Consider the following 57,671-nt stretch of genomic DNA (forward strand, 5'->3'; position numbering starts at 1 on the left):
CCCCTGGGGTGCCGCTGCCGAGCCGCCCTGCTGGTTCATCGACGCCTGACCGGCGCGCAGCAGCTTTTCAAGTAGATCACTGGTGTTCATAGTGTCGCCCTCCTAAGGCATCAGGTTCCAGACAAGCAACAATAGCCTGTCTGGGCGATAACGTCGTGACCGCCCGGCAGGGTTGATGCGCCCCCTGGCGTATCGTCCATCCTCTGGCCGCCTTATCATGGTAGCGCCACACTCAGTCGCAGTACCAACGAGGAAGGACGCACGTGAACCGCACCGAGCATATTAGCCTGATGGCGACCTATAACCAGTGGATGAATCTGAAGATTTATGAAGCCGCCCGCGAGCTGAGCGACGAAGCGCTGCTGGCCGACCGGGGGGCCTTTTTCGGCTCGATCATCGGCACCCTGAACCACCTCACCCTGGGTGACAGGGTCTGGCTCAAACGTTTTGCCCAGCACCCGGCCGGGTATGCCGCCTTGACGCCGCTAAGCACACTGGACACACCACAAAGGCTGGATCGACTGGCGTTTGCCAATATCCGCGAACTCCAGGCCCATCGCGCCTGGCTGGACCAGGTCATCCTCGACTGGGCGCAAGCCATCAGCGAGCCCCACCTGGACCAACGCCTGCGGTACCACAACATGCAGGGCGTTGCCGCAGAGAAGAACTTCTACAGCCTGGTCACGCACTTCTTCAATCACCAGACCCACCACCGGGGCCAGGTAACGACGCTGTTGACGCAAGCAGGTCGTGACGTCGGTGATACCGACCTGATCGGCCTCGTCGAGTGATTCAGGTAGTGGGCACATTTCAGTGCTAACGTTCAGGCCGCACATTTGCAGCGCTGATCGCGGTTCGGCTCATGCCGTTGGCGAACGGCGGTAGGCCGCCAACAGCACACCCATCGTCATCAATAAGCCACCGGCGCCCCGATTGAAGTGTTGCAAGTGCACGGGCTGCAAGCGGCGAAGCAGGCGCGCCCCGCACACAGCGTAGAACATCATGGTGCTCACGTTCAGCACGCACAGTACCAGCAACAGGCACGCGTACTGCGGCAACTGCGGCTGGGCACTGTCGACGAATTGCGGCAGGAACGCCGACATGAACAACAAGGCCTTGGGGTTGGAAATAGCCACCAGGAAACTACGGGTAAAAATACCGGCCAAGTGCGCACCCGGTTCTTCACCCTCGCCCACCGTCGGCAACGCCATTTGCGGTGAGCGCAACATCTGCCAGCCCAGCCATATCAGATACGCCGACCCGATCCATTTCAGGCCCTGAAACAACCCCTCGCTAGCCGCCAGTAATAATCCCAAGCCACAAGCCACCGCTATCACCAACAAGGCATCGGCCAACACGGCCCCCGCCATGCCCCACAGCGCCGCCTTCAAGCCGTGCCGCGAGCCATTATGTAGCGCAAGCAACACCGTCGGGCCGGGAATAGCGATAATCGCCGCACTCATCATGACGAACAAAAACAAGGTTGCCTGGGTCACGCAGAGCTCCTGTCAACCCAGCCTGATCCAGGCCAGTGGTCGAGGAATGATCCATTAAAAGCAACCCCGCCGACAAAAAAGCCCCGGACTCGCCGCAATGCTGTTCAGTTAAGGTTTTTGGTAGGAGCGAGCTTGCTCGCGAAGAACTCATAGGCGACGCGTTTATCCAGGAGGCACACGTAATCGTTGAGGTTTTTCGCGAGCAAGCTCGCTCCTACAGGGGTCGATAGGCATCACACGCTCGCCGATGCTTTCGGGGGTGTTGAAGACCACTCAATCGCCGTTCGAGACGGCGCGTGTACGAGGCCGATAGCTCGGCAGCACCGCGGCATACGCCAAGGCCTCCTCACGGGAACCAAAGGAGGCCAACCGGTCGTTCCGGGTGCATACCCGCCAGGGACCATTGTTGACCTGCACGATTTCATAGCCATTGAGGTGCATCTTGTCCAGCATTGGAACGCTCATAACCACCTCTCTATATCCAGAGATAATCCAAGAGTTACCTGACCCACCATACACCCGGGCATGGGACTGTGGCCTACCGAACGTCGCACCAAACGTGCCTTCAATTGAGACACCATCGCCATTCCCATGCTGGGCATATCTTGCAAGCTGGCGCATCCAAGCGATGTAGATCACTGATCTGTCTAGCTTTTTTATTCGAATATTTATCGACCAAAGACCGTGTTCGAACTTGCGCCAATGAGGTTGGATCTATATATTCCCTAGCCTGTTGCAACACTCAAGGCCCGCTCTTACGAGCAAGGCTCCCTGGGTCGCTTCACCGCGCTACCGCCCGAATGGCGAAACTGGTAGACGCATGGGACTTAAAATCCCCCGCTCGTAAGGGCGTCCCGGTTCGATTCCGGGTTCGGGCACCATCTATATCAAGGGCTTGCCAGGGAAACCTGATGCAGGCCCTTATTGTTTTTGTTCCGCCATTTTAAAGCTTGCCCCGCAACACCCCTACCCCGGCGTCCTGCCGACCGAACACAAAACCCTACTTACAAGCCACTGACCACAACTGATCAAGCCTTGTCGTATAGCTCTGTCTCATCATCTCGCGCGCATTCTCCAGTCACGCTTGGCCGGGTCGGTGATGTTCACCACTCCGCCGGTCTGGACCCGCAGTCGCTTCGCGGTATGGTTGGCCTGAGTCTTTGTGGTGGTAATGACTATGCCGACAGGCATGCCCACGCCGCGCAGCACCCGATGTAAGAGTAAGTTTGCTGCCTATGGACATTCTTGGGCCTCTGCCTAGAAGGCCATAGGCAGATCACCTTACGTCCATGGAGGCCAGTATTTCTTTTGGTAAATGTTTTTTTGTCCATAGATGCGGGCGGCAAAAATTTTCTGCATGAACAATATATAGGTACTAACCTGACAACCTAGTCTTGTTGTATGCCGCACTCTAACGCAATGGACATTCCAGACAGTCTGCACTTCTTTGGAGAAAGATATGGATATCAGATTCAACGAGCCTCTTGAGTTATCAAGCTTTCAGCCCCCTGGTTTGCTTCAACATTTTCTAATCCAAGTACATAAATTTCCAGATAAAATAGCTGTCACAACGCCCGAAAAAAATATTACTTATTACGCACTGGCTGAGCAGGCAACAGTCCTCGCTCAAGCTTTACGAGAAAAAGGCGTCACCCGGGAAACCCCCGTTGGAATCCTTCTACCACCCGGAATTGAACAGATTATCAGCCAGATCGGAATTCTGATGGCAAAGGGGACTTGTGTCCCTTTGGATCTTGATATGCCTGAAAATCGACTTAACGACATGCTGGACGATCTACAAACGCAATGGACAATTTCAATCTTGCCGATGAAACATAACGCCCTGCGCACCACACTACTTGATTTTCAGCATTTGCTAGAAAAGCGACAAGAGATTGAGGCCGTCGACGCCATAGACATATCTATGGAGCATAGGACACATATACTTTTCACGTCGGGCACCACAGGCAAACCAAAAGCCGTCCAAATCGAAGCCAAGGGTATTTTACGATTGGTTTTAAACACAAACTACGTGAACTTTACCAGCAATGACCGTCTCGCTTGCATTGCCAATCCGACCTTTGACGCATCACTGTTTGAGATCTGGGGTGCGCTGCTCAATGGGGCAAGCACGGTCATCATCCCGAAAAAAGTACTTCTGAATATACATGACTTCCAAGAGGAACTGGCTCATCGAAAGATAACCATCATGTTCATAACCGCAACATTATTCAATTTAATTGCGACGACATTCCCTGGAGCGTTCCGATCATTCCGCTATCTGTTAGTTGGGGGCGAAGCGCTCAATCCTCATACTCTAAAACTTGTGCTGGACATGGGCCCTCCCGAACACCTCCTTAATGGCTATGGGCCGACGGAATGTACTACATTTGCGATGACGCACGATATTAAAATGGCGGATCTAAGTGGGAGCAGCGTTCCCATTGGCCGCCCTATTAATCACACTATCGCTTTAATCCTTGATGATCGATTGTTACCCGTCGCACAAGGAGACATTGGCGACCTATACATCGGTGGCGATGGGCTTGCACGCGGCTACTGGAATCGAGACGAACTAAATAAAGAAAGATTTGTTAGTGTCACGTTGCCCGGCCACTTGCAGCCTTCGAAACTGTACAAAACTGGCGACCTCAGTTCGCAGCGCTCCGATGGTATATTTATGTATTACGGGCGCATGGATAACCAGATCAAGATTCGCGGGCATCGCATTGAGCTAGAGGAAATTGAAGTACAGATTTTAAGGAGAGGAGACGTAAGGGCCGCAACGGTAGTCTTGGTGCAGAACGAATATACTGATCCTTTTTTAACAGCCTTTGTCGTCCCCCTCAATCCAGACACATTCAAGACTAAACTCCTTCATGACGAACTGCTTCAACACCTTCCTAATTACATGCTTCCGCGCTTGCTCGTAATTGATGACATACCTTTAACATCGACAGGAAAAACCGACAGACACAAACTACTATCACAACTAGCAACGAGTACCGTAAAAATTGCACGACCTGAGTCTTTCAATGACATTGAGTACTCATTACTACTGATATGGCAAAAATCCTGAACACTTCCGACTTAGGCTTGGAGGATAACTTTTTCCAACTGGGTGGTAGTTCGTTGCAGGCAGCAAGTTTGATAATCGAGTTAAGGCGGCAATTCAAGCGAAGCTGCTCTATACAAACACTCTATGAGGCCCCTACGCTGCGCGAGTTGGCCAACGTGATTTCACAAAACAAAACCATTCAACCTCAGGTCGACGTAGCGCAGTGGTTACAAGATGCTCAGTTGCCAGACGACATCCAACCATTATTTGGAGCCCCCATAAACTGGAACGCTTCGAACACTACGACAGCACTGTTGACCGGCGCCACCGGTTTTCTTGGTGCATTTCTTCTGCGAGATCTGCTGACGCTTCCCAACGTTAAAAATGTTATATGTTTGATTCGAGCCTCGGATGAGGCAAGCGCCCGTCAACGCATCCAACATAATCTCTCGCAGTATGGCTTATGGTCGCTGGATTTCAGTGAGCGTATCACCACTATCACTGGTGACTTATCCTTGCCCAAGCTCGGGTTAAGCCACCAGCGATATGATGAATTGGCTGAGGAGGTTGATGTAATTTTTCACCTAGGTGCACACGTCAATTATATTCAACCCTATCTGACGCACCGCGCGGGCAATATTGAAGGTACGCTGAACATCTTGCGCCTGGCAACACAGGGCCGATCTAAACCACTGCATTATGTGTCTACTATCGCCGCTTACGGGCCCGCTGGATTACTTAATAAAATTGATAAAATTTTTGAAAAAGATGATCTTCGACCTTATTTGGCAGGCATGACATACGACTCTGGGTATTCACAAAGCCAATGGGTTGTTGAACAGTTTATTTGGGAAGCTGAAAAAAGGGGGATTCCGCTGTCGGTGTATAGACCTGGGTTTATTATGGGCGACAGCATTAACGGTACTGGAAACCCTAAAGACTTCGTATCCCGGCTCATCATAGGGTGTATTGCGATCGGTGCCTACCCGAGACTCCCCCGGCAACGCAAAGAGTTTATCTCAGTTGACTATGTGAGCTCCGCGCTATTAACCATTGCGAAGGATAACAAAAATCTTGGACAGGCTTATCATCTGGTACCTCCAGACCATACTCAATCCATTGATCTAGATAAATTTTTCGAACTGTTATGCGGCAGTGGTTATTCGCTGCAAAAACTGCCATACCTCGAATGGGTCAAAAGACTGGATGCCGATCCCGACTTGCAAGATAACCCCCTAATGCCGCTACTGCCCATGCTATCAGAAAGAGTTTATCAAAATCTAACGCGCTGGGAGGTGTATGAAAACATGCCAGCTTATGATGCCAGCAATGTAAAATCCGCTCTTGCGGCAGCAAACAGTGATCTACGACCAGCGCCAATGGATAGCAATCAGCTATCCCTGCATCTGAACTTCCTGAAAAAAAATGGCTACTTGCCTAACCATTTCCCGAGCCTATCCTAGGGAAGATCTGAAGTACCAACCGTTTTTGGACTCCAACCAGTTGGAGTTCAAAAAACGGTGGCCTGCCAAAAGCCAGGTACCGCTTGAGCGGTACAACGCGGCACCGACCACCCAAGTCGCTCTACTCCACCTCCAGGGGAAATGCTGCGCGCTGACTTGGAGTTGTGGAGATGGCAGCCACACTGGACCATGGACCGAACCGATCAATGCTCGCGTTGAGAAGGTGGCCCACGGTCCATTCTTCCAGGCAATCTGGCCACACCGGGCAATCACTTCCGTGGACAACTGGTTGAATGAGTGGATGAAGAGTAAGCGCTCCATAAACCCCACCTACTTCAGGTTGGGTGGCACGCTCAGCTTATAACGCGTTGGGCGCGCAGGCTGGAGTCGAACGTTTGGGCTGTTGGGCGCACGCAAGGCGCAAGTTTGTTGAGGCGCAAAAAGTGCAGCCGAAAGGCAAGACGGGAAGCGCTGATATCGCACTGAACTTGATCAACAAGCTTTATGGCGTCGAGCGTGATCTGAAGGATGCGGGCGACGACGATCGTAAAACCGGCCGTCATGATCGGAGCCTGCCTGTACTGGCTCAGTTAAAAAATCGGATGGAAAAGACGATCTTTCGGGACAACAGGGCAAGAATGCCCTCAGCCTGGCGTTGCTGACTCCGTACGTCGCACTCTCTGGCTATCGGCGTCCAGCGTTTCCCGAGGGCTGTCCTGGCCACAGGTAAATTCCAGACGTAAAAAACCCGCACTTGGCGGGGTGGCCTGCATCGCAGATACAGGAGTTTTGAAGGGGTGCCGGGATACTCCCCCGGCCTGCCCCATGGGGGCGTTTGAACAAGCCTGCCATAGACAGGCTTTGTTGGGACTCAGTTAGCTATTGGTGCAACCGTTGCCCATGACGCTGTATTGCATGACATGTTCTTGCCCTTGATGATCCATATAGGTCATCTGGACAGGGACCACGGCACAGATATTATCGGGGATCGCTTCCATGTGAATCACTTTGGCGATGTCCAGGTGCGAGCCGTAGGTATATTGCTCAACTGCAGGTTGATCAGCAAAAGCCATTTGGCTGCCAATCATTACAAACGAAGCAGCAATAAAAGTTGTAAACATTTTCATTTTCGGCGTCCCAACGATGCAAACCGTTAACGCCTTCAGGCGGAGTGAATAAGGCCAAAGGTTCTACGAAACGTTGGAGGGCGGTTTGCTTGGACCCTGCTGAGTTGGCGCTTCGTGGCTTCACTTGGAAGTTGAGTCCATTATTATGCCAATGCTATTTTTGATAAATCCCAAATACTGGAATTCATTATTGCTTTATTTGTAACAACCTACGGTCGCTTCAGGCTAAGATTCAATCAATAAAAACTCGGTGCCTGGCCAAGTAATGAGGCAATCCATGTTGATCTCAGTTATATCCAATGGTCAGTCACTGACACCTGATCAACCAGAGATAGTCCCGTGGTGGAGCTTTACCAAAACGGTCATAGCCGCGACCGCTCTTACGCTGGTGCGTGATGGCCTGGTGAGATTGGATGCCCCGGTTCTTGACCAACCTTTCACAGTGCGCCAACTACTGAGGCATGAAGCGGGACTCGCCGATTACGGCGAGCTTGCGCAGTATCATGCCGCTGTTGCCAACCAAGAGGCGGCCTGGCCGGAGGACGATATGTTGCGGCGCCTTGATGCCACCCGGCTTCGATATAGTCCTGGAGCCTCTTGGCGCTATTCAAACGTTGGCTACCTGTATATTGCCAAGTTGATTGAACGAGTGACCGACCTGACGCTTGAAGAGGCCGTTAGTCGACGCACATTGATACCCTTGGGCCTATCGAGCATGCGCTTCGCAACAACGCACGCCGATTTGCAGGAGTCTTTCCCTGGGAATGCGTCGAACTATGACCCTGCCTGGGTCTATCACGGCTTGCTGATCGGTCCCATTTCGCAAGCGGCGCTTTTCCTGGATCGACTGTTCACCGGGCACCTCCTCCCGACGAGATTGCTACAGGATATGCAGGCCGTACGAATATTGGGCGGTCCCATTTCAGGACGCCCCTGGGTTACACCGGGATATGGTCTTGGTGTGATGCAGGGCCCGATTGAGGGTGGCTTAATTCTGTCCGGGCACACTGGTTGTGGGCCTGGAAGTGTCATCGCGGTGTATCGCTGCTCCGACGGAGAGGCATCAGCGTGTTGCGCTACTTTTGAGGCTGGCGCCACTGAAGGCGCCGTCGAAGCGCAAGTTGCTCGTCAATTGGTAAAAATCTTGCGCAATAGCGCTTGAAAGACGGCGACGAAAAAAACACAGCGGCAGTGGCTTTCTACCTGTATTCGAGGGCTACAAAACTCATGACCATCAGGGCGGTCCATAGAGCGCGGCATGGATTAGTTCCCGCTTGCAGCACAGCCAGTGTGGCTTTGTTTCCCGTGAGTCCAAACAGACGTGAAGTTGAAAGTCTCTCCCGACATGGTATCGGTACAGGGCGAACGGACGATGAGCAACGTGAACGCTTTATCTGCGTCTTTACCGGTGTATTTAACCTTATCGCTCGAAACAACCCGCTCTGCTTTGAGTTGTTTGCCTTGTGAGTTTTCAGGCGTTATCCAGGTCAATGCCGACCCATTGGCTCTAATTGTCCAGAACGGCTCATTGCCTCTAGCAACGAACTGTCGGGCAGCCTCGCCTGGCTCAGCCCCTTCCCCCGAAGACGCCTTGGATGGTTGAGCTATAACTGCATTATCAGCAGGCTTCGATTGGCTGCAGGCCGTCAATGCCAGCGTTAAAAAAACAACGCCAAGGAACGAAAAAGCATTCTGATTCACGACGTTTTCCTTATCTGAAATAGTGATTCAACATAATAAAGCACCTACTCGTTAACCGGCTCATGTTGCGTCTCCTCTAGCGTCAACCTCAGTCAATGTTTCAGAGCCGCTTCGATCACCGCGATGTCGATCTTTGTCATGTTCATCATGGCATCGAATGCCCGCTTGGCCGACGCAGGGTCAGGATGGGTGATTGCGGCTGTCAGGGCGCGCGGTGTGATCTGCCATGACAGCCCCCACTTGTCCTTGCACCAACCGCAAGCGCTCTCCTGGCCACCATTACCCACAATCGCGTTCCACAAGCGATCCGTTTCGGCCTGATCATCGGTTGCCACCTGAAACGAGAAAGCTTCGTTGTGCTTGAACGCCGGCCCGCCGTTCAACCCGAGGCAAGGGATGCCCATCACCATGAACTCGACCGTCAACACATCACCCTGCTTACCCGCAGGATAGTCACCTGGGGCGTGATGAACCGTTGTCACAGTGCTGTCGGGGAACGTCTGGGCATAGAAGGTCGCCGCCTCCAACGCGCTGCCGTCGTACCAGAGACAAATAGTGTTCTTACTGATCATTCAAATTCTCCGAGTGCTATTTGGGAAAACGAAAATGCCGCCAGTGTCCCGCCCATCTCTTAGCCCACGCCGATCAGAGCGTTTTCAGAATAGCCAAGCCTGACACGCTTCGCCTTCAACCTCGCCGCCGTGACCAAGATTATTCTCCAGCCCGGACACTGATGGGCAACTATCAGAATCAGGTCGCGCCCCGTCGACGAGCCGTTACCTGAGCATCTGATACGCTTTTTTCTTCTTCACCTGCCTCTGTATCACAGCCCATAAGACAGCCACAATAAACCTGCTCCCCACACACCCGAGGAGCACGGCGAAAGCGTTCCCGCCACCCCTTCTTTCCGGAGGCCTTATGGCTAAGATGGCATATTTTCTGTTTGGATTTTTAGCGCTGACCGTCGCGATTGGTTTACTCGCGACCATTTCACCGGTCTAGGCCAGATGCAAAAAGCCCAGCGCGGGGCTAGGCTGAAATTGTCAGCTCTCGTTGCGAAACTTCTGTCCCAATCTGGCCAGGTATCGCATCAGCTTTTCTTCCCGCGCCTTGGCATGCCCATCTGGATGAAGGTCTGCAAGAAGGCAATAGATAACTTGGCCGGCCGCATATAATCGACAACCAGTAAAATTGCTTCATAGACAGCTACTTGCACCCAATCCGACCAGGTAATTGCCCCTGCTTTGACTTCAGTGCGGCCTGTACCTGTTGCGGTAAATCGCTCCAAAAAGTGAGCCCTGAGCGCTCTTCAATTTGAGCAACGGTCACTTGATAATCGCAGAAGCTAGCGCTTCGCGGCGTTTCTTGATTCATCACGAATGATGCGTAGACGCCACTTGCAGGTGAGTTGCCCACAAAGATAATTTTCCAGTATCCACTCGGAATAGTGTGGACCTTGTTCGTGCCTGGGAGTGAGCCTACAAAGTGCTCATAGAGTGGCCCCGTAGCGACGTACACCTGATTGATTGTCGGGTCTTTACTGAGAGTTCGTTCCTGATCCTCGAGACGCGCCCACGGCCCTTGATTGAGTTCGGATTTCTGAGGGGTGATGTTCGATAGGTAATTGAGTGTTTGCCAGTCCGGAACCCCGCCCAACGAAGCGAGGTTCGCTTGGTGGCCACGATCAACGTTGAGCGCAACATTTGCTCCGTTGTAATCGACCGGGTCGAGCGTCTCTCCGGCGGGGATATCCGGGTCTGTCCTCCAATTGCGCGGGCGCCCGCTGGCAAGTGTCTGCTTGGTGATTTTGTATGACACCCAGTTCGCAAACTTCGTCGAACCATTGTTGTTCAGCGTGTACGCTTGCCGATTCAACGTCAAAGGACTGCCGCCAGCAGGACACCCCACCGAGCAGTTATCGAACTGCTGCGCTTGTACTGCTTGCTCTTCTACGGCCCCCAACTCGTGCGGTCTTTGCGTTGTCGAACAGGCCGCTATTAGCGGGATCAGTAGTAACGCCGCGTGTTTCAACTTAAGACTTCCTTGCATGATATAGCTCCCCTCTGGGGTATTACATCGATTGATGACAGCTCTGTTTCCCAGGCTCCATCGAGGGCTGCCCCTCGATAGAACTAAAGGAACGCTTCAGAATGAAGTCCGTGAATGCCGCAGATCGAGTAAGGAGGGAGATTGCGAGGTGATGGAAAGATCTAGGAATCGAGAGATGTGATCAGCGAGCCAGGGCTTTGCGTTAGTAGCCCATTGGAGGGTGATGCCCCGGATGCGCCTGCACTTTCCCAAGCCCAATAAAAAACCCCGTAGACGTTAATCTACGGGGTTTTCAAGAGTGGAGGCCGAGGTCGGAATCGAACCGGCGTAGGCGGATTTGCAATCCGCTGCATAACCATTTTGCTACTCGGCCTCAAGCGATCAATGCCCTGGATACTGGCACTCACCGCATACAAACTTGAGAAGGCCATGTAAAACATGCCTCTACTCTATCCTACTGAAAACATTGAAGTTTTTTCAACTCCAGTGCGTTCGATGGGCGCAATTATGCATTCATTTGCCAGTGCTTGCAACCCCTTGATTTCAAGAAATATTCTCTGGCAAGTGTGGATTGTACCCACTTCGCCCGCGGTATCGTGGCCGCTGCCGCAGTGCTCGCAAGCGCCGGCAGCCTTGACCGGGGCCTTCCAGACTCTTTGGGCAGAGCCTGGAAGGTGTGCGGATGGTTTCGTCTTAATAGCCCAGGGACAGCCCGGTATTGCGTCGTGGATCGTTAGCCCCATAGAAACGGTTCTTGCCCACAGGCTTGCCACCCAGGGACGGCGCGCCCACCAGGATCGCCGCCAGGTGGTTGGCATCCTGGGGACCGGCGAATGTATGGCCCCAGCTTTGCAGGATTTTCTGGGTGTCCGGGCTCAAGGTAAAAGCCTCGATATTGGTGGCCTCCGGCATCCACTGTTGGTGGAAGCGCGGCGCATTCACCGCCTCCTGGATATTCATCTTGTAGTCGATGACATTGAGGATGGTCAGCAACGTGGCGGTGATAATGCGGCTCCCTCCGGGTGTGCCGACGACCATGACCGCCTTGCCATCTTTGGTAATGATGGTCGGGCTCATGGACGACAGCGGCGCCTTGCCCGGTGCGATGGCGTTGGCTTCGCCCTGGATCAATCCGTACATGTTGGGCACGCCGACTTTGACGGTGAAATCGTCCATCTCGTCATTGAGGATAACCCCGGTCTTGCTGGCCATGACACCGGCACCAAACCAGTCATTGAGGGTATAGGTCACCGATACCGCATTGCCCCACTTGTCGACAATGGAGTAATGGGTCGTGTTGTTGCCTTCATGGGGCGACACGCCCGGCTTGATTGCCTGGGAGTCTCCGGCTTTCTGCGGCTCAATCGCGGCGCGCAGTTTGGCCGCGTAGTCTTTGTCCAGTAGGTGGGCCACCGGGTTTTCCACGAAGTCCGGGTCGCCCAGGTAGCTGTTGCGGTCGACATAGGCGTGGCGCATGGCTTCGATCTGATAGTGCACGCCCTGGGCGGAGCCGTAGCCCAGTTCGGCCATCGGGTAGCCTTCAAGGATGTTCATGATTTGGCAGATCACCACACCGCCAGAGCTGGGTGGTGGCGCCGAGACCACATGGTAGCCACGGTAGTCACACTCGATGGGGGCCAGTTCCCGGGTCTTGTATTTGTCCAGGTCAGCCTGGGCAATGATGCCCTTGCCTGCCTGGCTGGAATCAACAATTGCCTTGGCCACCCAACCTTTATAGAAGCCATCGGTGCCTTTCGCGGAGATTTCCCGCAAGGTTTTCGCCAGTTCCTTTTGCACCAGTTTCTGGCCCAGCTGCAACGGTTCGCCGTTGTGCAGGAAGATACCGCGCATATCCTGGTCTTTTTTGAATTCGTCGGTGGCGCTGTGCAGCATGTCGATATCGCCCTGATCCAGCTCAAAGCCGTTTTCTGCCAACTTGATGGCTGGAGCGATCACCTGGGCGCGCTTGAGGGTCCCGTATTTGCTCAGCGCCAGCTCCATGCCAGAGACCGTGCCCGGCACGCCCACCGCCAGATGCCCCTTGGCACTCAGCCCAGGGACCACATTGCCCTCCTTGTCCAGGTACATATCCGCAGTGGCTGCCAGCGGGGCTTTTTCGCGAAAGTCGAGGAAGGTCTTGCGCCCGTCCGCCAGCTGCACGGTCATGAACCCGCCGCCGCCCAGGTTGCCGGCGGCCGGATAAACCACGGCCAACGCATACCCCACCGCCACCGCTGCATCCACGGCGTTGCCGCCGGCCTTGAGCACATCGACGCCGACATGGGTCGCCAGGTGCTGGGCCGTGACCACCATGCCATTTTCACCCCCTACCGGAGCCTCGGAGGCGGCCTGCACACCACTGAACGTCAGCACTAACGCCGTGGCTATCAATGTTCGGGTAAAGGGTTGGTAGTTCATCCGTGGATACTCTAATTATTTGGAAACGTAAACTTAGCCCTTCCAGGATCCGATACCCAAGCACCATGGCGTTTTTATAACAGAGCCTGTCGGTGGCAGAACGGACGAGACCAGGCCCATGCTATATTCGCGGCCTTTACACCACCCAGGACACCTCCCCGATGGTGATCAAGAAGACCGGCATCCGCGCCCAGCAAGCCGACCAAACCCGTGCACGAATTCTCCAGGCGGCGATCAAGGTCTTCACCCGTGACGGCTACTCCGGCGGCCGGGTGGACAGCATCTCCCGGGAAGCCGACTCCAATGACCGCATGCTCTATTACTACTTCGGCAGCAAGGAACAGCTGTTTGTCTGCGTGCTGGAGCACACTTACGAGCGGTTCAACAAAGCCGAAAGCACACTCAAGCTCGACTTGAACGCACCAGTCCAGGCCCTGCAGGATCTGGTGGCATTTATCTGGAACTACTACGTCAAGCATCCAGAATTTGTTGCCATCCTCAGTATCGAGAACCTGCACAAGGGCAAGCATGCCAAGCAGTCCAGCGAATTGCGCCGATTGTCCGGGGAAGCGGTCGGGGTACTGCGACCGATAATCGAAGCGGGACAGGCCCAGGGGCTGTTTCGTGAAGACATCGACATCAAGCACGTGTACTTGATGATTGCCTCGCTGTGCTACTTCTACAACTCCAACCAGCATACCCTCAGCTCGTTTCTCGGCGAGGAACTGGCAGACAAGGCGCAACAGCGAGGCTGGCTTGGTTTTATCAGTGACCTTGTGCTACGGGGAGTGTGTAAGGCGCCACCGACCCAACAGTAGACACCGGATCAAAATTCGGGGTTGGCGCAACGGCCCCAATGGCGGTCCTGCGGACACGCATCGCAGCCTCGTGCCTCGCCAGCGGCTACACGGCATCGTGAATAAGCCCATCAGTGAGTACCAGGATTGGCCCTCAGGTGCGCCACCTTCTGCTCCAGCCCTTCCCATCCCGGCGCATTCGGTGCAAACCTGCCGCGCAGATACGCCGCCAATTCAGCGACCTGGGTGTTGGACAGGCTGTCCTTGAACCCCGGCATGTACCCCAGGTCTTTGGTCGCCGGGGTGCTGATGCCCTGCAGGATCACCTTGATCAGGTTGTCCGGCTGGTCGCTGTGCACATTGGTATTGGTCGCCAGTGATGGACTGACACCAAACAACTTCGGCCCCAGCCCGTCGGCATGACACGCCTTGCATGAACCTTCGAATACCCGTCGCCCATTGGCATTGGGGGCTGTCGTGGCAGCTACTATCTGCGCTTCGGCGCTGGCATCACCCTTGAGAGACGCCAGGTAAACGGCCATCGCCCGGATATCGACCTTGGGCAATTTGGCCAGCTCGGACACTACCGGCCCCATCGGCCCTGCCGCAACGCCGTGAGCATCGGAATAGCCGGTGCTCAAGTAGGTAAACAATTGCTCCTCGGTCCACGGCGTCGGGGCCTTGGACAGGCCATTCAATGCGGGCGCCTCCCAACCATCCACCGTCCCACCCGCCAGGAATGCCTTGCCGCCCTTCTCTGCCCCCATTATGTTGCGCGGCGAATGACAGGCCGCGCAATGCCCCAACCCATTGACCAGATAAGCGCCGCGATTCCACTGCTCGCCACGCTCAGGCTGCACGGTGATTTCCCCTCGGCGCAAAAACAGCGCATTCCACCCCGCCATCAACGGCCGCAGATTGAACGGAAACCCCATGGCATTGGGCGTCGGGGCCTGGCTCACCGGCGCCTGGGACATCAAGTAGGCATAGAGCGCCTGCATGTCCGCCTCGTCGATATTGCGAAACGCCGTATAGGGAAACGCCGGATACAGGTTGCGCCCATCGCGGCCAATGCCGTCGCGCATCGCCCGCTCAAACGCCGGGTACGACCATCCACCGATCCCGGTCTTCACGTCCGGGGTAATATTGCTGCTGAACAAGGTACCGAACGGCGTCTGCATCGCCAGGCCGCCGGCATTGGGCGCCCCGCCAGGCGCTGTGTGGCACACCGCACAATCCCCGACGGCCGCCAGCAAGCGCCCGCGCTCCAGGGTCGCCTTGGACCAGGTTCCCGCGCCGGGGGGCGCAATCGGTGCGATCTCAGAGTGAAACGGCCAAGCGGTGGCGGCCATGCCCAGCACTGCGCCAAAGGCGGCGAACAGCGAACCGAACAACCACTTCTTGCGTTTCCCCGGGGATTTCGCCGACTCGCCCAGGGTGCCCGCATTCAGCGCCGCCAATACCCGCTCCGGAGTAATCGGCAACTCACGGAAACGAATGCCGGTGGCATCATAAATCGCATTGGCAATCGCCGCCGCGCTGGGCACCGAGGCCGACTCGCCGGCACCCATCGGTGGTTGGTCCTGGCGGGGCATCATCAGCACATCGATCTTCGGCACTTCGGGGAAGGTCAGGATCGGGTACCCGCCCCACTCCTTGCTCGCCACCGTCGACTCCTCAAACGTCACCCGTTCCTTGAGCACACGACTGGTGGACTGGATCACATTGCCATGGATCTGATGCTGCACCCCCGCCGGGTTGATCATCATGCCCGAGTCATGGCCGATCACCACCCGGGTCACCGAAACATCGCCGGTCTGTTTGTCGATGGCCACATCCGCCACCCACGCCGCCCAGGCCGCACCGAAGCCAGGGAACTTGCTATGGATATAACGCGCGTAGGCAAAGCCCCGCCCCCGAAGCAGATGATCTTCGTTGGCGGTTTGCATCGGTGCGGTGCGTGGCACCCAGTTGGCGCGCTCAGCAGTGGACTTCACCAACTCGATGGCGCGTTCGTCCTTCAGGTAACGCAAGCGGTATTCCACCGGGTCGACACCGGCGGCGAATGCCAGCTCATCGATATAGGATTCATGGGCGAAGGTATTGGGCAGCGCCGACACCCCGCGCATCCACGAGGCGCGGACAATCGGAGCCATGTCGTTGATAGTCACCCGCATGTGCTCAATGTCATAGGGCGGGATCGAGGTGCGGTCGCCCATCTCGAACATCGCCGCCACTGGCTCCACGCGCCCGGTCAGCAGCAAGGCCAGGGTCGGCGCGCCGTTGGATGGGTAGCTGGTTTCAAAATCATAGGCGGCGATGCTACCGTCGGCATTCAGGCCGCCGTCGACATCCATCAACTGCGCCGTACCCTTGGGTTCCCACAAGTGTTCCTGCTCACGGGTCAGTTGTACCCGCACCGGCTTGCCCACTGCCCGGGACAGCAGCAAGGCATCGGCACACACATCGTCGGCACAGTTGCGACCGTAGCAACCAGAGGCCTCCATGCGGATCACCTCGACCGACTCTTCCGGGCATTCCAGCAACCAGGCAAGGTCGGCTCGCAACAGGTGCGGGTTCTGGCTGCCGGACCAGACCCGGCTTCCCGCCACCTGATAATCCGCCACGCCGCACGAGGGGCCGATGGATCCGTGCATCTGATACGGCCACAGGTAAGTCCGTGGCATGCGCTGGCTGGCGCCGGCCAGCGCTTCGTCGACCTGCCCCTGGTCGAGTACCGTTCGCCGCACCCGGGGGTTGTCGCGAATGGCCTGTTCGACATCGCTCATATCCGGCAGCGCGTTGTTCCAGGGTTTCCAGTGCACCTGTAATGCCTGGGCGGCCTTGATCGCCTGCTCTTCGCGCAACGCCACCACGCCGACAAAATCGCCAATCACCACCACTGCGACAATCCCAGGAATATGCGCGATGGACGACTCATCCACATTCAACAGGCTGTTGCCCACAAAGTCACCGCAATCCAGCCCGGCATAGGGCGGACGAACGACCCTGCCATGGAGCATGTCCGGCACGCGCATATCGTGGACATAAGTCAGCTCACCAGTGGCCTTGCCGGGAATATCCACCCGCGCGGCGCCCTTGCCCACCAGCCGGTAGTCACCGACGGGCTTGAGGGGCGCATCGCCGCCAATACGCAGCTCGTCATGTTCACCCTGCACCAGTTCGCCATAGGTGGTGCTGCGCCCGTCCCCGGCATAAATCACCCCAGCCTCGACCTTCAAGCTGCCTGGTGCAACATCCCAGCGCCGCGCCGCTCGCGCCAACAGGAAACGCCGGGCTTCAGCGGCAGCGTTACGCAACGGTATTGCGGAAATCTGCAAGGTCGCACTGGCGATGGTCGCGCCCTGGTTCGGTGCCCGCTCGGTGTCACCGAGCACCATGCGTACCTGCTCCATGGTCAGGTCCAACTCTTCGGCGACAATTTGCGCCAATGAAGTGCGAATGCCAGTGCCCAGGTCCACATGGCCGTTGAACGCGTACACCAGGCCGTCATCGTTCACCGCGATAAACAACCCCAGCTCCTTGGGCTTGACCGTGGGTGTCCCACCTTTGGCCACAGGCCCCGAAGGCGGCAGCACGTCATCGACGATCAGCAGGACGCCGGCCTTGGCCAGCCATTGGTCGCGAGAAAAAATTGTGTCAGTCATGGTCATCGATCCACGTTCAAGGCATTTGGCGAGCGGCGCGCAGCACCGCCCGGAGGATTTCGATATGGGTGCCGCAGCGGCAGAGATTGGCCGATAGTTCCTGGCGGATCTCGGTTTCGCTGGGGTGTGGGTTACGGTCGAGCAAGGCCTTGGCGGTCATGATCATGCCGTTGAGACAGTAGCCACACTGGGCAGCCTGCTCATCGATAAAAGCCTGTTGCACCGGATGCGGTGCCTCGCGATTGCCCAAGCCTTCCAGGGTGACAATCGCCCGCCCCACGGCCCCCGACAACGGAAATACGCAGGCCCTTGCTGCCACGCCGTCGATGATCACCGTGCAGGCGCCACACTCCCCCAGGCCACAGCCGTACTTGGGGCCGTTGAGTTGCAGGTCATTGCGCAAGATGAGCAACAACGGCGTATCCGCCATTGCGCTGACTTCTGTGGTGTGGCCGTTAACTTCAAGCGCTACCGTGATGTGCTGGCTGATCATTCGCTTCGCCCATGGCAATTGATGAAGTACTCACTACATGAAAAAGTCGTGAAAAATGTCGCGTACCTGGGGTCTCGCGACACACTTGACTGATGAAGTGGTTACTACATAAATAGAGAGCAAAAACGATGCCAGCCCGGACTACGGCATCACGCTTGTAGCCGCTGTCGAGGCACGAGGCTGCGATAAGGGCCGCAGGACCTTCAGCAATCTCAAGGCCCCAAACGACTGCTGCGCAGCCGATCGCAGGCTGCGCCAGCGGCTACAGGGTTTTCCGGTCGCAGACGGCAGGATCAGTCTTGGGGATCGTCGATCATCTTGCGTAGCAAAAACATCACCGCCACCCGCTCGGCCGGGTTGAGATTGCTCATGGTCAGTTCGCTGATCCGCCCGGCGCAGGGCACGGTTTGCTGCACCAATGCAGCACCGGCCGGGGACAGGTCCACCACCACCTTGCGCCGATCCTGAGGGTCCGGCTCCAGGGTAATCAGCTCTCGGGCCTTGAGGCGTTCGACGATTCCGCGAATGGTCGCCTGGTCGACAGCGGTGGCCTTGACCAACTCCGTCAGGGAACTTGCACCATGATCGCGCAGGGCGCACAGGGTGACGAACTGCACCGCCGTCAGTTGGGAGTCGCCGACATTCTGCTGAAAAATCGCCAGGTGGCGCTGATAGGCCTTGCGCAGCAAGTGGCCAACTTGATCAGAGAAAACGTAGGAATCAGACACGGCAGGCTCGACAGGCGACGAATAATGGGAAGGCATGATGGCGGGGATGCTCTATGGACTCAAGGCTCTCATTGTCGGAGTCGGTTCAAAATGTGGGCGTGTAGCCGCTGCCGAGGCACGAGGCTGCGATGCGTGCCCGAAGGACCGCCGCCGAGGGGCGCTTCACACCCCATCACAGCCTCACTCTTCGACAGCAGCTACAAGCGTGCCAAAGAGGCCGGTGGCGCAACTACATCTCCACCCATCACCACCGCCTCATCATCCAGGTACACATCACAATTTCGCAGCGGGATGTCCATATGGCACGGCGTCTTGCGCGTGCCGCCAACTTCAGTGTTCGGGCCAGTGGAGAACAGGAAGTTGCCATAGAATGCCCGGGCGTCCATGCACATGCCGTCGTTCTTGTCGTGCAAGCCCATGGCCGTCCACTGCGCCCGTGGCTGCAAACCCCAGCCGATATGCGAGATACCGTACACCTCGGGATCATTGAAATACTTCATGTAATCGCGCAGGTATTCGGCCTCAAAACCACCATGGATCCTGGTAATGAACCCCTTCTCGATCTCCAGGGTGATCTTCTCCCGGGTGTAGGTCTTGAACGGCAGCAAAATATCGCCGATGTCTAGCACCAGCACACCTTCGGCGGTTTCTTCATTGGGCCAGGAGAACAGGAAACCGCTGGGCCAGTGATCCCAGCGTCCCGGCTCATCGGCAAAACCATACTCGGTCACCGACGGATACTGCCCCAATGCCGCCCGGAAATCGCTGCCGGCGCGGGACTTGACGTGAATCGAGCGCGCCCTCTTCAACACCTGCTCGGCCGCCAGCACCCGCACCTTGTCCTCCTGGGTGGGCAGCATCCGCGCCAGCACTTCCGGCGGTTCCACCGCCAGCAGGATCCGCGTGCCCGTCTTGAGGATCTGCTCCTGCTCCGGTGAGTGCAGCAGCATCATCGTGTCGACGATCAGGTCGGCTGCTTCCAGTGCGCGCTGCGCCGCGATATTGCCGGTCAGCGCAGTGTCGCCGCAGTAGGCGGTCATGTCGTTGCCCATGGCCTTGGGGTGATTGAACGAGGGCAGTTCCACGGCATACACCTTGGCTCCCAGGCGCTGCGCCGCATCCATCGCGGCGCGCACAGTACGCGGGTCGGAGTAATGGCTCTTGAGCACCGCAACGCTCTGGGTCGCATCGACCTTCGACAACGTCAATACATGCTCAAACATCTGGGTCAGTTCGCAATCGCTTACCGGCATTTCCTGTCTCCTCATCTGCCGCACCAAGTTCAAGCACAGCGCTTCACATCAGTGCATTTTTATAGCGTATACGCCACTTAAATACGATAAGACCTGAATTTCCGCCTGACTGCAAGAGCCAGAAATAAACGTTACCAATCCACACAACACCAATAAAACATGGATTAATTCGGTTACACACGACAAGTACAGCTAATAAATATTTTTTCGAACGAAAGCTTTTCATTTCAAAAAATGAGCGTATACACTTTAAAAACCTTGCGGACAGACACCGCCGGAATCATTCGAACAAAAGGACCATGCCCCATGCCAAGTACACAAAAAATCGCAATCGTCGGCGCCGGCCTGGGCGGTGCCGCCGCCGCCACCCTGCTGCAACAAGCAGGATTCGACGTGGACATCTACGAGCAGGCGCCGGAGTTTTCCCGCCTGGGCGCCGGGATCCACATGGGGCCCAACATCATGAAAATCTTCCGGCGCATGGGCATTGAAAAACAGCTGGACCTGATGGGTTCGCACCCCGACTTCTGGTTCAGCCGCGACGGCCAGACCGGCGACTACCTGTCACGTATCCCACTCAAGGATTACGGCGCCTCCTACATCACCGTGCACCGAGGCGACCTGCACGCCCTGCAGATGTCCACCATCAAGCCCGGTACCGTGCACTTCAACAAACGCCTGGAAACCCTGGAAGAAACCGATACCCAGGTACGCCTGACCTTCGCCGACGGCGAGGTGACCTATGCCGATATCGTGATCGGCGCCGACGGCATCAATTCGCGCATCCGTGAAGAACTGCTCGGCGCGGAAAAACCGCTGTACAGCGGCTGGGTCGCCCACCGTGCGCTGATCCGTGGTGATCAACTCGCCAAGTACGACCTGAACTTTGAAGACTGCATCAAGTGGTGGACCGAAGACCGCCACATGATGGTCTACTACACCACCGGCAAGCGCGATGAGTACTACTACGTCACCGGCGTGCCACATCCGGAATGGGACTTCCAGGGCGCCTTTGTCGATAGCAGTCGCGAAGAGATGTTCGAAGCGTTCCAGGGTTACCACCCCACCGTGCAAGCACTTATCGAGTCCACCGAAAGCGTGACCAAGTGGCCCCTGCGCAACCGTAACCCGCTGCCGCTGTGGAGCCGTGGCCGCCTGGTGTTGCTGGGCGATGCATGCCACCCGATGAAGCCGCATATGGCCCAGGGCGCCGGCATGGCTATCGAAGACGCCGCAATGCTGACCCGCTGCTTGCAGGAAGTCGGCCTGAGCGACTACCACACGGCTTTTCAGCTTTATGAAGCCAACCGCAAGGAGCGTGCCTCCCGGGTCCAGGCAGTGTCCAACGCCAACACTTGGCTGCGAACCCAGGAAGACCCGGCTTGGGTCTATGGCTATGACCTCTACGCCCAGGAACTGAAATCGGGGGTGGCGGCGTGAGCACCTTTCTCTACGGCGGCAACGTCCAGGCCAACGGCATTCGCCAGCACTACCTGCGCTACGGCGGCGAAGGCCCGGCACTGATCCTGATTCCCGGCATCACCAGCCCGGCGATCACCTGGGGGTTCGTCGCCGAGCGCCTGGGTGCGCATTTCGACACCTATGTGCTCGACGTGCGTGGTCGCGGCCTGTCCTCCACCGGCCCGGAGCTGGACTACAGCGCGGACACGTGCGCCGATGACATTGGCGCCTTCGCCGACGCCTTGAAGCTCGACAACTATCATCTGGTCGGCCACTCCATGGGCGCGCGATTTGCCGTGCGCAGTGCGGTGCGTCATTCCCAAGGCGTCAACCGCGTGGTGCTGATCGACCCACCGGTGTCCGGCCCTGGCCGTCGTGAATACCCAAGCAAGTTGCCCTGGTATGTCGACTCGATCCGCCAGTCCCTGGTGGGCATGGATGCCGAGGCGATGCGCGCCTTCTGCGCCACCTGGACCCATGAGCAACTGCAACTGCGGGCCGAGTGGCTGCACACCTGCTATGAACCCGCCATCGTGCGGGCATTCACTGACTTTCACGACGTCGATTTCCACCAGGACCTTCCCCATCTGAAGGCCCCTGCCCTGTTGATCGTGGCCGGGCGCGGCGGAGTGATTGAGCCCCGGGACATTGACGAAATCCAGGTGCTGCAACCGGCCATCAAGGTGGCCCATGTCGCCAACGCTGGCCACATGATCCCCTGGGACGACCTGGAAGGTTTCTTCCACGCCCTCGACGACTTTCTTGGCCCACGCCTGAACTGAATAACGGAGACCACCATGCTCAAGCCTTACCGCATCGGCCAGATCGTGCCGAGCTCCAATACCACCATGGAGACCGAGATTCCGGCGATGCTCACTGCGCGCCAGTTGATCCGTCCGGAACGTTTCACCTTTCACTCCAGCCGCATGCGCATGAAGCAAGTGCGCAAGGAAGAACTGGCGGCCATGGACGGCGAGTCCGACCGTTGCGCCGTCGAATTGTCGGACGCCAAGGTCGACGTGCTGGGCTACGCCTGCCTGGTGGCGATCATGGCCATGGGGCTGGGCTATCACCGCAACTCCGAACAACGCCTGCGCAAGGCCACCGCCGATAACGACGGCAACGCTCCGGTCATCACCAGTGCCGGGGCCTTGATCGAAGGTTTGAAAGTGATGGGTGCCAAGCGCATCGCCATTGTTGCGCCATATATGAAACCACTGACCGAACTAGTGGTGGATTACATCCGCGAAGAAGGCTTTGAAGTGGTGGATTGGCGCGCCCTGGAGATTCCCGACAACCTCGACGTAGCCCGTCACGACCCCGCCAACCTGCCGGCCATCGTCGCCGGGATGAACCTGGAAGGCGTCGACGTTATCGTCCTGTCAGCCTGCGTGCAGATGCAATCGCTGCCGGTGGTGGCCAAGGTCGAAGCGCAAACCGGCCTGCCTGTACTCACCGCCGCCATCGCCACCACCTACGCCATGCTCAAGGCCCTGGACCTGGAGCCCATCGTTCCCGGCGCCGGCGCCTTGCTGTCTGGCGCTTACTGAGGAGCCGCATAATGAGCGAACAATCCGCCGACGCCAACTACCAGGGCGTTTGGGGCAATCGCATCGGCTTCGGCAAAAAAGCCGCGTTGCTGATGATCGATTTCATGCAGGGTTACACCACCGAAGGCGCACCGCTGTTTGCCCCGGGCGTGGTCAGTGCCGTGGCTGAAAGCGTCGAGTTACTGGACTGTGCACGGCGTCACGGGATTGCGGTGGTGCACACCAATATCCGTTACCATCCCGGCCACTTCGCCGACGGTGGTGTCTGGGTGAAAAAGGCCCCGGTGATGAAAGACATGGTCGAGGGCAATCCCCTGGCCGCGTTTTGCCCCCAGGTGCTGCCCCGCAACGATGAAGTTGTGATCAGCAAACAGTACGCCAGCGCATTTTTCGGCAGCAGCCTGGCCTCGATGCTGCACGCCCAGGGAATCGACACCGTGGTGCTGGCCGGCTGTTCCACCAGCGGCTGCATTCGCGCTACCGCAGTGGATGCGGTGCAACACGGTTTTCGCACCATCGTCGTGCGCGAATGCGTCGGCGACCGGCACCCGGGGCCCCATGAAGCGAACTTGTTTGATATCGACAGCAAGTATGGCGACGTGGTGAGCAAGCAGGAGGCGATGAGCACGTTCAGGGAGCAGTAAGGCTTCACGAGGAACCGCGCCATAGAGCGCGGTCTGGAAAAACTGAGGAGTGAAATCCTTGTAGGAGCGAGCTTGCTCGCGAAAGTATTCCAGGCCCATTGCGGCGTCGGATATACCCTTTTCGCGAGCAAGCTCGCTCCTACAGGCTAATGCCTCAGTCTTCTGTCACTGCCTTTGGACGTCGCTTGTACAGCACTCCGAAGTGCTGAAAAAAGCGGCTGTATAAAAATCATAAGTCACCGCCAGGAGACACCCGATGCCCATTGCGAATGCAGCACCGGCGACCACCGTCGCCGACCCGATCAACACGCTTTACCACAAGATCACCTGGAAACTGATTCCCTTCCTGTGCTTCTGCTACCTGGCCGCCTATCTGGACCGGATCAATATCGGCTTCGCCAAACTGCAGATGCTCGACCAGTTGCAGTTCAGCGAAACCGCCTTCGGCCTCGGTGCCGGCCTGTTCTTCGTCGGCTACATCATCTTCGAGGTGCCGAGCAACCTGGTGCTGGAAAAGGTCGGGGCAAAAATCTGGATCGCCCGGATCATGATCACCTGGGGCCTGCTGTCGGCCTGCACCATGCTGGTCACCTCTACCACCCAGTTCTACATCCTGCGCTTCCTGCTCGGGGCCGCCGAGGCCGGGTTTCTGCCGGGCGTGCTGTATTACCTGACCACCTGGTTTCCCACCTATCGGCGGGGCAGGATCATTGCCCTGTTCATGATCGGCCTGCCACTGTCCAGCGTGATTGGCGGTCCGCTGTCCGGCTGGATCATGGGCCACTTCGACAATATGGGTGGCCTGCGCGGCTGGCAATGGCTGTTCCTGATCGAGGCCGTGCCCAGCGTACTGCTCGGTGTGCTGACCTTCTGGGCATTGCCCAACACCTACCAACAAGCAAAATGGTTGTCGCCCGAGGAAAAGACCCTGCTGGAAAGCGAACTGCGCAAGGACGACGCCGACGGTGCCGACAGCAAACACAGCTTCCGCGATGGTTTCTTTAACCTGAAAGTGTGGATGCTCGGCGGCATCGACTTCTCGATCCTGCTCAGCGCCTACGCCATGGGTTTCTGGATGCCGACCTTTATCCGCAACGCGGGGATCACCGACACCTTCCACATCGGGATGCTGACTGCATTACCCAGCGTCGCTGCGCTGCTGGGCATGCTGCTGATCGGCGCCAGCTCCGATAAACATCGCGAACGCCGCTGGCACATCATCGTGCCGTTCCTGGTGGGCGCCGCGGCCATGGCCGGCAGCACCTTCTTTACCCATAACGTGGTTGCCACCGTAGCCCTGTTTGCGATTGCCTCGGCGGCGATCATTGGCGCCGTGCCGGTATTTTTCAGCCTGCCTGCTACCTTTCTCAAAGGTACCGCTGCCGCAACCGGCTTTGCCCTCGCCTGCTCAGTGGCGAACATCGCCGGGTTGGTAAGCAACTCGCTGATGGGCGTCGCGATCGACGTCACGGGCAGCAGTAGCGGGGCCCTGTGGTTTTTCGCCGGCTGCCTGATTCTCAGTTGCTTCCTGGTGATCGCCCTCCCGGCCAAACTGGTGAACCGCTAGACCGTGCAGGGATAAAAACGGCGAGCCTGGCAACGGCCTGGAAAGGCAATCTTGGCCAGTGAGATTCCTCTGGCGTGCGGGCTGAGGCAATCAACGCTGGCATGTAACCGTGATGGCGCTAGAATCAGCGCCATTCCTTGCCAGCCTCTGACACGAGCCTCCTATGAGCTTTGATTTCGACAAAATCCACTCCCGCCTCGGCACCGGCAGTACCAAGTGGAGCCGCTACCCGCAAGACGTGCTGCCAATGTGGATTGCCGACATGGACATCGCCGCGCCGCCGACGGTCCTTGAGGCGCTGCATGCACGCCTGGACCAGCAAATCCTCGGTTACAGCGTCGCTGGCGACAACGTGCGCGAGGCCATCGTGGCTGATTTGTGGGCCAAGTACGCCTGGCGTGTGCAGCCTGACGAATTGCTGTTCCTGCCGGGTGTGGAGCCGGGCTTCAATATGGCGCTGCATGCCTTTGTGCATCCGGGGCAACCTGTGGTGTTGCAAACCCCTAACTATCTCCCGCTGCGCCTGGCACCGGGCAACTGGAACCTGCCGAAGATCGAGGTGCCATTCCAACTCAACGCCGAAGGTGAATACCTCACGCCTCTGCCCGCCTTGCATCAGGCTCTCAAGGGGGCAGGCGCGTTCCTGCTGAGCAACCCCCACAACCCGATAGGCAAGGTGTTTCCCCGGGAAGAGCTGCTGGCAGTCGCCACGGCCTGCCTGGACCAGGGCGCGCTGATCATCTCCGATGAAATTCATGCCGAACTGTGCTTCGACGACCGTCGGCATATCCCCACGGCGAGCCTGAGCCCCGAGATCGCCCAGCGCACCATCACGCTGATGTCGGCGAGCAAGGCGTATAACGTCGCCGGGCTGAAAACCTGTTTTGCGGTGATCCAGAATCCAGTTATCCGCGAACGTTTCAACAATGCTCGCTGCGGCATGGTCGACAGCGTCAGCCCCCTGGGCCTGGAAGCCACGCGTGCAGCTTATAGCCAATGCGGGCCGTGGCTGGAAGCGCTGGTGAAGTACCTGCAAGCCAACCGCGATTATTTGCTGGATGCCGTACAAACCCGCCTGCCGGGCATCGTGATGCACGCACCCCAAGGTACTTACCTGGCTTGGCTCGATTGCAGCGCCCTGGGCCTGGAAGACCCTCAGCGGTTCTTCCTGGAGCAGGCCAAGGTCGGCTTGAGCGCCGGGATTGAATTTGGCGATGACAGCCAGCAATTCGTGCGATTGAACTTCGGTTGCCCAAGGTCGATGCTCGAAGAGGGCTTGCAGCGTATGGAGCGTAGCTTACAAAGCCGCTGAAACGACTGGAGCCATAGAAGGCGCTTTCGACACACACGCTGCGGTTGCAATACATTAGCCTCTGGTAGCCTGGCAGAGGTAGTGCAACCGCACTGGCGTTATGACTTAAGCTTCTTCGGGCTTCTCTGTCTCCACTTTCAGGCTGCTCACCTGTGGGACACGGATGCCGGCCTTGCGCGGGGCACTGATAGTCATCAACACGCCGTCGTTGGTGATGAACGTTGGCAACGCGCTATCGTCGTCCTTTGCGTCTTTGGGAAAGGCATTTTTAATGACAAGGGTTCTTTTTTCCTGAAGGGACTCGCCTTGCAGGGTGACGGTCAAATCCCCCTCGAACGAAGCCTCCCAACCCGAGACCTGCGCCGCAGAGTAGTCCAGTTTCACAACACTGCTGGCGGGGTCATTGATGGTCACTCTCCTATAGTCCTGATTGACCATATAGGTGTTGGGCCCGCCCTCTCCCGTGACATCGGCACCGCCATTAATAATAATAACGTTCGAGCCTTTACCGGTGAATGCCACATCGTTATTGCCATTGAGGGTGAGCAGATTGTTGTCGTCATTGCCCTGGATAAAGCTTTCACCGCGCTCAACCGTAGTCGCATTGGAAAACGACTGGAAGTGCGCGATTTTCTTCAGGCCTTCTGTATTGGAGGCTTCAGTTTTTACCGAGACCGTATTGGTTTTGAAGTTAATGACATGCCCTGCATATTGGACGTGTTTATCCTCTCCATCTTCCTTGTAGGATGTCCTTAAAGTCCCGGAAAATGCCAGCGTATTACGGCCCCCACCGCCATCCAGCGAGGTCTGTCGCGGACTGAAACCATCCTTTTCGCTGGTCGAGACTTGCTCCGCCTGTTCCAGTGTCTGGCGTGCATCGGCGTTGATGACAACCGTATCGTCAGCATCGCCCCCATTGACCCCTTTTTTACCTCCCCCCAATACAAAATAATTAGGTTTTTCCTTAACTCCCGTCGCCCAATCATCACCGTCCCCCAGTTCCCAGAACGTAGCCTTGCCTTCTCCCTGAACGCCTTCTACGGTTTTGACCTCCTTACCATTCCATGACTTGTAGGGGTCGGCAATATGGTCGTTACCGCCTTTTGATTCAACGGCTGGAACCTCGCCAGGAACTTTGATCAGGCTCAGCGGCCAAGTAATAGGTGAATACCAGAGCGGGGAAACAAGACTAACTTTTCCCGGAACCATTTTGGCTTCCACATCCGTCGACCCGAACACCACTCGCTCAAACAAAGGTTTGCCGGGCCCCTCCAGGAACTCCTTATAGCGTGCCCTGCTGTCTTCCTCGTACGCCTTGCCATACTTGGCCTCCAGATAGGGTTTCATCACATCGAACCCTGGTTCGAAACCCAGAAACGCCCTGAGGCCAGTATCGAATTTTTGCATACCTGTCAGCGGCACGTGCTCATTGATATCTTCCACGGTTCGCACAGCGCTGTAGATCTGCTGCCCGACCATCAACACTACCGCTACCGCAAGCCCTGCCGGTCCGGCGGCACTCGCCCCGGCCATAAACGCTGCGGTCAGGGCGAGTGAAGTTGTGGCGCTAGCCACTGCAATCGCGCCGTTTACGTAGTGGTCCTGGGCCTCTTTGCCTTTGCTGTTGGCGGCTTTTTTAAACGAGTCGACAGCATTGTAGATATCGAAGGGAACGCTGATTGCTGCGCCAGCAACACCGCCGGCTTTTCCAATGAGCTTGCCGATGCTGGAGTTTTTGAATGCAAACATGCTTGGGGCTTTGCTGCTGATGGTTTTCTGTGCCGCTTTATTGAGGCCTGCCTCAACCCCCATCCCAACATAGTCAGACGCCGTAGCACCCAGAGCTATGACTCCCGCCGTTGTATCGCCTTTCTGGAAACTCTCTATGGAACTACGCAGCCCCTGGAATGTGCTGAAGGCTTGAAACCCAAGCCCTGCTTTTTTTGTCGCGCCCCCCTTGCCAGGTGTTTGCGGGGAGAAAAAATCTGCAGGTAACGGCTTTTTGCTGCTTTCCAGTGCCTTTGCCGCAGCATAGTGCTGGGGTAGTTCACGCAGATTCTTTTGCAGCGACTCAGCGATCGGCGAGCCGTCGCCCCTGTGGATCAGCGGTGCAGAAGCGGGGTCGCGGAGCGAGGCGATCTCACCGAGCACATTGGCTACACGATCACCAACGTCACCCGGCTGCGATTTGAGATAAGCCGCAAAGCGGGTGTAGTCGATCTGCAGCTTGCCGACCAGCTTGCGACCCTCCGTATCACTTGCCAGCGCGTCTTCAATCGGCTTGCCATCGAGACTGCCACCCATTTTGTAGAGTTCGACACGGCTGACGTCCATCTCGCCGATCCGTATAGGAGGGCGGGTTTCATCCAGTTTTTGCAGGCGCCGCACTTGCGCTTCGTCAATCCGTGCCACTTCAATTGTCGGTGGCGTCACCGCAACAGTGGCCGGGGCATCTCCCGCAGAAGAGAAAATTCTTTTTAATGAGGCATCGGTTTGACTGTCGAGTTTTCCATCGTAGAGACGCGCGGTGAAGGCTTCCTCCACAAAATCACGGGAGCTTCTGGATGCGCGTTGGCTGAGTTTATTACCGACGTCGCGAAACGGTTCACTGTTATTAGCCGCCGTCAGGAATTCTTTGGGTTTATCCTTGTAGTAACCCGCCATCCCCAGCTTGCCGGCGATCAACGCGGCTTGCTTTTGGGCTGTGGGGTCACCGCCATTGGCCTGCGCCTGGGAGCCAACTCGATCAGCGACAGTGTTGTCACTCGCGGAGGGAGGAGCGAAAAAATCGTCACCTATTACCAGGGTAGGAGGTTTGCCTAAACGCAGCTGCGATTCCGGTTGATCGCCAGGGTTGGCGATAATCACCTTGAGCTTCTTGCCCACCGCCTCTGCGGTGGCCGGGTCACTCTGTGAGAGTTTGCGCAGCACTTCGTTGACGGCATCGGCCACAAGCACGGATCTTTTCGGGTCGTTTTTGCCATTACTTTTTATATCAACTGTCGTCCCATGCATGACCTGGGACTTGAAGTCTGTCGGTAAACCGACTTTTCTCTCGGCCTGCCTTACACTCTCCTGCTCCATACGCTCGAAGGCATAGGGATAATTAACGGGAGCCTTGGCCTCATTGATCGCACCCGTCAACTTTTGCTCAAGTGCCTTCATGGCCGACATAGAGGGGGCATTTGGATGGTTTGCCATGAAGTTTCTGACTGAGGCCAATGCGGCCACCGTTTCGTGAAACTGCGGCATTCCTTTGGATGCATGCAGTTTTTTCAGCCCCTCAGACACCTGATCATAATCCGCTACTTGCGCCTTTTCGGGGGGTGTGGTCTGACGACGAAACTCATCTGACGTCGGCAGTCGGGAAGCATCAATCACCTTGACGGTATCGAGCCCACTCAAGGGGGCGTCATACATGAACTTTACGTCGTTGGAGTCGCCAGAAACTTCAGGAATGAGGTTTTTATTAAACACACTGATTATGTATTTAGGCTCGCCAGAGCCATCCACAATAGGATTAGTCAGATACTTCAGTTCGGGACTGGTAAATATTTTTTTCAATCCTTGCTCGAAGGCTTTGGCAGAAGAAAACTCAACAAGACCGATGTTCGGGTCGCTGTAGTAATACGTTCGTTTACCCTCAGGGCCGACGATCACACCTGCTGAAAGGCGATGCCCCTCACTGCTGATCAACAGTGTTTTGCTCGTAGGTGAGTTAATGAGTTCTGGCGCGATGGTGGTAAAGGCGGCAGTCCTCTTGGTGGCAGGGTCATGTGCGACGTTACGGTCTTTGACATGGCCATGAACCTGGGCAAGTTTTTGAAAAAACGCCTGGGACTCCGGAGATTCTGGATCGACAGCCGCCAGGTAGATGTTACCCATGAACGTTTGCTGCTTACCCTCGGCAGTGGCCAACGACAGGAGGTGTGAGACCCCTGCGCATTCTCCTCCGAACGTTTGGTTGATCAAGGAAAGATAGAAACTTTGGGCCATTGGCGTCACCTTCACGCCGTTACCCGATATCACTTTCGTGAATAAACTCACACTGTTTTGAGTTCCCTTGATAACACGCTGCTCCATCAACCGCTGCAACGCACCCAACTGATCTGGACTAAGGCTGCGATCCAACGCAAGCCTCATGAGTTCCAAGTTGCTCATAGATGTAGAATAACCAGGCAGTTGTACAGAGGATGGTGTGTTATAGCCTTTCAAGTAAGTGCTGCCTTCTGACCCATGTTTGGCCTGAATCACTTTGTGTTGAAAATTATCGGGAACTTCGTCATCCGGTATAACGACGAGAGGAGGATCACCGTCATGAACCTGTGCCACCTGTGTATCCCTGCGTGTACGGCCAGGCGTTGATGCATTTTGTTGTTCCTGGGACGAGGTGAGCGTGTCACGGGCAGGCACATTGGAAGGGGGGAAAAGCAACGCTGCGGTCGAAGAAGTAGTGAGATTCATGAATACACCCGCCATACAAGATTTCAGTCTCCACATCCCTGATCAGTAAGTTCCTTAGGCGGTGAACGTATCAACGAAGCGAAAAGATAAACTATCAGACTTATCTGCCAGCGCCCGTAATGTTCATTATTAGACTATTCCAGGCCGTTGTTGAGGTTTGGGTCCTAGAACAGGCTGGCGATCAAAGTGACGTCGACAAGCAAAGCCCCACTTGCCCACCGGCCCCAGATGCGCCCCAGGCTCTTCTTGGTCAGTTTGCGTCTTAGAGCATTGCGGATTTTTTCTTCAACAAATCGATAAACAACCCCAGTTCGCGGCTCACCGGCTCACCTTTGCGCAGCAGCATCCCAAATGGAGCCAGTTGAACGTCCAATTGCACCGGCAGTGCTATCACCAGCCCCATCTTCAGGTAGTCACGCAGAGCGCTTTCCGACAGGACCATGATGGCGTCGGTCAGTTGAATCAGTTGTTGCATGGAGTACACCGAACTGCATTCGATGATGTCTGCCGGTGGTGGCAAGGCCAAGTGTTGCAAGGCCTGATCGAAGCCGATGCGCGCCGGGCTGGTTTCCGGCTGCAAAATCCACGGCCAGTCGCTGACCAGCTCAGCCAGTGGCAGGTCATGACGCTGGGCCAGGGGATGCCCGGCATGCACCACCACCAGCAAACGCTCATTGCCCAGAGGGTCGAAGGTGTAATGCTCGCTGTCGGTGGCGGCGTTGCGACGGGCGATGGCCAGGTCGATTCGGCCCTGCTCCAGCAGTTGGATCACCTGATCGCTGGTGTCGCCCATGATGCGAATCCGCAGTTGTGGGTTGAGTGCCTTGATCTGGGCGATGGAGTCCATCACCAGATCCGGTGCCGCGCCCATGATGGTCCCGATCGACAAATAGCCATAACCGCCCTGCTGTCGCGCCATCAAGTCCTCGGCGCAACGATCAAGGCCGCTCAAGGCTGATTCGGCGAAACGAATCAACTCCTTGCCCAGGGCCGTGGGGCGCATGCCTCGGGGCAAGCGCTCGAACAGATCACAACCGAACATGTCCTCGATCTCCCGCAGCATGCGGGTGGCCGCCGGTTGCGACATGTTCAAGGCCTGGGACGCACGGTGCAGGTTCTGGCTGGAGCTGAGTGCCACCAGCATGTGCAGATGCTTGTAGCGCAAGCGGTTGAACAGGCTGCGGGAGATGATTGGACTGCTCATTTTATTCCTTGGTAACGATACCTTCAGGTTATCGCTTGTAAGCGAGATTCGATTTGTAGCGTATTGCTCGGCAGCCGTACAGTCCTTCCCATAAGAACAAACATCGGACTCAATCATGAAAACCCTGCCCGCCCCCCTGCTCGCCAAGATTTCCTGGCGGCTGCTGCCCTTCCTGCTGCTGATGTACATCATGGCCTTCCTCGACCGCGCCAATGTCGGGTTCGCCAAACAAGCCTTCCAGGCTGACACCGGCCTGAGTGACGCCGCTTTCGCCTTTGGCGCCGGAGTGTTTTTCGTCGGTTATGCACTGCTGGAGGTGCCAAGCAACCTGATCCTGCACCGGGTCGGTGCCCGCCTGTGGATGTGTCGGATCATGGTCAGTTGGGGCCTGGTATCTGCCGCCATGGTCTTTGCCCATAACGAAACCAGCTTCTACGTACTGCGCTTTTTACTGGGGGTGGCTGAAGCCGGGTTCTTCCCCGGGGTCATCCTCTATCTGACTTACTGGTTCCCTTCGGCCACACGCGGCAAGGCCATGGGATTCTTCTACTTCGGCGCGCCACTGGCGTTTATCTTCGGCAGCCCGCTGTCCGGCCTGTTGCTGGAGATGGATGGCTTTGCCGGTGTACATGGCTGGCAATGGCTGTTCGCCGTGGAAGGCTTGATGGCCAGCGCCGTCGGTATCTGGGCCTATTGGTATCTGGACAACCGCCCCAGCGACGCGAAATGGCTGACCCAGCAAGAGCGTGACCAGGTGCAAGGCATCCTGGACCTTGAAGACAGCCACAAGTCCTCCCATGGCCGCAGCTTGCTCAACGTGCTGTGCCAACCCTCGATACTGTACCTGTGCCTGGTTTATCTACTGATCCAGGCCAGTGTCTACGGCGTGGTGTTTTACCTGCCGACCCAAGTCAGTGGGTTGCTGGGCACCAAGGTCGGGTTGACGGTCGGGCTGGTGTCGGCCATTCCCTGGGTCTGCGCACTGGTCGCCGCCTGGTGGATCCCCGGTTACTGCGACCGCACCGGCGAACGCCGTCGCACAGCTTCGCTGACCCTGCTGATGGCCGCCGTCGGTATTGCCTGCTCGGTGACCTTCGCCAATCCGCTGCTGGGCATGCTCGCCCTGTGTTTCGCCGCCTCGGGTTTTATCGCCGTGCAACCGGTGTTCTGGACCTTTCCGTCCAGCTACCTGGCCGGCAGCGCCGCAGCGGCCGGCATCGCCCTGATCAATTCCTTCGGCGCCCTGGGCGGGTTTATCGCACCGGTGCTGAAGAACTGGGCCGAAACCGCCTTCCACTCCCCGGCGGCCGGTCTTTACCTGCTGTCCGCCACCACCGTACTCGCGGCGTTGCTGGTACTGGGTATTCATTTACCTGGGCAAAAACCGACGAACACGCCAGCCACTGTTTAAATCAAGGAGTCACACCATGGGCAACATCACCATCAAGCACGTCCGCGCCTTTGTGCTGCGCGGCGGCGGCGCGGATTACCACGACCAGGCGGATGGCCACTGGATCGACGATCACATCAGCACGCCAATGAGCAAATACCCGGAGTATCGCCAGAGCCGCCGCAGCTTCGGCATCAACGTGCTCGGTACCCTGGTGGTGGAGATTGAGGCCAGCGATGGCACGGTGGGTTTCGCCGTGACCACCGGCGGTGAGCCAGCCGCTTATATCGTCGAAAAACACCTGGCGCGGTTCCTGGAAGGCGCCCGTGTCACCGATATTGAAAAGATCTGGGACCAGATGTACCAGTCCACCCTCTACTACGGGCGCAAGGGCCTGGTGATCAACACCATTTCCGGGGTCGACCTGGCGCTGTGGGACTTGCTCGGCAAGATCCGCCAGGAACCGGTGCATCAGTTGCTCGGCGGCGCAGTGCGTGACGAGTTGCAGTTCTACGCCACGGGCGCCCGCCCGGACCTGGCGCAGAAAATGGGTTTTATCGGCGGCAAGATGCCCCTGCACCACGGCCCGAGCGAAGGTGAAGAAGGCCTGCGCAAGAACCTGGAAGAGCTGGCGACCATGCGCGAACGCGTCGGCCCGGACTTCTGGCTGATGCTCGACTGCTGGATGAGCCTGGACCTCAACTACGCCACCAAACTGGCCATCGGTGCCCATGAGTACGGCTTGAAATGGATCGAGGAAGCCCTGTCGCCTGATGATTACTGGGGCTACGCGGCACTGCGCAACAACGTACCCAAGGGCATGCTGGTCACCACCGGCGAGCACGAAGCCACCCGCTGGGGCTTTCGCATGCTGCTGGAAATGGGCTGCTGCGACATTATCCAACCCGATGTCGGCTGGTGCGGCGGCATGACCGAGCTGGTGAAAATCTCCGCCCTGGCCGATGCCCACAACACTCTGGTGGTGCCTCATGGATCGTCGGTCTACAGCTACCACTTCGTCGCCACCCGTCATAACAGCCCATTCGCCGAATTCCTGATGATGGCGCCCAAGGCAGATGAAGTAGTGCCGATGTTCCACCCGCAACTGCTGGGTGAACCCGTGCCGGTCAATGGCCGCATGCGCCTTTCGGTACTGGACAAGCCAGGGTTTGGGGTTGACCTGAACCCGGATTGCCAGCTGCATCGCCCGTACAATCGCTGAGGAAGACTGCCATGAACATGCCTCAAAACGGCTTCAAGACCGCTCTCGCCCAGGACGCTACCCAGTACGGCATCTGGGCCGGCTTCGCCACGGCCTACGGCGCAGAAATCGTCGCCAGCATCGGCTACGACTGGATGCTGATCGATGGCGAACACGCGCCCAACACAGTGCCCAGTGTGCTCAACCAGCTGCAGGCTGTTGCACCCTATGGAACCGCGCCGGTGGTGCGTGCGGTGAGTGGTGACGCCAACCTGATCAAGCAACTGCTCGATGTCGGCGCCCAGACGTTGATGATCCCCATGGTCGAAACCGCTGAACAGGCCCAGGCCCTGGTGCGCGCCATGCGTTATCCGCCCCATGGCATCCGTGGCGTCGGCGGTGGCTTGACCCGCGCCACCCGTTGGGACGGCGTGGCGGACTACCTGCAAACCGCCCATGAGCAGCTGTGCCTGATCGTGCAGGTGGAGTCGCGGCTGGGGGTGGAAAACGTCGAGGCGATTGCCGCCGTGGACGGCGTGGATGCGGTGTTTATCGGCCCTGCGGACTTGTCCATCGGACTGGGCCACGCCGGCAACCCGGGCCACCCCGAAGTACAGGAACGCATCAAGCACGCGGTGGACGCCACCCTTGCCGCCGGCAAAGTCAGCGGCATTCTCGCGCCCAACGAAGAAGACGCCCGCCGTTACCAGGCCTGGGGTTGCCGCTTTATCGCGGTGGCCATCGACATCAGCCTGCTGCGCCAGAGCGCCCTTGCCACCCTCGCCCGCTATCGCCCCGTCGCAGACGCAAAAGCGCCGTCGCGTACTTACTGAGGCACCTGCCCATGTCATCCGTTCCCGTGTACCAGAACTTCATCAACGGCCACTTTACCGCCAGCCAAGCACACCTCGACGTGCTCAACCCAGCCACCGGGGCGCTGCTGTCGAAAGTCCCGGCGTCCAGCGCCGCTGACGTCGACCGCGCCCTGTCCGCCGCCCGTGGCGCCCAGAAAGACTGGGGCCGCAAACCCGCGATCGAACGTGCCGGGCACCTGCGCCGAATCGCCGCCAAACTGCGGGAAAACGTCGCCCACCTGGCGCGCACGATCACCTTGGAACAGGGCAAGGTCACGGGGCTGGCGGAGGTGGAAGTCAACTTCACCGCCGATTACCTCGACTATATGGCCGAGTGGGCGCGGCGCATCGAAGGCGAAATCATCACCAGCGACCGCCCCAACGAAAATATCTTCCTGTTCCGCAAACCCCTGGGGGTGGTGGCCGGTATCCTGCCGTGGAATTTCCCGTTCTTCCTGATCGCCCGGAAAATGGCTCCAGCGCTGCTGACCGGCAACACCATCGTCATCAAGCCCAGCGAAGAAACGCCAAACAACTGCTTCGAGTTCGCCAAGCTGGTGGCCGAAACCGACCTGCCGCCAGGTGTGTTCAACGTGGTGTGCGGTGACGGCCGGGTTGGCGGCGCACTGACCGCCCACCCAGGCGTGGACATGATCAGCTTCACCGGCAGCGTGGCCACCGGCTCGCGGATCATGGCTGCTGCGGCCCCCAACATCACCAAACTCAATCTGGAGCTGGGAGGCAAGGCCCCCGCCATCGTGTTGGCCGATGCGGATCTGGACCTGGCGGTAAAAGCCATCCGCGATTCGCGGATCATCAACAGCGGCCAGGTGTGCAACTGCGCTGAACGGGTGTATGTGGAGCGCAAGGTCGCCGATCAATTTATCGAGCGTATCAGCGCCGCCATGGCGGCTACACGCTACGGTGACCCCATCGCTCAACCGGATGTGGATATGGGCCCGCTGATCAACCGCCAAGGCCTTGATAGTGTCGAGCGTAAGGTTCGCACTGCCTTGAGCCAGGGCGCGACATTGATCAGTGGCGGGCAGGTTGCCGACCTCGGTCAAGGTTTTCACTTCCAGCCCACGGTATTGGCCGGCTGTCGTGCTGATATGGAGATCATGCGCGAAGAGATCTTCGGCCCGGTGCTGCCGATCCAGATTGTCGACGACCTCGACGAAGCCATCGCCCTGGCCAACGACTGTGACTACGGCCTGACCTCGTCGCTCTACACCCGCGACCTGGGCAAGGCGATGCACGGCGTGCGCGAGTTGTCATTCGGCGAAACCTATGTGAACCGCGAGAACTTCGAAGCGATGCAGGGCTTTCATGCCGGCGTGCGCAAGTCCGGGATCGGCGGCGCGGATGGCAAGCATGGGCTGTATGAATATACCCATACCCATGTGATGTATCTGCAGTCCTGAGGTGGTGCAACGGGGCCCTGCGCGGTAGCGTGCGGGCCCCTCATAACAATACTTCCAACAAGGATTGCGCAATGACCATTGCCAACCTCTACAGCGGCCCGATCATCGACAGCCATCTGCACCTGTTCGACCCGCGCCGCCCCCAAGGCATCCCCTGGCCCGAGCCCGACAACCGGCTGTATGCCGCGCATTTACCCGCCGACTATTGGGCCCTGGCCGCCGGGCACAATGTGATCGGCGCCGTGGCCGTGGAAGCCAGCCCCTGGAGGGACGACAACCGCTGGTTGCTGGAGACCTTGCGCAGCGATCCACGGATGCTCGGTTTTATCGGCAACCTGGACCCGTTGCATGCCGACTTCGCCACTGATCTTGAAGCACTGGAGCATGAGCCGCTGTTTCTCGGCCTGCGCTACGGCAACTTGTGGGATCGAGACCTGTTGATCGATCAGGCCCGTCCGGGTTTTATCGACGGCTTGCGCCGGCTGGCCGAATGCGGGCGCAGCCTCGACAGCGCCAACCCCGACCCCCAACTGATCAAGGGCCTGCTGCAGGTGAGCGATGCACTGCCAGAACTGCGGATTATCGTCGATCACCTGCCTAACGCCAGCGTGCCGGCCGGTGAAGAAGCGGCGTATCACACCGACCTGCTGCGCCTGGCGGAACGGCCCAATGTGTTTGCCAAATTGGCAGAAATCCCCCAGTTCGGCCCCCAGGGTTTGATCGTTGATAGCGCCTTCTACAACGACCGCCTGGCAGTGCTGTGGGAAGCCTTTGGCGAGGACCGCTGCTTCTTCGGCAGCGATTGGCCCAACAGCGATCACCTCGCGGACTTCGCCACCACCCTGGGGTTGGTAAAAGCCTGCACCGCTGACAAAACGCCCCAGGTGCAGGCCAAGTTCTTCCGGCATAACGCAATACGCATCTACAGCCCGACATTGCTCCATGGAGAGCCGTAATGCAGACACGCGCCTTTCGCATGAATCTGAACCCCGGCCAGGCCGAAGAATATCGCCTGCGTCATGACCAACTCTGGCCGGAACTGGCCCAGGCCTTGCGCGATGCCGGCGTGGTGGATTATCGGATTTTTCTCGATGAAGCCAGCAATGCGTTGTTCGCGGTGATGACCCATGAGGATGTCCATGGCCTTGATCAACTGCCAGGTAGCGCACTGATGCAGCGTTGGTGGCAGCACATGCAAGACATCATGCCCAGCCATCCCGACGCCTCGCCTATCAGCGTGGATTTAGTGCCGGTGTTCAGCCTCACCCCAGGCTGACTCACCTGCCGACAACAACAATAAAAAGGATTCGACCACGTGGAAATCATTCTTCTGGGTGTGATTCTGCACTTCATCGGCGGCTTCGCCTCCGGCAGTTTCTACATCCCCTACAAGAAGGTCCGAGGCTGGGCCTGGGAAAGCTACTGGATCACCGGCGGGCTGGTGTCCTGGTTGATCGTGCCGTTGATCGCCGCACAACTGACGGTGCCCGGCTGGGTCGAGATCCTGCGCCAGGCCGACACCAACACCCTGCTTTGGACCTACTTTTTCGGTGTGCTATGGGGTATCGGCGGGCTGACTTTCGGCCTGACCATGCGCTACCTCGGGCTTTCCCTGGGCATGTCGCTGATTATGGGCCTGACCTCGGCCCTGGGCGCACTGATGCCCGCGCTGTACCGCGACTTGTTCACCAACGAAACCGAAGGCACCCTGACCTCGATGCTGGCCTCACAAGGCGGGCATTGGGTGTTGTGGGGCGTCGCCGTGTCGTTGCTCGGCATTGCGGTGTGCGGCAAGGCCGGCCTGATCAAGGAACGGGAAGTGTCACAAGCAGTGAAGTTTGCCAGTGTCAGCGAGTTTTCCCTGGGCAAGGGCATGCTGGTGGCGGTGATCTCCGGTGTGCTGAGCGCCTGTTTCAGCTATGGCATTTCCGCCGGTCGTCCCTTGGCCGCAGCGGCCGTGGAGCATGGCGCAAATAGCCTGTTCCAGAACAACGTGACCTTCATGGTCATCATGTGGGGCGGCCTGACCACCAACGGCCTCTGGTGCCTGTGGCTGAACTGGCGCAACCAGACCTTCCACAACTACATCGACCGCAGCACCCCGCTGCTGGGCAACTACTTGTTGGTGGCCTGTGCCGGCACCCTGTGGTTCCTGCAATTCTTCTTCTACGGCATGGGCGAAAGCCGCTTGCAGAACGACGCCAGCTCCTGGGTGCTGCACATGTCGTTCATTATCATCGTCTCTAACTGCTGGGGCCTGTATTTCCGTGAATGGCATGGCACCAGCGCCACCAACAAAGGTGTATTGGTGGCCGGGATCGCGGTCATTCTCGGTGCCATTGCCATGGTTGGTTACGGCAACTATCTCGGCTGAAGCCATCTACTTCCATAGGAGTCTTTACATGCTACTTGCAGACAAAACCGTGATTATCACTGGCGCCTCCCGGGGCATCGGCCGTGCAGCCGCCCGCGAATGCGCACGCCAGGGGGCCCGGGTGGTGATCGGTCATAGCGGCAGCGGCCAAGGCACTGAAGCTGCCCATTCACTGATCGAAGAGATCAAGGCCTTTGGCGGCCAGGCCATTGAGGTGGGCAGCGATGCCGCCGATCCAGACACCGCAGACAAACTGGTTGCGGGCGCGCTCAAGGCCTTTGGCAGTGTCGACGTGTTCGTCAACAACGCAGGAATCTGCCCGTTCCACTCCTTTCTCGACATGCCTCGCGAGGTCTATCTGAAGACCGTCAACACCAACCTCAACGGCGCCTACTTTGCCGTGCAGGCAGCGGCCAACCAGATGAAAAACCAAGGCAAGGGTGGCGCGATCATCGCCGTCAGTTCCATCAGCGCCCTGGTGGGCGGCGCCATGCAAACCCACTACACGCCCACCAAGGCCGGCCTGCACTCATTGATGCAATCTTGCGCCATTGCCCTGGGGCCGTATGGCATTCGCTGCAACTCAGTGCTGCCGGGGACCATTGCCACCGACATCAACAAGGAAGACCTGGCCGACGAGGAAAAGCTGGCCTATATGACCTCGCGCACGCCCCTGGGCCGCCTGGGTGAACCGGACGATGTGGCCGGGCCCATCGTGTTCCTCGCCTCCGACATGGCGCGCTACGTGACCGGTGCATCCTTGCTGGTGGACGGCGGGTTGTTCGTGAACTTGCAGTAACTCACACCCAAACACCCTGTTCCCTGTAGGCGTCCCCCTCGCGCCTACAGGAGGACTGCGCACGCCTGAAACTTGAGTTTCACTTCTGATACAACAATAAAATCACGGAGCCCACCATGCGCACCGCCCTCAACTCCGACGAGGCTGGGGGAGCAAAGGGAAAACATCCCGGATAACGTCTTGAAACGACGTTAGAAAAGATCAATCCCAGTCAATTAGCCATCATTTACGACGGTGTAACCCTTTCCGAAAAAGGCACGCATTAATTGCCAACCTGAACAGCGTGTACTAAACCCTGTACAGCTTTTAATACAATAACAGGGGTACTCTCATGCGCACGAAACGGTTCTTTCCACAGCCTCGCCTGTTGGGAGTCGGTGTGCTTTCCCTTATAAGCCTGGCCGTGCAACAGGCCCAGGCAGCTTGCGTACTCACTCCCGGCCCAGGTGTCGACAGTTATGTATGCGACAGTGGCAGCAGCGCCACCGGCCTCACTGACCTGGTGGGCAACAACACCCTGACCCTGCCAGCCGGCGGCACTGGCACCATCAACGGCAACATCACCACCGGGCCCGGCGCCGACTTCGTCGACATGCACTCCGGGAACATTGTGGGAGCCGTGAACCAGGGCGACGGAAATGATCGCTTCCAGATCAGTGCCGGTACGGTCACCGGCGCAGTTTCCCAAGGCAATGGCATCGACGACTTTGTCATGAGTGGCGGGCAGATCCAGTCCCTCGCCCAAGGCGACGGCCGCGACACCTTCCTGATGAGCGACGGCACCATCGTGGGTGCCTTTGAAGACGGCGATGTGGCACAACAGACAGGCGGCACTATCGGGCGGGTCAACATGAAGCTCGACAAAAACATCTACCTCATGTCCGGCGGCACGATCCTCGGCAACCTCGTCACCGGGTTTGACATCGACAGGATCGAGGTCTCCGGCGGCGCCATCGGCGGCAATATCAGCACCAGCGGTGGCGACGACAGCATCACCGTCAGCGGTGGTGTAATTGACGGCGAGATCCGCGCCAGCGTCGGCAATGACACCTTCAACTGGCTCAATGGCGGCCAGATCAACTCAGCCGTGCTGATGGGCGATGGTAATGACACTGCGCAACTCAGCGGCCTGGACGAAAGCCTGTTGAGTACCACGCCGTCCATCGACGGTGGCCTGGGCGATGACCAATTGACCTTCGACAACACCACCTCCAGCACGGCCACCCGCTACATCGCCTGGGAAACCGTCAACCTAAACAACAACTCCCGCTTCGACCTGGCGGGGGACTTTTTCCTCGGTGACAGCGCCAGCGATACCGGCACGTTCTCCATCGACAGCAGCAGTGTGCTGGCCGTGACCCAAGGCAGTATCCGGCCCTACACCGCCGGCCAACTGGCCACCCTCAACAACGCCGGTACCATCGACATGACCACCACCAGCAACAGCGCCACCGACTCGCTGACGGTGCACGGCAACTATGTCGGCAACAACGGCCAGTTGTGGCTGCAAACCGTGCTCGGTGACGACAATTCAGCCACTGACAAACTGGTGGTCTCGGACGGCAACATCAGCGGCAACACCCAATTGGCGGTGACCAACCTTGGCGGCCTGGGTGGCCTGACGCTCAATAACGGGATTGAAGTGGTGCAGGCGCTCAACGGCGCCGTCAGCAGCACCGATGCCTTTGCCCTGAAAGGCTCGCTCTCGGCCGGGGCCTATCAGTACTACCTGTTCAAGGGCGGTGTGACCGCGGGTTCGGAAAACAACTGGTACCTGCGCTCCTCCGTGGTCGCGGTGCAACCGCCGGTGGTGCCAACGCCTCCGCCGGAACCACCAGTGGTGGTACCCGTGCCGCCGATTCCGCCGACGCCACCGGTGGTGGCACCCGACGAACCGCCCGTGGAGCCGCCGACCGCACAACCTGTCGCACCGGTCGAGCCCCCTGCTCCACCGCCCGTCCAGGTGCCAGCCGAAACCTCGCCGGAACCGGCCGTCACCACTCCGCCACTGCCGACGGCGGTTGCGGGCGCCGATCCGATCCCGCTGTATCGCCTGGAGGTGCCGGTGTATTCGGTGGTCGTGCCGGCGGCGCAGTTGATGACCTTGCAAGCGCTGGGCACCTTCCATGACCGCCAGGGCGAACAAAGCCTGTTGAGCGAAACCGGCGCGGTCCCGGCGGGTTGGGGCCGCACCTATGGCAGTGACTTCAACAAGAGTTGGTCGGGCACCGTATCACCCAGCTTCGACGGCTCTAGCAAGGGCTACCAGGTCGGCCATGACCTGTACGCCTCGGAAACCAGCGGTGGGCAGATCCAGCGCTTCGGCTTGTTTGTCGGCCAGACCCGCTTGCGGGGGGATGTCAAAGGCTTTGCCGAAGGCTTTCAGGACCGCCGCTCGGGCCGGGTCAAACTCGACGGCGATAACTTCGGCGCCTACTGGACCCTCACCGACCCCAAGGGCTGGTACGTGGACCTGGTGGCCATGGGCACCCGCCTGGATGGCGATAACAAATCTGACCGTGGCGTGAAAATGGACAGCAAGGGCCATGCCTTGGCGCTGTCTGCCGAAGCCGGTTATCCGATTGCAGTTTCCGAGCATTGGGTGGTGGAACCGCAGGTACAGGTGATCAACCAGCAGATCGATATGGACAGCCAGAACGACGGGATTTCCAAGGTGTCATTCGACTCCCAGGACTACTGGACCGGCCGCCTCGGCGCACGTCTGAAGGGTCGTTACCTGGTGCAAGACACGCCTGTCGAACCTTACTTGCGAGCGAACGCCTGGCGCACCTTTGGCGGCAGTGACACGGTGACTTACGACGATATTGACCGGATCAAAAGCGATCACAAATCCTCCTCTCTCGATCTCGGGATGGGCGTGGTTGCACGGTTGTCGTCTTCGGTCAGCGTCTACCTGGCGGCGGACTACAACACCAACCTGGACACCAATGCCCTGGAAGGTGTGAGTGGCAATGCAGGGGTGAGGGTGAGCTGGTAACCCCATCCAGGCAACTGATGGGGCCAAGACCGGTTCGCGCTCGCCTACCCAAGCGAACCGCTATACCCAACCCCCATCGACAATGAAGTTTTGCGCAGAGCACATCGCCGACACGTCAGACGCCAGGAACAGTGCCATATTGGCGATATGCTCAGGTTGCACGCTGCCCGGCAGGCATTGACTACGACTGATCAGCTCTCGCGCCGCGTCATCGACCCATAGCACCAGTTGCTTTTGCGTCATCACCCAGCCGGGAACCAGGGTGTTGACGCGGATATGCCAGGGCCCCAATTCCCGCGCCAGGCCACGGGTCATGCCGTGGGTTGCAGCTTTACTGGCCGCGTACACCGGGTAGCCGCCGGAAGCCATCATCCAGCCGATCGACCCCAGATTGATGATCGCGCCCTGCCCTGCAGCCTTCATCATCGGAACCACCGCCTGGCTGGCGAAAAAAGCGTGCTTGAGGTTCACCCCAATCAGCTTCTCGAACATCGCGGAGTCGATTTCCTCCAGGGTATGCCGAACATCATTGGCGGCATTGTTGATCAACACCGTGATCGGCCCCAGCGTTTGCGCCAAGTGCGCGATGGCGTCCTTGTAAGCGTGCTCATCGGTGATATCGCAGTGCACGAATTCGACGCGATGACCCTGGGTTAATAATTGCGCGGCCAGTCGCTCTCCTTGGCTTTTGGCCATGTCCACAAACCCGACCTTTGCGCCCTGGTGTGCAAAGGCACGCACCAACGCTTCGCCAATACCCGAGGCACCACCGGAAACCAATACGGTTTTTCCCTGCAGATCGGCATACACAGCCTGGGTGCCCGCAACCTTCTCATTGCTCATATGATGCTCGCCCTATCCAATTAGTCTTATTTTATATTGCAGAAAAGCCATTTATCCCTATAGATTTGCATGTCAACTGTACAACACCTGCAAATTAGTAGAACTATTCCACTCAAAAAAACAAAAGGAAGTTCAACCATGCCGCAATCCCGACACCTGCTTTCCAGCCTTGCCCTGTCCCTGATGATGGCCAGCCTAGGCGCCCAGGCCGCCGGCCTGTCCAGCGAACACAAACCCTTCGGCAAAACCAACGACGGTACCCCTATCGAACAATACGTGCTGCGTAACGGCAATGGCATGCAAGCCACGGTCATTACCTACGGCGGTGTCCTGCAATCGTTGATCGTGCCGGATAAAAACGGCCAGCTCGACGACGTGGTCCTGGGCTTTGACGATGTACAGGGCTACCAGAGTGGAACCGCCTTCTTCGGCGCCACCATCGGGCGCTTTGGCAACCGCTTGGCCAAGGGTGCCTTCGAACTGGACGGCAAGCGTTACCAGGTACCACTCAACGATGGCCCGAACTCACTGCATGGCGGCGCCCAGGGTTTCGACAAACACGTCTGGGAAGCCGAACCGGTCAAGCACAAAGACTCGGTGGGCGTGACGCTAAGCTACCTGTCCAAAGACGGTGAGATGGGCTTCCCCGGTAACTTGAAAACCCAGGTCACCTACCTCCTCAACGATAAAAACGAGTTGCACATCAACTACACCGCCACCACCGACAAACCCACGGTGCTCAACCTCACCAACCACAGCTACTTCAACCTCGCCGGCGCCGGTAATGGCGACATACTCAAACAACTTGCCACCCTGTACGCCGGCCACTACACACCGGTCAACAGTACCTTGATTCCAACCGGCGAGTTGGCCCCGGTCTCCGGCACACCGATGGACTTTCTACAACCAACCGCCATCGGCACGCACATCAAGGAAGATCATCCACAGCTCAAATTCGCCGAGCCAAAACAAGGTGGCTTTGACTTCAACTGGGTGCTGGATACCAAGGGTGACCTCAGCAAACTGGCCGCCGAGGTGCACGACCCGCAATCCGGGCGCCGCCTGCAGCTCTACACCACGGAACCCGGCGTGCAGTTCTACACCAGCAACTTCCTCGACGGCACGGTCAAGGGCAAGGCAGGCAAGACCTACAATCACTGGAGCGCGTTTACCCTGGAAACCCAGCACTACCCCGACGCGCCGAACCAGCCGAACTTCCCTTCGACCCGTCTGGATCCGGGGAAGACCTATACCCAGAACACTGTGTTCAAATTCTCCACCGACTGAGCCGGTCTATGAGCGTTCCCACGCAAAGCGTGGGAACGCTCAACATCGAAGTTTCAGCGTTGTTTCATGCGATCAATCACTACCGCCAGCAACAGGATCGAACCACGGATCACATACTGGTAGAACGTATCGATGTTTTTCAGGTTCATCGCATTTTCGATGATCGCCAGAATCAGTACCCCGGCAATCACATGGCGAATCATGCCGATACCGCCGCTCAACGACACGCCGCCCAGCACGCAGGCAGAAATCACCGTCAACTCAAACCCCTGGCCAATCATCGGCTGGCCGGAGGTCATGCGCGATGCCAGGATCACGCCGGCCAATGCCCCGATCACGCCATGCACCGCGAAGATAATGATCTTGGTCCGATCGACGTTGACCCCCGCCAACAGCGCCGCTTCCGGGTTGCCACCGATGGCCAGGGTGTTGCGCCCGTAGGTCGTGTAGTTGAGCAGCCAGCCAAAAAACACGAAGCAGGCAATGGTGATCAGGATCGGTACTGGCACGCCAAACAACTGACCATTGCCATAGACGAAGAACTGCTCCTGGGATACGCCGACCGCCTTGCCATTGGCAAAGATATAGGCCAGGCCACGCACGATTTGCATGGTCGCCAAGGTGGTGATCAAAGCATTGACCCGCAGCTTGGCAATCACGATCCCGTTGATCAACCCAACGATAAGCCCCATCAACAATGCCGCGCCAATGCCCAGCAAAACGCTGTCGGTATCACGCATCACGATCGCCGCCACCACTCCGGCACAGGCAATCACCGAACCGACCGACAAGTCGAAATGCCCTGATGCCAGGCAATACAGCATGGTGCAGGCTGCGATACCCACGGTGGAGATCGCAAGGCCCAAGCCGCGCATGTTCAGCGGTGACAGGAAGTTATCAATGAGCAAGGCACAGAGTAAAAAGATCCCTGCCGCTGCCATCAACATCGCCCAATTGTCGAGCAGCCCGCGCAGGTCAAGGGGTTTGCGCGCCGTGGGCAACGCATTGTTTTGGGTTGTCATATTCACCTCTTCAGTTCGCCAGGCCGTCGGCGCGTTGGCGCGGCAAAGCCAGTTGCAGCAGATTGGATTCAGTGGCCTGCTCGCGGCTTTTTTCGCCGCGCATCGTGCCTTCGCACAGCACCAGGATGCGGTCGGAGATGCCCATCACTTCCATCAGGTCGCTGGACACCACAATCACCGCAATGCCGCTGGCCGCCAGGTTATGGATGATCTGGTAAATCTCGGCCTTCGCGCCGATATCGATACCGCGGGTCGGCTCGTCGAGCAGCAGCACTTTCATCGGCATCGACAACCAGCGGCCAAGAATGGCCTTCTGTTGATTGCCGCCGGACAGGTACATGATTTTCTGCGCAGCTGTCGGCGTTTTGACTTTCAGCGCCTTGATCTGCTTGTCGGCGTTGCCCTTCTCCCAGCCGTCACGTAGCAGCCAGCCAAACGCCGAATGCTTGCCACGGGCACTGATGTTGATGTTTTCGGCGACGCTGGAAAGCGGGATGATGCCTTCCTTCTTGCGATCCTCAGGGCACAGCAGCACACCACCGTTGATGGCATCGCGCGGTGAACGTAACAGCAGCTTTTCGCCGCACAATTCCAGGTGCCCGGCGCTCGTACGCTCCAACCCGCTGAGCAGCCGCAACAGCTCGGTACGCCCTGCGCCCACCAGCCCGAACAGCCCCAGGATCTCGCCCTTGTGGACTTTGAAACTGACCGGCTCGCGTAAACCCGGGCCAAATACACCGTCAACCTTGAGTGCCACCTCGCCGCGCGCGCGTGCACGGTAGTCGTAGATGTCCTGGATATCACGGCCGACCATGCAGGTAACCAGTTGATCGTGGCTCAGCGTGCTCATGTCTTCGAACGTGCGCACGTAGCGACCGTCCTTGAACACGGTCACTGCATTACAAATGCGAAAAACTTCTTCCATGCGATGGGAGACGTACAGCACCACTTTGCCCTCGTCTCGCAGGCGCGTGATGATGGCCATCAACCGGTCGATTTCCCGCGCCGACAGGCTGCTGGTAGGTTCGTCGAACGCGATCACATAGGCACCACGGGACAAGGCCTTGGCGATCTCCACCAGTTGGCGCTGGCCCAGGGACAAGCGGCCGAGCTTCTCCTGCGGATCGATTTCATCGGCCAGGCCCTTGAGGCAGGCCAGCGCCTGTTTGCGCAGCAAGCCGCGGTTCACCACGCCAAAGCGCGACGGCAAATGCCCGAGGAACAGGTTTTCCGCAACGGTCATTTCCGGCACCAGGTGCAGTTCCTGGTGAATCACCGCCACGCCGCTGGCAATGCTGTCGGCGGCGCATTTGAAGGCCATGGTCTGCTCGCCGATTTGTAGCGTGCCACTGCTCGGGATGTAGGCACCGCCAAGGATCTTGAGCAAGGTCGATTTGCCGGCGCCGTTCTCGCCCATCAAGGCGTGCACCTGCCCTGGGTGAGCGGTAAAGCTGATGGCGTCCAATGCCTTGACCCCGGGAAAGGTCTTGCCGATGCCGTTGAAGCACAGGCTGGCACCGGCCATATGTGGTTGTGTTTCTGGTTGCGCGTGCATAACTACCTCATCACCGCGATCAGGCAGCCCCGTTTCCAGGGCTGCCAGGGAAGACAACCGGCCTTAGTTCCACAGACCGATCTTTTCCAGCTCCTGCTTGAAGTTGTCGCGGGTGATCAGGGTCACCTCGTCCATCGCGGTGTATTTCTGCGGCTCCTTACCGGTGGTGACCCAGTCGAACATCATCTTCGCGGTGTTGTAGCCTTCAAGGTGCGGGCTAGGCAGCATCGAACCGAAAAAACCGCTGTTGGCTTTCTTCAATTCGCCGATGGCATCGGTACCATTGATGCCGATACCGATCACATTGGCGGCGGCGAAACCGGCGCTTTCGGTGGCGCGCACGCCGCCCAGCACGGTGTTGTCGTTCATGCCGCCGATGATCAGGTTTTTCGCACCACTGGGCAACTTGACCAATGCCGAGTTGGTGGCGTCCATGCTGCCTGGAACGTCCAGGGTTTTCAGGGCTGCGGTGAGAATGTGGTCTTCAGGAATGCCAGCTTCTTTCAAGGACTGAATCGAGCCGTCGGTGCGCTTTTTGCCGGTATCCAGTTCGTTGTAGGTAGTGACCACCGCATAGGTGTCTTTCCAATCCCAACCGCGTTTTTTCGCTTCGGCGGCCATTGCGGCGCCCTGCTTCTGGCCGACTTCGAACGCGGCCATGCCCAGGTACGGCACGTCCTCCATAAACTGGCCTTTGGCATCGACAAAACGATCATCCACGGCGATCACTTTCAAACCATTGGCCTTGGCCTTGGCCACGATGGCCGGGCCCAGGGACACGTCCGGCGGGCAGATCACAAAGCCCTTGGCACCGTTGGCGGCCAGGCTGTCAATGGCCGCCAGGGTTTTCTCGCCATCCGGCACGGCGATCTTGATCACGGTGAAACCATGCTCTTTGCCAGCCTTTTCGGCAAAGGCCCACTCGGTCTGGAACCACGGTTCTTCGGCCTGCTTGACCAGAAAACCGATTTTCACTTCTTCAGCGGCCAGCAACAACCCGCTCAAGCTCATGGCCGAGACTGCCACTGCGGCGCAGCACAGGGAACGGATACCACGACGACGATTCATAGGGTGACTCCTTGTTGTTGTTGTTTTCTGTGGGAGCGGGCTTGCTCGTGAAAAACCTGGAGGCACCCCGTTCATTCAAGGTGCCCGCATTATCGTTGACGTTTTTCGCGAGCAAGCTCGCTCCTACAGTTTGGGGTTTTATCCGGCAAATCGATGACAGCGTTTTCCAGGTATATCGACCTCGATGGCCAGCACCGCGCCGTCCAACGGGTGATTCAATGGACTGGCAGCGCTGGTGATGTACAGGGTGGTGAGGTCCGGGCCGCCAAATACACAACTGGTGGGCCGGCTGACGGGCAACTCGATCACCCGGTCGACCTCACCACCGGGGGTCAACCTGAGCAGGCAACTGCCATCCCAGCGGGCGTTCCAGATGTAGCCTTCGGCGTCCATCGCCGAACCGTCCGGGCCGCCGCGTGGGTACGGGCCGAACCACACACGCGCCGGAGCAAGGTGGCCGTCGGGCTGGATTGAATACTGATACAGCGTGCCATCCAGGCTGTCGCCAAAATGCACCTGGGTAGCGTCGTCACTCCACAACAAGGTGTTGGGAATGCCCAGCCCTTCCAGCAAAGGCGTTACCCGCGCATCCGCATCGACCCGGAACAAGCCACCGGATCGCTGCAGCACAGGCAAATCCTCACCCTGTTCGCCAATGTTGTTCTGCATGGTGCCCAGCCACAGCCGGCCCTGGGCATCACAGCGGGCTTCGTTGCCACGGTTGCCCGGTTGTGGATCGGCGACACAAAACAAGTTCAGGCGCGGCGCCGATTGCTCGCAGGTCAGATCGAGACGATAGACACCGCTGCTCATGGTCAGCAGCGCATCACCGCTTGCGCACGGGATAAACGCTGACGCGTGCTCCGGCAACTGCCAGGCTTGCAGGCTATCGCCCATCAGGCGCAACGCCTGTTTCCCGGCAATATCCACCCAATACAGGGCCTGGGTAGGGGCGTCCCAGAACGGCCCCTCGCCCAATTTCGCACGGTGTGCGGTGACGGCGTTACACGACATGAAGCCTCCTGGATTGTTGTTGTTCTCAGGTACATGCTCTTAGGTAGAAGGGCCGCGCGTTACAACGGTTCGCGGGATGGCACACCATCCACCAACCGCTGAATGCGCAACGGGTTGGCATTTTTCAACGCATCGGGCAGCAGGCTATCAGGGTAATTCTGGAAGCACACGGGGCGCAGGAAGCGGTCGATAGCCAGGGTGCCTACCGAGGTACCACGGGCATCGGAGGTAGCAGGATAAGGCCCGCCGTGGACCATCGAATCACACACCTCGACGCCGGTCGGATAACCGTTGAGCAGGATGCGGCCGACTTTCTGTTCCAGCAAGGGCGTCAGTTCGGCGAACTGTTGCAGGTCAGCGGACTCACCGATGATCGTCGCCGTCAACTGGCCGTGCAGCCCTTTGAGCGCCGCACTGAGTTGCGCCTGATCAGCCACTTCAACGAATATAGTGGTCGGCCCGAACACTTCTTCTTGCAGCACTTCATCGCCATTGATCAGCAGGCCGGCATCGGCCTTGAACAGCTGTGGCTGTGCCTGGCTGCCCGCTTGGGGGTTGCCGGCCAGATGCTCGATGCCGGTGTGCGCCAGCAGCTTTTGCAAGCCTTTGCCATAACTGCTCAAGGTTCCGGCGTTGAGCATGGTTTGTACCGGTTGGTCAGCGATCAGTTGCGCTACCTGCCGGGTGAACGCCGTGAACTGTGGCGAGGCGATACCGATCACCAAACCGGGATTGGTACAGAACTGTCCGCACCCCTGCACCACCGAAGCCGTCAGGTCCCGGGCGACAGTTTCTGCCCGCGCCTGCAACGCCTGGGGCAGCACGATCACCGGGTTGATGCTCGACATCTCGGCAAACACCGGGATCGGTTGCGGGCGTGCCGCTGCCATATCACACAACGCTCGCCCACCCTTGAGCGACCCGGTGAAACCGACCGCCTGGATCGCCGGGTGCTTGACCAGTGCTTCACCCACCCCGGCGCCGAAGATCATGTTGAACACACCGTCCGGCATACCGGTGGTTTGCGCCGCGCGCAGGATTGCATCGGCAACGTGTTCGGCAGTTGCCATGTGCCCGCTGTGAGCCTTGAACACCACCGGGCAACCAGCCGCCAGCGCCGCTGCGGTGTCACCGCCGGCAGTTGAGAACGCCAAGGGAAAGTTACTGGCACCAAACACCGCCACCGGCCCCAGGCCAATACGGTATTGACGCAAATCCGGACGCGGTTGCGGTTGACGATCAGGCAGCGCCTTGTCGATACGTGCACCGTAGAAATCACCGCGACGCAGTACATTGGCGAACAGGCGCATCTGGCCACTGGTACGGCCGCGCTCGCCTTTGATGCGGGCTGCGGGCAGCGCGGTTTCACGGCAGACCAGTTCGACGAAGTCATCGCCCAACGCGTCCAGCTCATCCGCCACCGCTTCGAGGAATTGCGCACGACGCTGGGCACTCAAGGTGCGATAGGACGGGTAAGCCGCTGCGGCAGCCTTGGCCGCGGCGTCTACTTCCTGCAAGGTGGCCTGGTAGAACGTGTGGGGCAAGGTTTCACCGGTACTGGCATCGACGCTGTGCAGCGTGATGGTGCCGGTGGCACTGCGCTGGCCGCCGATGTAGTTGTGGCCGAGAAACTGGGACATGTGGGTCTCCTTAAAGCGTGATGACGTTACCGGGCTCGAACACCGCGTCGACCTTGCCGACACCATTGATCAGTGGCGCGCCGAACTCCGCCTGGCTGATCTCGAACACATCCCCCGGTTGGGTACGTATACCGTCGGCGAATGACAAGGTAGCGGTGCCGAAGAAGTGAATGTGCACATCCCCCGGCTTGAGGAACTGACTGTATTTGAAATGATGGTACTCAAGGTTTTCCAGACTGTGGCACATGTTGGCTTCGCCACTGAGAAATTCGTTTTCCCAGATAACCTCGCCTTCACGCAAGATGCGACTGGTACCGACCAGGTGCTGGGGCAGTTCACCCACCCGCAGTTCAGGACCATAACTGCAATTGCGCAATTTGGAATGTGCCAGATACAGGTAGTTCTTGCGCTCCATCACATGGTCGGAGAATTCATTGCCCACGGCAAACCCCAGGCGATAAGGCTTGCCGTCGTGGCCGATGACATACAGGCCGCCGATTTCCGGCTCTTCGCCGGCGTCTTCGGCAAACGGCGGCACCGCGAATGCCTGGCCCGGGCGCACGACGATGCTGCCGTCGCCCTTGTAGAACCATTCCGGTTGCACGCCGGCCTGGCCGGAGGCCGGTTTACCGCCCTCCACGCCCCATTTGAAGATGCGCATGGTGTCAGTCATTGCGCTGTCGTCACCGGCCTGCTGATGCATCTTGTCCCGCGCAGAAGCACTGCCCAGGTGGGTCAGACCGGTGCCGCTGACCAGCATATGCGCAGGGTCCGGGTGGTCCAGCGGCGGCAATATTTTAAGCGCGGCCAGCAGTTCGGCGTAGTCGTGACTGTCACCCAGGCCGAAAGCCTGGACCTGTTGTTGCAAATCAACGCCCCCCTCGATGGCCGCCAATGCCAGCTCGCGCGTGGTGAGGGCGTGCTGCACTTCACGTACCCGATTGCCCTCGACCACGCCCACTCGACGCTCGCCATTCCTCAATTCGAACTGAACTAAACGCATGAATCTTCTCCTGATGGTCGATTAAGTACGCGTGGCGCCGCGAGCACTGGCGGCAAACTGATCCTGCGGCAGCGCGTGTTTACGCTCCAGCAGCCGATAGACCACACCCGTCAGCAGCAAACCGAACACCATCACGCAAGACAGGAAATACAACCCCGACGACAGGTTGCCGGTGTATTCCTTGAGCGCGCCGATCACGAACGGCCCGATGTAGCCACCCAGATTGCCCACCGAGTTGATCAACGCAATGCCTGCTGCCGCACTCGCGCCGGCGAAGAAGCGCCCTGGCAAGGTCCAGAACACCGCAGTACAAGAAAACAGTGCAAACGCCACCAGGCACAGCGCCGCCAATTGCAGTACCGGCACCGTCAGCCAGGCACTGAGGAACAGGCCGATCGCCCCCAGCACATAAAGTACTGCCAGGTGACCATAACGATCATTGAGGCGATCGGAACTGCGGGGAATGATCAGCAAACCGATAATTCCGAAGATATACGGCACCGACGACACGAACCCGGTAGTCAGGTCGCTGCCACCGAATTGCTTGATCAAGGTCGGCAGCCACAGGCCCAGGCCATAAATGCTCAACGTCACGGGCAGGTAGAACAACGCCAGCAGCAATACCCGTTTGTCCTTGAGGGCGTGCAAGGGGTTGCCGTGGCGCGTCTGGCCGTAGGCTTGCAGGTCCTTGTTAAGCTCGCCGGTCAACCAGTCCTTTTCGGCCTGATCCATCCATTTGACGTGCTGCGGACCGTCGGGCAAGTAACGCAGCACCGGCCAGGTCAGCAGAATCGCAGGGGTGCCGATGACGATGAACAGCCACTGCCAGCCATGCAGGCCAAGAATCCCATCCATGCCCAGCAGGCCGCCAGACACAGGGCCGGTGATCATCATCGCAATGGGTTGGGACAGGATGAACAGGCCGAGGATCTTGCCGCGATGGCGCACCGGGAACCATTGGGTGATGTAGTAGAGAACGCCCGGGAAGAACCCGGCTTCCGCTGCGCCGAGTAGAAAGCGCATCACGTAGAAGCTGTGAGGCCCTTGGACAAATGCCATGCCGATGGTGATGGCGCCCCAAGTGACCATGATGCGCGCGAACCAACGCCGTGCGCCGAAGCGGTCAAGCATCAAGTTGCTGGGAATTTCCAGGAGGAAATAGCCGATGAAGAACAGGCCGGCCCCCAACCCATAAGCCGCATCACCGATGCCGACATCGGCGCCCATGTGCAATTTGGCAAAACCTACGGCCGAGCGATCTACGTAGGCGATCAGATACAGCAGGATCAGGAAGGGAATCAGCTTCAGCGTAATGCGACGAATAAGCCGCAATTCCTGGCTCATGGGGTCGGTCTCCGATTGTTGTTTTTATAGAAGCTCAGGGGATGCCTCTCGCGGAAATCCGTCAGGGTCATACCTCAGGTGTAAACCGACTATATAGTATTACTATTTGCTCAACAACACTTCCAAACCGAAGATTTTACGCTTATGTTAGCGGCATATAGAACATATAGTCATACAATAAGAGAAGTGATCATGTCTGATAAAAAGCCCGGCCTGCGCTCCGCCCAGTGGTTTGGTACTGCCGATAAAAACGGCTTCATGTACCGCAGCTGGATGAAAAATCAGGGAATTGCCGACCATCAATTTCATGGCAAGCCGATCATCGGGATCTGCAACACCTGGTCGGAACTGACTCCGTGTAACGCGCACTTCCGGCAGATTGCCGAGCACGTCAAACGCGGCGTGATCGAGGCCGGTGGCTTTCCGGTGGAGTTCCCAGTGTTCTCCAACGGCGAGTCGAACCTGCGCCCCACCGCCATGCTCACCCGCAACCTGGCCAGCATGGACGTCGAGGAAGCCATTCGCGGCAACCCAATCGACGGTGTGGTGCTGTTGACCGGCTGCGACAAGACCACCCCGGCGTTGTTGATGGGCGCCGCCAGCTGCGACGTCCCGGCCATCGTCGTCACCGGTGGGCCGATGCTCAACGGCAAGCACAAGGGCCAGGATATCGGCTCGGGCACTGTGGTGTGGCAACTCAGCGAGCAGGTCAAGGCTGGCACTATTACCCTCGACGACTTTCTCGCGGCTGAAGGCGGCATGTCTCGTTCGGCAGGTACCTGCAATACCATGGGCACCGCCTCGACAATGGCCTGCATGGCCGAAGCGCTCGGCACCTCCCTGCCCCACAACGCGGCGATTCCGGCAGTCGACGCGCGCCGTTACGTACTGGCGCACATGTCTGGCATGCGTGCAGTCGAAATGGTGCGTGAAGACTTGAAACTGTCGAAGATCCTCACCAAGGAGGCTTTCGAAAATGCCATTCGCGTCAACGCGGCCATCGGTGGTTCGACCAATGCGGTGATTCACCTGAAAGCCATCGCCGGACGCATCGGCGTCGAGCTCGACCTGGACGACTGGACCCGCATGGGGCGTGGCATGCCGACCATCGTCGACCTGCAACCGTCCGGGCGCTTCCTGATGGAAGAGTTCTACTATGCCGGCGGCCTGCCGGCGGTACTGCGCCGCCTCGGTGAAGCCAACCTGATCCCCCACCCGAACGCCTTGACCGTCAACGGCAAGTCGCTCGGCGACAACACCAAGGACGCGCCGATCTACGGCCAGGATGAAGTGATCCGCACCCTCGACAACCCGATCCGCGCCGACGGCGGTATCTGCGTACTGCGGGGCAATCTGGCGCCTCTCGGTGCAGTGCTCAAGCCTTCCGCCGCCAGCGCTGAACTGATGCAGCATCGCGGCCGAGCCGTGGTGTTCGAGAACTTCGACATGTACAAGGCCCGGATCAACGACCCGGAACTGGACGTCGACGCCAACTCGATCCTGGTGATGAAAAACTGCGGCCCCAAGGGTTACCCCGGCATGGCGGAGGTGGGCAACATGGGCTTGCCAGCCAAGTTGCTGGCCCAGGGCGTGACCGACATGGTGCGTATTTCCGATGCGCGTATGAGCGGTACTGCGTACGGCACCGTGGTGCTGCACGTGGCACCGGAAGCCGCGGCTGGAGGGCCGTTGGCCACGGTGCAGGAAGGCGACTGGATCGAACTCGATTGCGCCAATGGACGCCTGCACCTGGACATTTCGGACGCCGAACTGGCAGCACGCATGGCCGACCTGAAGCCGCCGCAACAATTGATCGTGGGCGGTTATCGCCAGTTGTATATCGACCACGTACTACAAGCGGACCAAGGCTGCGACTTCGACTTCCTGGTAGGTTGCCGTGGGGCCGAAGTCCCGCGTCATTCCCACTAATAGGGAGGGGAGGAATGCTATGATGCGCTGTATTTAGCCAGAGCAACCTCCCTGTTATGGATCACCAGCCGCCCAAGCCACGCAAGAGCATGCATGCCCAGATCGTTCAAGACTTGGGCATGCACATTGTCTCCGGACGCTTCAAGCCGGAAGAACGCTTACCCATGGAGGCAACGCTCTGCGAAGAATACAAAGTCAGTCGGTCGGTGCTGCGCGAAGCCACCCGCGTGCTGAGCGCCAAGGGGCTGGTGTACTCCAAGCCACGGGTCGGTGCAGTGGTAAGGCCGCGCCTGAAATGGCACTTGCTTGATCCCGATGTGCTGTCGTGGCTGATGCAGTCAACGCCCCACAGCGAGTTTTTCAACACATTGGCGGGTGTGCGCCGAATTCTCGAACCGGAAATTGCCGCCATGGCCGCCACCACCGCGACCGATGCTGACATCGCGATCATCGAAAAAGCCTACCAGGCCATGGAGACGGCACAGACTCACGAAGACCTGTTGCAGGCGGACCTGGATTTTCACCGGGCCATCGCCGACGCCACCCGCAATGACTTGCTCGCCTACATGTGCAACATGCTGTCGCTGCCGCTTCGCGAGTCGATCAACATCACCAACCGGCGCCCCGATATCCAACGGCTCAGCCTGCCCCGGCACAAGGCAATACTGACCGCCATCAAGAACCGCGACGCCCTCGGTGCCCGACACGCCTCGCTGGTGCAACTGGACGATACCCGGGTTGCCCTCGACACCGTAATGAATGTGCTGACCCCTCTGTAGCCAGACGGTATCTACAGAAACCAGGCTTTTCAGCAAGTCTGTAGATACCTATGGCTACCGCAGGCAAACCACAACAGCTCTACTCGGTTACTGGGCGCCGAGGGCCTTGATCAGCACATCCAGTTGTTCCACTTCCTCGGGCAGCAGATCGGTCAGTGGCGCACGCACCGGGCCGGCATCGTGGCCCACCAGGCGAGCACCCGCCTTGACGATGCTCACGCCATAGCCTTCGCAGCGGTTGCGAATTTCCAGGTACGGCAGAAAGAAGTCATCGATCAAACGCCCGACCGTGGCGTGGTCATCGGCTGCCACGGCACGGTAGAACTCCATGGCGGTTTTCGGTATGAAGTTGAACACTGCCGATGAATACACCGGTACCCCCAGTGCTTTGTAGGCAGCCGCATAGACTTCTGCGGTGGGCAAGCCGCCGAGGTAAGTCAGGCGCTCGCCCAGGCGGCGACGAATAGCGACCATCGGCTCGACTTCACCAATGCCGTCCTTGAAACCGATCAGGTTCGGGCAACGCTCAGCCAATTGCTCCAAGCTGTCGGCATTCAACCGGCACAGGTTGCGGTTGTAGACCACCACACCGAAGTCCACCGAGTTGCACACCTGTTCGACGTGAGCCACCAAGCCTTTCTGGCTGGCTTCAGTGAGGTAATGCGGCATCAGCAGGATGCCGGCGGCGCCCAGC

General features: G+C 58.3%; 46 protein-coding genes, 2 tRNA genes and 3 pseudogenes (1 of these 51 running past the window's edge). 26 read left to right on the forward strand and 25 right to left on the reverse strand.

All coding sequences use genetic code 11. The annotated features are described in order from the left end of the window. Positions 1-90 (reverse strand): annotated as a pseudogene (locus GIR22_RS26190) (DUF533 domain-containing protein); the annotation flags it as partial. 173 nt (positions 91-263) lie between these two features. Between GIR22_RS26190 and GIR22_RS01485 the strand changes: the two are divergent. Then, positions 264-791 (forward strand): DinB family protein, encoded by a 528-nt coding sequence (locus tag GIR22_RS01485; RefSeq protein ID WP_178122032.1) that lies wholly within the window; start codon positions 264-266, stop codon positions 789-791. A 69-nt stretch (positions 792-860) separates the two neighbouring features. Here the strand turns inward: GIR22_RS01485 and GIR22_RS01490 are convergent, their stop codons facing one another. Both GIR22_RS01490 and GIR22_RS01495 read right to left on the reverse strand, forming a co-directional pair. Further along, positions 861-1,496, reverse strand: coding sequence for a LysE family transporter (locus GIR22_RS01490; protein ID WP_178122033.1), 636 nt, complete (start codon positions 1,494-1,496; stop codon positions 861-863). A 273-nt stretch (positions 1,497-1,769) separates the two neighbouring features. Next, positions 1,770-1,961: a DUF2188 domain-containing protein gene (locus tag GIR22_RS01495; protein WP_154741584.1), complete on the reverse strand. Its 192-nt coding sequence runs from the start codon at positions 1,959-1,961 to the stop codon at positions 1,770-1,772. A 329-nt stretch (positions 1,962-2,290) separates the two neighbouring features. Here GIR22_RS01495 and GIR22_RS01500 point away from each other — a divergent pair. Continuing rightward, positions 2,291-2,377: transfer RNA gene (locus tag GIR22_RS01500), tRNA-Leu, on the forward strand. Positions 2,378-2,561: 184 nt separating this feature from the next. On the opposite strand, the pseudogene GIR22_RS26195 reads toward GIR22_RS01500, so the two are convergent. Then, a pseudogene (locus tag GIR22_RS26195) lies at positions 2,562-2,705 on the reverse strand (DNA polymerase V subunit UmuC); the annotation flags it as partial. 250 nt (positions 2,706-2,955) lie between these two features. Here GIR22_RS26195 and GIR22_RS26100 point away from each other — a divergent pair. The 4 genes and pseudogenes from GIR22_RS26100 to GIR22_RS01510 form a co-directional block, all read left to right on the forward strand. Then, on the forward strand, positions 2,956-4,575 hold the full coding sequence (locus GIR22_RS26100; RefSeq protein ID WP_218581638.1) for an amino acid adenylation domain-containing protein: 1,620 nt from the start codon (positions 2,956-2,958) through the stop codon (positions 4,573-4,575). Then, entirely contained in the window at positions 4,560-6,017 is a 1,458-nt protein-coding gene (locus GIR22_RS26105; RefSeq protein WP_218581639.1) for a thioester reductase domain-containing protein, read from the forward strand. Before GIR22_RS26100 ends, GIR22_RS26105 begins: the two co-directional genes overlap by 16 nt. Then, positions 5,980-6,381, forward strand: coding sequence for an SOS response-associated peptidase family protein (locus GIR22_RS26695; RefSeq protein ID WP_377665335.1), 402 nt, complete (start codon positions 5,980-5,982; stop codon positions 6,379-6,381). The genes GIR22_RS26105 and GIR22_RS26695 overlap by 38 nt, the downstream gene beginning before the upstream one ends. After that, positions 6,371-6,631: pseudogene (locus GIR22_RS01510) on the forward strand (IS66 family transposase); the annotation flags it as partial. The gene GIR22_RS26695 and the pseudogene GIR22_RS01510, both read left to right, overlap by 11 nt. Positions 6,632-6,892: 261 nt before the next feature. Here GIR22_RS01510 and GIR22_RS01515 read toward each other — a convergent pair. Next, positions 6,893-7,105, reverse strand: coding sequence for a DUF2790 domain-containing protein (locus GIR22_RS01515; RefSeq protein WP_246207755.1), 213 nt, complete (start codon positions 7,103-7,105; stop codon positions 6,893-6,895). 316 nt (positions 7,106-7,421) lie between these two features. Here GIR22_RS01515 and GIR22_RS01520 point away from each other — a divergent pair, with 316 nt between their 5' ends. Beyond that, positions 7,422-8,306, forward strand: coding sequence for a serine hydrolase domain-containing protein (locus GIR22_RS01520; RefSeq protein ID WP_154741586.1), 885 nt, complete (start codon positions 7,422-7,424; stop codon positions 8,304-8,306). A 101-nt stretch (positions 8,307-8,407) separates the two neighbouring features. Here GIR22_RS01520 and GIR22_RS01525 read toward each other — a convergent pair whose 3' ends face one another. The 5 genes from GIR22_RS01525 to ggt all read right to left on the reverse strand — a co-directional run bounded on the left by GIR22_RS01525 (position 8,408) and on the right by ggt (position 13,312). Beyond that, positions 8,408-8,845 (reverse strand): hypothetical protein, encoded by a 438-nt coding sequence (locus tag GIR22_RS01525; protein WP_154741587.1) that lies wholly within the window; start codon positions 8,843-8,845, stop codon positions 8,408-8,410. Positions 8,846-8,937: 92 nt separating this feature from the next. After that, complete coding sequence (locus GIR22_RS01530; protein ID WP_154741588.1) at positions 8,938-9,417, reverse strand: VOC family protein; 480 nt, start codon at positions 9,415-9,417, stop codon at positions 8,938-8,940. Positions 9,418-10,051: 634 nt separating this feature from the next. Beyond that, complete coding sequence (locus GIR22_RS01535; RefSeq protein WP_154741589.1) at positions 10,052-10,894, reverse strand: DNA/RNA non-specific endonuclease; 843 nt, start codon at positions 10,892-10,894, stop codon at positions 10,052-10,054. Between the two features lie 299 nt (positions 10,895-11,193). After that, positions 11,194-11,267: transfer RNA gene (locus tag GIR22_RS01540), tRNA-Cys, on the reverse strand. A gap of 320 nt (positions 11,268-11,587) precedes the next feature. Next, the gene (gene ggt, locus GIR22_RS01545; RefSeq protein ID WP_154741590.1) at positions 11,588-13,312 is read right to left on the reverse strand and encodes a gamma-glutamyltransferase; all 1,725 of its coding nucleotides are present in this window, start codon (positions 13,310-13,312) and stop codon (positions 11,588-11,590) included. A gap of 161 nt (positions 13,313-13,473) precedes the next feature. On the opposite strand from ggt, the gene GIR22_RS01550 reads away from it, so the two are divergent. Further along, positions 13,474-14,130, forward strand: a complete 657-nt coding sequence (locus GIR22_RS01550) for a TetR/AcrR family transcriptional regulator (RefSeq protein WP_154741591.1) — start codon at positions 13,474-13,476, stop codon at positions 14,128-14,130. Between the two features lie 110 nt (positions 14,131-14,240). On the opposite strand, the gene GIR22_RS01555 is transcribed toward GIR22_RS01550, so the two are convergent. From GIR22_RS01555 to GIR22_RS01570, 4 genes are all read right to left on the reverse strand, one after another. Further along, complete coding sequence (locus GIR22_RS01555; RefSeq protein WP_154741592.1) at positions 14,241-17,777, reverse strand: molybdopterin cofactor-binding domain-containing protein; 3,537 nt, start codon at positions 17,775-17,777, stop codon at positions 14,241-14,243. A 16-nt stretch (positions 17,778-17,793) separates the two neighbouring features. Next, positions 17,794-18,270, reverse strand: coding sequence for a (2Fe-2S)-binding protein (locus GIR22_RS01560; protein WP_154741593.1), 477 nt, complete (start codon positions 18,268-18,270; stop codon positions 17,794-17,796). 293 nt (positions 18,271-18,563) lie between these two features. Continuing rightward, positions 18,564-18,998: a MarR family transcriptional regulator gene (locus GIR22_RS01565; RefSeq protein WP_178122034.1), complete on the reverse strand. Its 435-nt coding sequence runs from the start codon at positions 18,996-18,998 to the stop codon at positions 18,564-18,566. A gap of 197 nt (positions 18,999-19,195) precedes the next feature. Next, positions 19,196-20,251, reverse strand: coding sequence for a 2,5-dihydroxypyridine 5,6-dioxygenase (locus GIR22_RS01570; RefSeq protein ID WP_154741595.1), 1,056 nt, complete (start codon positions 20,249-20,251; stop codon positions 19,196-19,198). A 306-nt stretch (positions 20,252-20,557) separates the two neighbouring features. Between GIR22_RS01570 and GIR22_RS01575 the strand changes: the two genes are divergently transcribed. The 6 genes from GIR22_RS01575 (at position 20,558) to GIR22_RS01600 (ending at position 26,785) form a co-directional block, all read left to right on the forward strand. Beyond that, positions 20,558-21,691 (forward strand): FAD-dependent monooxygenase, encoded by a 1,134-nt coding sequence (locus GIR22_RS01575; RefSeq protein ID WP_154741596.1) that lies wholly within the window; start codon positions 20,558-20,560, stop codon positions 21,689-21,691. After that, positions 21,688-22,494, forward strand: coding sequence for an alpha/beta fold hydrolase (locus GIR22_RS01580; RefSeq protein WP_178122035.1), 807 nt, complete (start codon positions 21,688-21,690; stop codon positions 22,492-22,494). Before GIR22_RS01575 ends, GIR22_RS01580 begins: the two co-directional genes overlap by 4 nt. A gap of 15 nt (positions 22,495-22,509) precedes the next feature. Beyond that, positions 22,510-23,262 carry a maleate cis-trans isomerase family protein gene (locus GIR22_RS01585; protein ID WP_154741597.1) on the forward strand — a complete coding sequence of 251 codons (753 nt, stop codon included), beginning with the start codon at positions 22,510-22,512 and terminating at the stop codon, positions 23,260-23,262. Positions 23,263-23,273: 11 nt separating this feature from the next. Next, positions 23,274-23,906 carry an N-carbamoylsarcosine amidohydrolase gene (locus tag GIR22_RS01590; RefSeq protein WP_154741598.1) on the forward strand — a complete coding sequence of 211 codons (633 nt, stop codon included), beginning with the start codon at positions 23,274-23,276 and terminating at the stop codon, positions 23,904-23,906. 256 nt (positions 23,907-24,162) lie between these two features. After that, entirely contained in the window at positions 24,163-25,473 is a 1,311-nt protein-coding gene (locus tag GIR22_RS01595; protein WP_154741599.1) for an MFS transporter, read from the forward strand. 163 nt (positions 25,474-25,636) lie between these two features. Continuing rightward, a complete protein-coding gene (locus GIR22_RS01600; protein ID WP_154741600.1) occupies positions 25,637-26,785 on the forward strand; it encodes a MalY/PatB family protein in 1,149 nt (382 codons plus the stop codon). Between the two features lie 105 nt (positions 26,786-26,890). Here GIR22_RS01600 and GIR22_RS01605 read toward each other — a convergent pair whose 3' ends face one another. Together GIR22_RS01605 and GIR22_RS01610 are read right to left on the reverse strand one after the other, a co-directional pair. Continuing rightward, the gene (locus GIR22_RS01605; RefSeq protein WP_246207735.1) at positions 26,891-31,249 is read right to left on the reverse strand and encodes a hypothetical protein; all 4,359 of its coding nucleotides are present in this window, start codon (positions 31,247-31,249) and stop codon (positions 26,891-26,893) included. A gap of 262 nt (positions 31,250-31,511) precedes the next feature. Then, positions 31,512-32,453 (reverse strand): LysR family transcriptional regulator, encoded by a 942-nt coding sequence (locus tag GIR22_RS01610; RefSeq protein WP_154741601.1) that lies wholly within the window; start codon positions 32,451-32,453, stop codon positions 31,512-31,514. 115 nt (positions 32,454-32,568) lie between these two features. On the opposite strand from GIR22_RS01610, the gene GIR22_RS01615 reads away from it, so the two are divergent. The 9 genes from GIR22_RS01615 (at position 32,569) to GIR22_RS01655 (ending at position 43,493) form a co-directional block, all read left to right on the forward strand. Beyond that, positions 32,569-33,864 carry an MFS transporter gene (locus tag GIR22_RS01615; protein ID WP_154741602.1) on the forward strand — a complete coding sequence of 432 codons (1,296 nt, stop codon included), beginning with the start codon at positions 32,569-32,571 and terminating at the stop codon, positions 33,862-33,864. A 16-nt stretch (positions 33,865-33,880) separates the two neighbouring features. Further along, on the forward strand, positions 33,881-35,065 hold the full coding sequence (gene rhmD, locus GIR22_RS01620) for an L-rhamnonate dehydratase (protein ID WP_154741603.1): 1,185 nt from the start codon (positions 33,881-33,883) through the stop codon (positions 35,063-35,065). An 11-nt stretch (positions 35,066-35,076) separates the two neighbouring features. After that, positions 35,077-35,877: an HpcH/HpaI aldolase family protein gene (locus tag GIR22_RS01625; RefSeq protein ID WP_154741604.1), complete on the forward strand. Its 801-nt coding sequence runs from the start codon at positions 35,077-35,079 to the stop codon at positions 35,875-35,877. 11 nt (positions 35,878-35,888) lie between these two features. Continuing rightward, positions 35,889-37,322: an aldehyde dehydrogenase gene (gene aldA / locus GIR22_RS01630; RefSeq protein WP_154741605.1), complete on the forward strand. Its 1,434-nt coding sequence runs from the start codon at positions 35,889-35,891 to the stop codon at positions 37,320-37,322. 71 nt (positions 37,323-37,393) lie between these two features. Beyond that, positions 37,394-38,278, forward strand: a complete 885-nt coding sequence (locus GIR22_RS01635) for an amidohydrolase family protein (RefSeq protein WP_154741606.1) — start codon at positions 37,394-37,396, stop codon at positions 38,276-38,278. Continuing rightward, on the forward strand, positions 38,278-38,598 hold the full coding sequence (gene rhaM, locus GIR22_RS01640) for an L-rhamnose mutarotase (RefSeq protein ID WP_154741607.1): 321 nt from the start codon (positions 38,278-38,280) through the stop codon (positions 38,596-38,598). The genes GIR22_RS01635 and rhaM overlap by 1 nt, the downstream gene beginning before the upstream one ends. 39 nt (positions 38,599-38,637) lie before the next feature. Next, positions 38,638-39,696, forward strand: a complete 1,059-nt coding sequence (gene rhaT / locus GIR22_RS01645; RefSeq protein WP_178122036.1) for an L-rhamnose/proton symporter RhaT — start codon at positions 38,638-38,640, stop codon at positions 39,694-39,696. A 28-nt stretch (positions 39,697-39,724) separates the two neighbouring features. After that, the gene (lra1, locus tag GIR22_RS01650; RefSeq protein WP_154741608.1) at positions 39,725-40,495 is read left to right on the forward strand and encodes an L-rhamnose 1-dehydrogenase Lra1; all 771 of its coding nucleotides are present in this window, start codon (positions 39,725-39,727) and stop codon (positions 40,493-40,495) included. 331 nt (positions 40,496-40,826) lie between these two features. Further along, entirely contained in the window at positions 40,827-43,493 is a 2,667-nt protein-coding gene (locus tag GIR22_RS01655; RefSeq protein WP_154741609.1) for an autotransporter family protein, read from the forward strand. Between the two features lie 60 nt (positions 43,494-43,553). Here GIR22_RS01655 and GIR22_RS01660 read toward each other — a convergent pair whose 3' ends face one another. Further along, complete coding sequence (locus tag GIR22_RS01660) at positions 43,554-44,336, reverse strand: SDR family NAD(P)-dependent oxidoreductase (protein ID WP_154741610.1); 783 nt, start codon at positions 44,334-44,336, stop codon at positions 43,554-43,556. A 138-nt stretch (positions 44,337-44,474) separates the two neighbouring features. On the opposite strand from GIR22_RS01660, the gene GIR22_RS01665 reads away from it, so the two are divergent. Further along, complete coding sequence (locus tag GIR22_RS01665; RefSeq protein ID WP_154741611.1) at positions 44,475-45,623, forward strand: aldose epimerase family protein; 1,149 nt, start codon at positions 44,475-44,477, stop codon at positions 45,621-45,623. A gap of 53 nt (positions 45,624-45,676) precedes the next feature. Here GIR22_RS01665 and araH read toward each other — a convergent pair whose 3' ends face one another. The 7 genes from araH to GIR22_RS01700 all read right to left on the reverse strand — a co-directional run bounded on the left by araH (position 45,677) and on the right by GIR22_RS01700 (position 54,269). Continuing rightward, a complete protein-coding gene (gene araH, locus GIR22_RS01670) occupies positions 45,677-46,645 on the reverse strand; it encodes an L-arabinose ABC transporter permease AraH (RefSeq protein ID WP_154741612.1) in 969 nt (322 codons plus the stop codon). Between the two features lie 10 nt (positions 46,646-46,655). Continuing rightward, complete coding sequence (araG, locus tag GIR22_RS01675) at positions 46,656-48,200, reverse strand: L-arabinose ABC transporter ATP-binding protein AraG (protein ID WP_154741613.1); 1,545 nt, start codon at positions 48,198-48,200, stop codon at positions 46,656-46,658. Between the two features lie 63 nt (positions 48,201-48,263). Further along, complete coding sequence (locus GIR22_RS01680; protein ID WP_154741614.1) at positions 48,264-49,268, reverse strand: substrate-binding domain-containing protein; 1,005 nt, start codon at positions 49,266-49,268, stop codon at positions 48,264-48,266. A 138-nt stretch (positions 49,269-49,406) separates the two neighbouring features. After that, positions 49,407-50,282 carry an SMP-30/gluconolactonase/LRE family protein gene (locus tag GIR22_RS01685; protein ID WP_154741615.1) on the reverse strand — a complete coding sequence of 292 codons (876 nt, stop codon included), beginning with the start codon at positions 50,280-50,282 and terminating at the stop codon, positions 49,407-49,409. Between the two features lie 59 nt (positions 50,283-50,341). Further along, on the reverse strand, positions 50,342-51,922 hold the full coding sequence (locus GIR22_RS01690; RefSeq protein ID WP_154741616.1) for an aldehyde dehydrogenase (NADP(+)): 1,581 nt from the start codon (positions 51,920-51,922) through the stop codon (positions 50,342-50,344). 10 nt (positions 51,923-51,932) lie between these two features. Further along, positions 51,933-52,925, reverse strand: coding sequence for an AraD1 family protein (gene araD1, locus GIR22_RS01695; RefSeq protein WP_154741617.1), 993 nt, complete (start codon positions 52,923-52,925; stop codon positions 51,933-51,935). Between the two features lie 21 nt (positions 52,926-52,946). Further along, positions 52,947-54,269, reverse strand: a complete 1,323-nt coding sequence (locus GIR22_RS01700; protein ID WP_154741618.1) for an MFS transporter — start codon at positions 54,267-54,269, stop codon at positions 52,947-52,949. A 192-nt stretch (positions 54,270-54,461) separates the two neighbouring features. Here GIR22_RS01700 and GIR22_RS01705 point away from each other — a divergent pair, with 192 nt between their 5' ends. After that, on the forward strand, positions 54,462-56,198 hold the full coding sequence (locus tag GIR22_RS01705) for an IlvD/Edd family dehydratase (protein ID WP_154741619.1): 1,737 nt from the start codon (positions 54,462-54,464) through the stop codon (positions 56,196-56,198). A 56-nt stretch (positions 56,199-56,254) separates the two neighbouring features. Then, positions 56,255-56,977, forward strand: a complete 723-nt coding sequence (locus GIR22_RS01710; protein ID WP_154741620.1) for a FadR/GntR family transcriptional regulator — start codon at positions 56,255-56,257, stop codon at positions 56,975-56,977. A gap of 87 nt (positions 56,978-57,064) precedes the next feature. Here the strand turns inward: GIR22_RS01710 and kdgD are convergent, their stop codons facing one another. Then, positions 57,065-57,671, reverse strand: the 3' portion of a protein-coding gene (gene kdgD, locus GIR22_RS01715; RefSeq protein ID WP_154741621.1) for a 5-dehydro-4-deoxyglucarate dehydratase. Its footprint extends 305 nt past the window's final position; 607 of the gene's 912 nt are visible here — the last part of the coding sequence; the start codon falls outside the window, past its right edge — the gene reads right to left on this strand; it ends in the stop codon at positions 57,065-57,067.

Origin of the sequence: Pseudomonas karstica (assembly GCF_009707515.1) — a bacterium.
In the GTDB taxonomy this organism is placed as follows: Bacteria; Pseudomonadota; Gammaproteobacteria; order Pseudomonadales; family Pseudomonadaceae; genus Aquipseudomonas; species Aquipseudomonas karstica.

What these genes read in the sequence shown, in the direction of transcription:
- GIR22_RS01495 (WP_154741584.1), bottom strand. Translation starts at nt 1,961, where the DNA reads ATGAGCGTTCCAATGCTGGACAAGATGCACCTCAATGGCTATGAAATC.
- GIR22_RS26100 (WP_218581638.1), top strand. Translation starts at nt 2,956, where the DNA reads ATGGATATCAGATTCAACGAGCCTCTTGAGTTATCAAGCTTTCAGCCC.
- GIR22_RS26105 (WP_218581639.1), top strand. Translation starts at nt 4,560, where the DNA reads ATGGCAAAAATCCTGAACACTTCCGACTTAGGCTTGGAGGATAACTTT.
- GIR22_RS26695 (WP_377665335.1), top strand. Translation starts at nt 5,980, where the DNA reads ATGGCTACTTGCCTAACCATTTCCCGAGCCTATCCTAGGGAAGATCTG.
- GIR22_RS01515 (WP_246207755.1), bottom strand. Translation starts at nt 7,105, where the DNA reads ATGATTGGCAGCCAAATGGCTTTTGCTGATCAACCTGCAGTTGAGCAA.
- GIR22_RS01520 (WP_154741586.1), top strand. Translation starts at nt 7,422, where the DNA reads ATGTTGATCTCAGTTATATCCAATGGTCAGTCACTGACACCTGATCAA.
- GIR22_RS01530 (WP_154741588.1), bottom strand. Translation starts at nt 9,417, where the DNA reads ATGATCAGTAAGAACACTATTTGTCTCTGGTACGACGGCAGCGCGTTG.
- GIR22_RS01535 (WP_154741589.1), bottom strand. Translation starts at nt 10,894, where the DNA reads ATGCAAGGAAGTCTTAAGTTGAAACACGCGGCGTTACTACTGATCCCG.
- ggt (WP_154741590.1), bottom strand. Translation starts at nt 13,312, where the DNA reads ATGAACTACCAACCCTTTACCCGAACATTGATAGCCACGGCGTTAGTG.
- GIR22_RS01550 (WP_154741591.1), top strand. Translation starts at nt 13,474, where the DNA reads ATGGTGATCAAGAAGACCGGCATCCGCGCCCAGCAAGCCGACCAAACC.
- GIR22_RS01555 (WP_154741592.1), bottom strand. Translation starts at nt 17,777, where the DNA reads ATGACTGACACAATTTTTTCTCGCGACCAATGGCTGGCCAAGGCCGGC.
- GIR22_RS01560 (WP_154741593.1), bottom strand. Translation starts at nt 18,270, where the DNA reads ATGATCAGCCAGCACATCACGGTAGCGCTTGAAGTTAACGGCCACACC.
- GIR22_RS01570 (WP_154741595.1), bottom strand. Translation starts at nt 20,251, where the DNA reads ATGCCGGTAAGCGATTGCGAACTGACCCAGATGTTTGAGCATGTATTG.
- GIR22_RS01575 (WP_154741596.1), top strand. Translation starts at nt 20,558, where the DNA reads ATGCCAAGTACACAAAAAATCGCAATCGTCGGCGCCGGCCTGGGCGGT.
- GIR22_RS01585 (WP_154741597.1), top strand. Translation starts at nt 22,510, where the DNA reads ATGCTCAAGCCTTACCGCATCGGCCAGATCGTGCCGAGCTCCAATACC.
- GIR22_RS01590 (WP_154741598.1), top strand. Translation starts at nt 23,274, where the DNA reads ATGAGCGAACAATCCGCCGACGCCAACTACCAGGGCGTTTGGGGCAAT.
- GIR22_RS01595 (WP_154741599.1), top strand. Translation starts at nt 24,163, where the DNA reads ATGCCCATTGCGAATGCAGCACCGGCGACCACCGTCGCCGACCCGATC.
- GIR22_RS01600 (WP_154741600.1), top strand. Translation starts at nt 25,637, where the DNA reads ATGAGCTTTGATTTCGACAAAATCCACTCCCGCCTCGGCACCGGCAGT.
- GIR22_RS01605 (WP_246207735.1), bottom strand. Translation starts at nt 31,249, where the DNA reads ATGAATCTCACTACTTCTTCGACCGCAGCGTTGCTTTTCCCCCCTTCC.
- GIR22_RS01610 (WP_154741601.1), bottom strand. Translation starts at nt 32,453, where the DNA reads ATGAGCAGTCCAATCATCTCCCGCAGCCTGTTCAACCGCTTGCGCTAC.
- GIR22_RS01615 (WP_154741602.1), top strand. Translation starts at nt 32,569, where the DNA reads ATGAAAACCCTGCCCGCCCCCCTGCTCGCCAAGATTTCCTGGCGGCTG.
- rhmD (WP_154741603.1), top strand. Translation starts at nt 33,881, where the DNA reads ATGGGCAACATCACCATCAAGCACGTCCGCGCCTTTGTGCTGCGCGGC.
- GIR22_RS01625 (WP_154741604.1), top strand. Translation starts at nt 35,077, where the DNA reads ATGAACATGCCTCAAAACGGCTTCAAGACCGCTCTCGCCCAGGACGCT.
- aldA (WP_154741605.1), top strand. Translation starts at nt 35,889, where the DNA reads ATGTCATCCGTTCCCGTGTACCAGAACTTCATCAACGGCCACTTTACC.
- GIR22_RS01635 (WP_154741606.1), top strand. Translation starts at nt 37,394, where the DNA reads ATGACCATTGCCAACCTCTACAGCGGCCCGATCATCGACAGCCATCTG.
- rhaM (WP_154741607.1), top strand. Translation starts at nt 38,278, where the DNA reads ATGCAGACACGCGCCTTTCGCATGAATCTGAACCCCGGCCAGGCCGAA.
- lra1 (WP_154741608.1), top strand. Translation starts at nt 39,725, where the DNA reads ATGCTACTTGCAGACAAAACCGTGATTATCACTGGCGCCTCCCGGGGC.
- GIR22_RS01655 (WP_154741609.1), top strand. Translation starts at nt 40,827, where the DNA reads ATGCGCACGAAACGGTTCTTTCCACAGCCTCGCCTGTTGGGAGTCGGT.
- GIR22_RS01660 (WP_154741610.1), bottom strand. Translation starts at nt 44,336, where the DNA reads ATGAGCAATGAGAAGGTTGCGGGCACCCAGGCTGTGTATGCCGATCTG.
- GIR22_RS01665 (WP_154741611.1), top strand. Translation starts at nt 44,475, where the DNA reads ATGCCGCAATCCCGACACCTGCTTTCCAGCCTTGCCCTGTCCCTGATG.
- araH (WP_154741612.1), bottom strand. Translation starts at nt 46,645, where the DNA reads ATGACAACCCAAAACAATGCGTTGCCCACGGCGCGCAAACCCCTTGAC.
- araG (WP_154741613.1), bottom strand. Translation starts at nt 48,200, where the DNA reads ATGCACGCGCAACCAGAAACACAACCACATATGGCCGGTGCCAGCCTG.
- GIR22_RS01680 (WP_154741614.1), bottom strand. Translation starts at nt 49,268, where the DNA reads ATGAATCGTCGTCGTGGTATCCGTTCCCTGTGCTGCGCCGCAGTGGCA.
- GIR22_RS01685 (WP_154741615.1), bottom strand. Translation starts at nt 50,282, where the DNA reads ATGTCGTGTAACGCCGTCACCGCACACCGTGCGAAATTGGGCGAGGGG.
- GIR22_RS01690 (WP_154741616.1), bottom strand. Translation starts at nt 51,922, where the DNA reads ATGTCCCAGTTTCTCGGCCACAACTACATCGGCGGCCAGCGCAGTGCC.
- araD1 (WP_154741617.1), bottom strand. Translation starts at nt 52,925, where the DNA reads ATGCGTTTAGTTCAGTTCGAATTGAGGAATGGCGAGCGTCGAGTGGGC.
- GIR22_RS01700 (WP_154741618.1), bottom strand. Translation starts at nt 54,269, where the DNA reads ATGAGCCAGGAATTGCGGCTTATTCGTCGCATTACGCTGAAGCTGATT.
- GIR22_RS01705 (WP_154741619.1), top strand. Translation starts at nt 54,462, where the DNA reads ATGTCTGATAAAAAGCCCGGCCTGCGCTCCGCCCAGTGGTTTGGTACT.
- GIR22_RS01710 (WP_154741620.1), top strand. Translation starts at nt 56,255, where the DNA reads ATGGATCACCAGCCGCCCAAGCCACGCAAGAGCATGCATGCCCAGATC.